51 protein-coding genes and 3 pseudogenes (1 of these 54 running past the window's edge) are annotated in these 56330 nt (G+C 65.5%); 26 read left to right on the plus strand and 28 right to left on the minus strand.

Translation table 11 applies throughout. The annotated features are described in order from the left end of the window. Both AC1DWT_RS10910 and AC1DWT_RS10915 read left to right on the plus strand, forming a co-directional pair. Positions 1-330 (plus strand): annotated as a pseudogene (locus AC1DWT_RS10910) (hypothetical protein); the annotation flags it as partial. 37 nt (positions 331-367) lie between these two features. Then, complete coding sequence (locus AC1DWT_RS10915; protein WP_477920575.1) at positions 368-1729, plus strand: FGGY-family carbohydrate kinase; 1362 nt, start codon at positions 368-370, stop codon at positions 1727-1729. Between the two features lie 26 nt (positions 1730-1755). Here the strand turns inward: AC1DWT_RS10915 and AC1DWT_RS10920 are convergent, their stop codons facing one another. After that, a complete protein-coding gene (locus AC1DWT_RS10920) occupies positions 1756-2418 on the minus strand; it encodes a class I SAM-dependent methyltransferase (RefSeq protein ID WP_072944622.1) in 663 nt (220 codons plus the stop codon). A 139-nt stretch (positions 2419-2557) separates the two neighbouring features. Between AC1DWT_RS10920 and AC1DWT_RS10925 the strand changes: the two genes are divergently transcribed. Further along, positions 2558-2803, plus strand: a complete 246-nt coding sequence (locus AC1DWT_RS10925; RefSeq protein WP_477920578.1) for an anti-sigma factor family protein — start codon at positions 2558-2560, stop codon at positions 2801-2803. A 34-nt stretch (positions 2804-2837) separates the two neighbouring features. Here AC1DWT_RS10925 and AC1DWT_RS10930 read toward each other — a convergent pair. The 8 genes and pseudogenes from AC1DWT_RS10930 to AC1DWT_RS10965 all read right to left on the minus strand — a co-directional run. Then, positions 2838-3063: pseudogene (locus AC1DWT_RS10930) on the minus strand (helix-turn-helix domain-containing protein); the annotation flags it as partial. A gap of 184 nt (positions 3064-3247) precedes the next feature. Next, positions 3248-4006 carry an SDR family NAD(P)-dependent oxidoreductase gene (locus AC1DWT_RS10935; protein ID WP_477920580.1) on the minus strand — a complete coding sequence of 253 codons (759 nt, stop codon included), beginning with the start codon at positions 4004-4006 and terminating at the stop codon, positions 3248-3250. Between the two features lie 107 nt (positions 4007-4113). Then, on the minus strand, positions 4114-5472 hold the full coding sequence (locus AC1DWT_RS10940) for an SLC13 family permease (RefSeq protein WP_477920582.1): 1359 nt from the start codon (positions 5470-5472) through the stop codon (positions 4114-4116). A 107-nt stretch (positions 5473-5579) separates the two neighbouring features. Further along, positions 5580-6977, minus strand: a complete 1398-nt coding sequence (locus AC1DWT_RS10945; protein WP_477920584.1) for an MmgE/PrpD family protein — start codon at positions 6975-6977, stop codon at positions 5580-5582. Between the two features lie 53 nt (positions 6978-7030). Continuing rightward, positions 7031-7804, minus strand: coding sequence for an N-acyl homoserine lactonase family protein (locus tag AC1DWT_RS10950; protein WP_477920586.1), 774 nt, complete (start codon positions 7802-7804; stop codon positions 7031-7033). Between the two features lie 46 nt (positions 7805-7850). After that, positions 7851-9317, minus strand: a complete 1467-nt coding sequence (locus AC1DWT_RS10955) for an aldehyde dehydrogenase (RefSeq protein WP_477920616.1) — start codon at positions 9315-9317, stop codon at positions 7851-7853. 267 nt (positions 9318-9584) lie between these two features. Next, the gene (locus tag AC1DWT_RS10960; protein WP_477920588.1) at positions 9585-10481 is read right to left on the minus strand and encodes a LysR family transcriptional regulator; all 897 of its coding nucleotides are present in this window, start codon (positions 10479-10481) and stop codon (positions 9585-9587) included. Positions 10482-10563: 82 nt separating this feature from the next. Then, on the minus strand, positions 10564-11502 hold the full coding sequence (locus AC1DWT_RS10965; RefSeq protein ID WP_477920589.1) for a LysR family transcriptional regulator: 939 nt from the start codon (positions 11500-11502) through the stop codon (positions 10564-10566). A 213-nt stretch (positions 11503-11715) separates the two neighbouring features. On the opposite strand from AC1DWT_RS10965, the gene AC1DWT_RS10970 reads away from it, so the two are divergent. After that, positions 11716-13074 (plus strand): MFS transporter, encoded by a 1359-nt coding sequence (locus tag AC1DWT_RS10970; RefSeq protein ID WP_206013725.1) that lies wholly within the window; start codon positions 11716-11718, stop codon positions 13072-13074. An 84-nt stretch (positions 13075-13158) separates the two neighbouring features. Then, positions 13159-13896 (plus strand): IclR family transcriptional regulator, encoded by a 738-nt coding sequence (locus AC1DWT_RS10975; RefSeq protein WP_206016042.1) that lies wholly within the window; start codon positions 13159-13161, stop codon positions 13894-13896. Between the two features lie 13 nt (positions 13897-13909). Here the strand turns inward: AC1DWT_RS10975 and AC1DWT_RS10980 are convergent, their stop codons facing one another. After that, positions 13910-14779 (minus strand): acyl-CoA thioesterase domain-containing protein, encoded by an 870-nt coding sequence (locus AC1DWT_RS10980; RefSeq protein WP_206013726.1) that lies wholly within the window; start codon positions 14777-14779, stop codon positions 13910-13912. A 416-nt stretch (positions 14780-15195) separates the two neighbouring features. Between AC1DWT_RS10980 and AC1DWT_RS10985 the strand changes: the two genes are divergently transcribed. Next, positions 15196-16692, plus strand: coding sequence for an aldehyde dehydrogenase (locus AC1DWT_RS10985; protein ID WP_206013727.1), 1497 nt, complete (start codon positions 15196-15198; stop codon positions 16690-16692). A gap of 5 nt (positions 16693-16697) precedes the next feature. After that, entirely contained in the window at positions 16698-17711 is a 1014-nt protein-coding gene (locus tag AC1DWT_RS10990; protein ID WP_206013728.1) for a zinc-dependent alcohol dehydrogenase family protein, read from the plus strand. Positions 17712-17827: 116 nt separating this feature from the next. Here AC1DWT_RS10990 and AC1DWT_RS10995 read toward each other — a convergent pair whose 3' ends face one another. Further along, positions 17828-18949, minus strand: coding sequence for an NDMA-dependent alcohol dehydrogenase (locus tag AC1DWT_RS10995; protein WP_206013729.1), 1122 nt, complete (start codon positions 18947-18949; stop codon positions 17828-17830). A gap of 400 nt (positions 18950-19349) precedes the next feature. Here AC1DWT_RS10995 and AC1DWT_RS11000 point away from each other — a divergent pair, with 400 nt between their 5' ends. From AC1DWT_RS11000 to AC1DWT_RS11025, 6 genes are all read left to right on the plus strand, one after another. Beyond that, positions 19350-20504 (plus strand): CaiB/BaiF CoA transferase family protein, encoded by a 1155-nt coding sequence (locus AC1DWT_RS11000; RefSeq protein WP_206013730.1) that lies wholly within the window; start codon positions 19350-19352, stop codon positions 20502-20504. Between the two features lie 151 nt (positions 20505-20655). After that, on the plus strand, positions 20656-21810 hold the full coding sequence (locus AC1DWT_RS11005) for an acyl-CoA dehydrogenase family protein (RefSeq protein ID WP_206013731.1): 1155 nt from the start codon (positions 20656-20658) through the stop codon (positions 21808-21810). 40 nt (positions 21811-21850) lie between these two features. Further along, positions 21851-22369 carry a MaoC/PaaZ C-terminal domain-containing protein gene (locus AC1DWT_RS11010; RefSeq protein WP_128640966.1) on the plus strand — a complete coding sequence of 173 codons (519 nt, stop codon included), beginning with the start codon at positions 21851-21853 and terminating at the stop codon, positions 22367-22369. A 99-nt stretch (positions 22370-22468) separates the two neighbouring features. Next, complete coding sequence (locus tag AC1DWT_RS11015) at positions 22469-22720, plus strand: Zn-ribbon domain-containing OB-fold protein (RefSeq protein WP_259375861.1); 252 nt, start codon at positions 22469-22471, stop codon at positions 22718-22720. An 18-nt stretch (positions 22721-22738) separates the two neighbouring features. Beyond that, on the plus strand, positions 22739-23962 hold the full coding sequence (locus AC1DWT_RS11020) for a CaiB/BaiF CoA transferase family protein (protein ID WP_206013732.1): 1224 nt from the start codon (positions 22739-22741) through the stop codon (positions 23960-23962). Positions 23963-23980: 18 nt separating this feature from the next. Then, complete coding sequence (locus tag AC1DWT_RS11025; protein WP_206013733.1) at positions 23981-25129, plus strand: CaiB/BaiF CoA transferase family protein; 1149 nt, start codon at positions 23981-23983, stop codon at positions 25127-25129. Here AC1DWT_RS11025 and AC1DWT_RS11030 read toward each other — a convergent pair. Beyond that, entirely contained in the window at positions 25119-25520 is a 402-nt protein-coding gene (locus AC1DWT_RS11030) for a VOC family protein (protein WP_206013734.1), read from the minus strand. The two genes, AC1DWT_RS11025 and AC1DWT_RS11030, sit on opposite strands and share 11 nt — an antisense overlap. A gap of 331 nt (positions 25521-25851) precedes the next feature. On the opposite strand from AC1DWT_RS11030, the gene AC1DWT_RS11035 reads away from it, so the two are divergent. Both AC1DWT_RS11035 and AC1DWT_RS11040 read left to right on the plus strand, forming a co-directional pair. Then, positions 25852-26124, plus strand: coding sequence for a WhiB family transcriptional regulator (locus tag AC1DWT_RS11035; RefSeq protein ID WP_206013735.1), 273 nt, complete (start codon positions 25852-25854; stop codon positions 26122-26124). Positions 26125-26243: 119 nt separating this feature from the next. After that, the gene (locus AC1DWT_RS11040; RefSeq protein WP_206013736.1) at positions 26244-27674 is read left to right on the plus strand and encodes an aldehyde dehydrogenase; all 1431 of its coding nucleotides are present in this window, start codon (positions 26244-26246) and stop codon (positions 27672-27674) included. A gap of 332 nt (positions 27675-28006) precedes the next feature. Here the strand turns inward: AC1DWT_RS11040 and AC1DWT_RS11045 are convergent. The 6 genes and pseudogenes from AC1DWT_RS11045 to AC1DWT_RS11070 all read right to left on the minus strand — a co-directional run. Then, a pseudogene (locus AC1DWT_RS11045) lies at positions 28007-28126 on the minus strand (MmyB family transcriptional regulator); the annotation flags it as partial. 302 nt (positions 28127-28428) lie between these two features. Further along, entirely contained in the window at positions 28429-29229 is an 801-nt protein-coding gene (locus AC1DWT_RS11050) for an SDR family NAD(P)-dependent oxidoreductase (RefSeq protein ID WP_477920596.1), read from the minus strand. 8 nt (positions 29230-29237) lie between these two features. Continuing rightward, entirely contained in the window at positions 29238-30470 is a 1233-nt protein-coding gene (locus tag AC1DWT_RS11055; protein ID WP_206013738.1) for a CaiB/BaiF CoA transferase family protein, read from the minus strand. Beyond that, on the minus strand, positions 30467-31651 hold the full coding sequence (locus AC1DWT_RS11060; protein WP_206013739.1) for a lipid-transfer protein: 1185 nt from the start codon (positions 31649-31651) through the stop codon (positions 30467-30469). Before AC1DWT_RS11060 ends, AC1DWT_RS11055 begins: the two co-directional genes overlap by 4 nt. A 49-nt stretch (positions 31652-31700) precedes the next feature. Beyond that, a complete protein-coding gene (locus AC1DWT_RS11065) occupies positions 31701-32042 on the minus strand; it encodes an AtuA-related protein (protein WP_477920599.1) in 342 nt (113 codons plus the stop codon). Between the two features lie 4 nt (positions 32043-32046). Continuing rightward, positions 32047-33489 carry an acyclic terpene utilization AtuA family protein gene (locus AC1DWT_RS11070; protein ID WP_477920618.1) on the minus strand — a complete coding sequence of 481 codons (1443 nt, stop codon included), beginning with the start codon at positions 33487-33489 and terminating at the stop codon, positions 32047-32049. 371 nt (positions 33490-33860) lie between these two features. On the opposite strand from AC1DWT_RS11070, the gene AC1DWT_RS11075 reads away from it, so the two are divergent. From AC1DWT_RS11075 to AC1DWT_RS11085, 3 genes are all read left to right on the plus strand, one after another. Beyond that, on the plus strand, positions 33861-35213 hold the full coding sequence (locus tag AC1DWT_RS11075; RefSeq protein WP_206013742.1) for an MFS transporter: 1353 nt from the start codon (positions 33861-33863) through the stop codon (positions 35211-35213). A 178-nt stretch (positions 35214-35391) separates the two neighbouring features. Next, on the plus strand, positions 35392-36285 hold the full coding sequence (locus tag AC1DWT_RS11080; RefSeq protein ID WP_206013743.1) for an alpha/beta hydrolase: 894 nt from the start codon (positions 35392-35394) through the stop codon (positions 36283-36285). 60 nt (positions 36286-36345) lie between these two features. Beyond that, positions 36346-36822, plus strand: a complete 477-nt coding sequence (locus tag AC1DWT_RS11085) for a cupin domain-containing protein (protein ID WP_206013744.1) — start codon at positions 36346-36348, stop codon at positions 36820-36822. A gap of 2 nt (positions 36823-36824) precedes the next feature. Here the strand turns inward: AC1DWT_RS11085 and AC1DWT_RS11090 are convergent, their stop codons facing one another. Next, on the minus strand, positions 36825-40088 hold the full coding sequence (locus AC1DWT_RS11090; RefSeq protein ID WP_206013745.1) for a protein kinase domain-containing protein: 3264 nt from the start codon (positions 40086-40088) through the stop codon (positions 36825-36827). Between the two features lie 208 nt (positions 40089-40296). Between AC1DWT_RS11090 and AC1DWT_RS11095 the strand changes: the two genes are divergently transcribed. Both AC1DWT_RS11095 and AC1DWT_RS11100 read left to right on the plus strand, forming a co-directional pair. Beyond that, a complete protein-coding gene (locus AC1DWT_RS11095) occupies positions 40297-40725 on the plus strand; it encodes a MarR family winged helix-turn-helix transcriptional regulator (protein ID WP_206013746.1) in 429 nt (142 codons plus the stop codon). Beyond that, the gene (locus AC1DWT_RS11100; protein ID WP_206013747.1) at positions 40709-42145 is read left to right on the plus strand and encodes an MFS transporter; all 1437 of its coding nucleotides are present in this window, start codon (positions 40709-40711) and stop codon (positions 42143-42145) included. Before AC1DWT_RS11095 ends, AC1DWT_RS11100 begins: the two co-directional genes overlap by 17 nt. On the opposite strand, the gene AC1DWT_RS11105 is transcribed toward AC1DWT_RS11100, so the two are convergent. Genes AC1DWT_RS11105 through AC1DWT_RS11120 form a run of 4 tightly spaced genes read right to left on the minus strand, consistent with a single transcriptional unit; the run spans position 42142 to position 46245 of the window. Next, positions 42142-43338, minus strand: coding sequence for an acetyl-CoA C-acetyltransferase (locus AC1DWT_RS11105; RefSeq protein WP_206013748.1), 1197 nt, complete (start codon positions 43336-43338; stop codon positions 42142-42144). The genes AC1DWT_RS11100 and AC1DWT_RS11105 overlap by 4 nt on opposite strands. A gap of 13 nt (positions 43339-43351) precedes the next feature. After that, the gene (locus tag AC1DWT_RS11110; RefSeq protein ID WP_206013749.1) at positions 43352-43804 is read right to left on the minus strand and encodes a MaoC family dehydratase; all 453 of its coding nucleotides are present in this window, start codon (positions 43802-43804) and stop codon (positions 43352-43354) included. Positions 43805-43848: 44 nt separating this feature from the next. Continuing rightward, positions 43849-45072, minus strand: coding sequence for an acetyl-CoA C-acetyltransferase (locus AC1DWT_RS11115; RefSeq protein ID WP_206013750.1), 1224 nt, complete (start codon positions 45070-45072; stop codon positions 43849-43851). A gap of 3 nt (positions 45073-45075) precedes the next feature. Continuing rightward, positions 45076-46245, minus strand: a complete 1170-nt coding sequence (locus AC1DWT_RS11120; protein WP_206013751.1) for an acyl-CoA dehydrogenase family protein — start codon at positions 46243-46245, stop codon at positions 45076-45078. Between the two features lie 229 nt (positions 46246-46474). On the opposite strand from AC1DWT_RS11120, the gene AC1DWT_RS11125 reads away from it, so the two are divergent. Genes AC1DWT_RS11125 through AC1DWT_RS11135 form a run of 3 tightly spaced genes read left to right on the plus strand, consistent with a single transcriptional unit; the run spans position 46475 to position 48481 of the window. Then, positions 46475-46837 carry an AMP-binding enzyme gene (locus AC1DWT_RS11125; protein ID WP_206013752.1) on the plus strand — a complete coding sequence of 121 codons (363 nt, stop codon included), beginning with the start codon at positions 46475-46477 and terminating at the stop codon, positions 46835-46837. Continuing rightward, positions 46834-47577 (plus strand): 3-oxoacyl-ACP reductase FabG, encoded by a 744-nt coding sequence (gene fabG, locus AC1DWT_RS11130; RefSeq protein WP_206013753.1) that lies wholly within the window; start codon positions 46834-46836, stop codon positions 47575-47577. The genes AC1DWT_RS11125 and fabG overlap by 4 nt, the downstream gene beginning before the upstream one ends. A 34-nt stretch (positions 47578-47611) precedes the next feature. Then, entirely contained in the window at positions 47612-48481 is an 870-nt protein-coding gene (locus AC1DWT_RS11135) for a LysR family transcriptional regulator (RefSeq protein ID WP_206013754.1), read from the plus strand. Here AC1DWT_RS11135 and AC1DWT_RS11140 read toward each other — a convergent pair. Both AC1DWT_RS11140 and AC1DWT_RS11145 read right to left on the minus strand, forming a co-directional pair. Further along, the gene (locus AC1DWT_RS11140) at positions 48421-49314 is read right to left on the minus strand and encodes a LysR family transcriptional regulator (RefSeq protein WP_206013755.1); all 894 of its coding nucleotides are present in this window, start codon (positions 49312-49314) and stop codon (positions 48421-48423) included. The genes AC1DWT_RS11135 and AC1DWT_RS11140 overlap by 61 nt on opposite strands. A gap of 32 nt (positions 49315-49346) precedes the next feature. Next, entirely contained in the window at positions 49347-50141 is a 795-nt protein-coding gene (locus AC1DWT_RS11145) for an N-acyl homoserine lactonase family protein (protein ID WP_206013756.1), read from the minus strand. A gap of 143 nt (positions 50142-50284) precedes the next feature. Here AC1DWT_RS11145 and AC1DWT_RS11150 point away from each other — a divergent pair, with 143 nt between their 5' ends. Then, the gene (locus tag AC1DWT_RS11150; RefSeq protein ID WP_206013757.1) at positions 50285-51769 is read left to right on the plus strand and encodes an aldehyde dehydrogenase family protein; all 1485 of its coding nucleotides are present in this window, start codon (positions 50285-50287) and stop codon (positions 51767-51769) included. 37 nt (positions 51770-51806) lie between these two features. After that, positions 51807-52925, plus strand: a complete 1119-nt coding sequence (locus AC1DWT_RS11155; protein WP_206013758.1) for an NDMA-dependent alcohol dehydrogenase — start codon at positions 51807-51809, stop codon at positions 52923-52925. 60 nt (positions 52926-52985) lie between these two features. Here the strand turns inward: AC1DWT_RS11155 and AC1DWT_RS11160 are convergent, their stop codons facing one another. Further along, complete coding sequence (locus AC1DWT_RS11160; RefSeq protein WP_206013759.1) at positions 52986-54272, minus strand: MFS transporter; 1287 nt, start codon at positions 54270-54272, stop codon at positions 52986-52988. A 253-nt stretch (positions 54273-54525) separates the two neighbouring features. Here AC1DWT_RS11160 and AC1DWT_RS11165 point away from each other — a divergent pair, with 253 nt between their 5' ends. After that, positions 54526-55218: a GntR family transcriptional regulator gene (locus AC1DWT_RS11165; RefSeq protein ID WP_072944554.1), complete on the plus strand. Its 693-nt coding sequence runs from the start codon at positions 54526-54528 to the stop codon at positions 55216-55218. Between the two features lie 19 nt (positions 55219-55237). Here AC1DWT_RS11165 and AC1DWT_RS11170 read toward each other — a convergent pair whose 3' ends face one another. Beyond that, positions 55238-56116 (minus strand): alpha/beta fold hydrolase, encoded by an 879-nt coding sequence (locus AC1DWT_RS11170; RefSeq protein WP_206013760.1) that lies wholly within the window; start codon positions 56114-56116, stop codon positions 55238-55240. 84 nt (positions 56117-56200) lie between these two features. Then, positions 56201-56330: the 3' portion of an AraC family transcriptional regulator gene (locus AC1DWT_RS11175; RefSeq protein ID WP_206013761.1), read on the minus strand. The gene runs 836 nt beyond the window's last position; the window shows 130 of its 966 coding nt (coding positions 837-966); its start codon lies off the right edge, out of view — the gene reads right to left on this strand; its stop codon occupies positions 56201-56203.

Consider the following 56330-nt stretch of genomic DNA (forward strand, 5'->3'; position numbering starts at 1 on the left):
GGCGCACCCCGCACCGACGACGTCGTCGTCGAAGAGGAGAAGGTCGCCCGCATCGCCTACGACCTCGGCGCCCACATCATCAAGATCGCCTTCCCCGGCGAGGAACGCACCGCCCGCCTCGTCGACGAACTCCGCGTCCCCCTCGTCATCGCCGGCGGACCCCTCGCCGGCGACGTCAACGACACCGTCGACGCCATCGGGCAGACCCTGCGCGCCGGCGCCCGCGGAATCATCGTCGGCCGCAACATCTGGCAACGCGAACGCAGCGAAGGCGAACGCGTACTGAAGGAGATCGGCACCCTGACCCGGAAGGTGAGTTTCCCCGCCTGAGCGGGTACTCCAACGGCAGACGACGAGGACAGTACAGATGACACGAGACCGCAGCGGGCGCTCACCGGTGGTGTGCGGAGTCGATATCGGGAGCACGAACACGAAGGTCGTGGCGCTCACACCTCAGGGGGCGGTCGTCGCCAGGCGGCGGCGCACCACTCCCCGGGGTGCGGTCGACCTGTCCGTCGACGCACAGCATCTGCTGTTCGCGATCGAGGAGATGATTCTCGACATCTGCTCGGACACGTACCGGGTGCACGCGGTGAGCGTGGCCGGGGTCGGCGAGGACGGTGTGCTCGTCGACGACGCCCTGACCCCGCTCACCCCGGCACTGGCCTGGTTCGACACCCGGCGCGCCGACGTGTTCGCCGACCTGGCCCCGCGGCTCCGGCCGGACGCGGCACTCTGCACCGCCGACGACGCCGCACGCACCCTCGTCGGATGGCGTTGGGCAACAGACCAACCCGGCGCCTCGCAGGCCCGGTCGTGGGTCGCGCTCACCGACTACCCGTCGAGCGTGTGGACCGGAACCCCGTTCTTCAGCGACACCCTCGCCGCCCGCACCGCCGCGTGGGACGGTCACAGCCGGCGGTGGATCGACGACCGGGTGGCCGCCGGCATCGGCACGGCCGCCCTACTGCCGCCGGTGCGCCGGGCCGGTGACGTCATCGGCGGGTTCCTCTCCGACCGCCTCGTCACCGCGGGTGTCATCGCCCCCGACGCCGTCGTCGTCGCCGGCGGCCACGATCATCCGATCGGCGGCTGGGGAGTGCATGCGATGGATCCCGGCGCCGTCCTCGACTCGATGGGCACCGCCGAGGTCGTCGTCGCCCAGGCTCCCGAGGCAGGCATACCCCGCAGCGACGACCTCGATGTCGCACCCGGAATCCTGTCCTCCGGAACCACTGTGCTGTCCGTGGAGGAACTCGCCCGCAACGTCGAATGGGCCTCCCAGGACGCCGCCGTCGGTGCCCGCCTGCAGGAGATGATCTCCGGCGACACCCCACCCGACGACTACCTGCACGCGCCGGTGTTCGTCCCCGGCAGCCGAGGYGGCGCGCTGCCCCGTTACACCCCCGACGCCCCCACGTCACCGCTCTCGCGTGCCTCCGCGGTTCTCGGCGCCCTCGCGCGGATCGGTGCCCGCGCGCAGGACACAGTCGCGGTGTGCCTACCCGGGCAGCCTGCCGTCTACGCTGCCGGCGGTTGGTCCCGATCCCCCGGATGGGTCGAGACCAAGAGGGCGGTCACCGGCCGCGACCTCACCGTGATCCCCGAACCCCAGGTCACCGCGACCGCGGCAGCACTGCTCGCGGCGACCGCCATCGGGTGGGATACCGATCCCGCCACCGCGATGGGCATGACGGCGCACCTCGACGATGTCGGCGCACACGCGTAGGCGTCGACGAAGTCCCGCTCCGTGTCTCAGTCGCGGTGCGCCGACAGCAGCCACGCAGGCAGCATGGCCCGGCCCTTGTCGTCGCGCTGCCAATTCGCGGCCTCCTCCGGCCCGAGCAGCGCGTGAATGAAGGCCGGGCGGAGGTCGTCGATGATCCAGTATTCGGCGACAGCCTCCCGCAGTTCGTCGTCGGTCACCGGGTTCGGTCCCTGCCCCTCGGGGAAGGCGCCCTTCGCGAACACCAAGATGTAATAGGACGCGCCGGGTGCGGCCGCCCGGGCCACAGCCTGCAGGTAGTCGCGCCGCCGGTCCACGGGCAGCGAATGGAAGAGGGTGCTGTCCACGATCGTGGCGAATCGGCCGTCGAAACCCGTGAACGAGCTGATGTCCGCCACCTGGTACGTGGCCGTCGTCAGGCCACGATCGGCCGCTGCCGCCTGGGCTGCCGCGATGGCTGTCGGCGACAGGTCCAGACCGACAACTGTGTACCCCTGCGCCGCCAGCTGCAGGGACGTTTCAGCGTGTCCGCACCCCGCGTCCAGTACGTCGCTGCGGAATTTGCCTTCCGCGATCAGCGCGGCGATCTCGGGCTGCGGCTCACCGATGTTCCACGGCACCGGCCCCGAAAATTCCTTCGCATCGCCTCGGTAGATGTCGTCCCACGGCGCAACCTGGTTGTCCTCGGTCATGACCTCGACCGTACGCCCGCGGCGCCTGTCGCCACCACGCATCCGCACGCCGTTCCATCCGGTGTAACGATCCGGGCACTTCCGGACACTGTGCCAATAGCCGCAGACGCTGGGTCGGCGGGACTCAGGAGGCACTCCCGTGAAGGAATCGAAACGAACGATGGACTGTCAGGAACTCGTCGAACTCGTCACCGTCTACCTCGAGGATGCGTTCGCCGCGCAGACCAAGGCCAGGTTCGAGACGCACGTGAGCGAATGCGGCGGCTGCGCCCACTACGTCGACCAGATGAAACAGACGGTGCACACCCTCGGCGAACTGTCGATCGAAGAACTCGATCCGGCACTGCGGGACCRCATCCTCACCGACTTCCGGCGACAATGCTGAGACCTCACGGGAAACCGTTTCGTGACAGACGAATTCACCGATTCCGGGATGCGTCCTCTCGGCGGCTCACGACGGACGGCGGCATGCCGAACTCGTGACTGAACGCGTACGAGAACATGCGAGGCGCACCCGAGGGTCGTCGCGACCCGGGTTACCGATTGCGAGCGCAGCATCGGGATGGCGGCCAGCAACCGAGCCCGCAGCCGCCACGCCGCCGGACTGATACCCGTCTCACGGACGAATCTTCGCGTGAAGGCTCGTTACGCTCGGCCGGCGGTGACACCGCCGAACTGTTCGAAAATCGATGGCGCCACCGACGTCGACCTGTAGGACGTAGACCAGTAGTCTCCCAGGCAGCCGACAAGCTCACCGAGAACATGGCAGGATAGCCGGCTCCACTGCGCGTCTGACGTGACCACACTGATCGCGATCGCCGAGCCGTCCTCAGATCGTGGTGTACCCACCGTCGATCACGAATTCCTGACCGGTGATATACGACGACTCGTCACTCGCGAGGAAAAGCACGAGTTCGGCGACCTCCTCCGGCCGACCGACCCGCCCCAACGGCACCGCCGCGAGAAGCTGCGGCAGCACCTCCTCGTCCGAGACCAGGTAGTCACTCTGCGGTGTATGAATGATCCCGGGGTGCACCGAGTTCACCCGGATGTTGCGCTTGGCCAGATCAGCTGCGGCACTCTTGGTCAGCAACCGGTTCGCTCCCTTGGACGCCGAGTAACCTGGGTGAAGATTCGGCCACACGATCATGCCGGCGATCGACGACATGTTGACGATCGATCCTCCGCGCTGGGCCTCGAGGTTCGGCAGAACGGTTTGAATCCCGTAGAACTGACCGTAGACGTTCAGGTCCATCAGGCGCTTGAAGTCATCGATCGTCGCTTCCTCCCAGGTTTTGGGAGTCCCCGGGAGGCCCGCGTTGTTCACCAGGATGTTCAGCTTGCCGAACGTGTCGATTGTCGTCTCGACGACGGCGTTCCAGTGTTCGGGTTTCGTGACATCCAGTTCGATTCCGATCGCCGAGCCGCCCTGATCGGTGATCCTGGTCGCGACCTCCACTGCGAGGTCCTTGCGAATATCCGTGACGACGACGCTGGCCCCCTCCCGCGCGAATACGTGCGCGTCGGCCGCGCCCATGCCCGACGCCGCGCCGGTGATCAGTGCGACCTTGTCTTTCAACCTGTCCACGATGAAATCTCCTTATAGTTCGATTGCCACAGAGGAACATCCATGGCCAAAGGCTCGATGCGATTGCGTGCTGAAACGCCGGCTGGGTGGGGAATTGCGGGATCAGGCTAGACGGAGGTCGGCACGACGACGAGCGCCCACACGACGAGCGGTGCGAACAGCACGATGATGCCGCAGTAGGCCAGCATCTTTCGCTGGAACCGCACTTTGTCCTCGACTTCCGCATTCGCCAGAATCATGACTCCGTGCAGTGAGAAGGGACTCACGTCGACCACAGTCGCCGAGAAGACGATCGCGGCAACGAATCCCAGAACGCCCACCTCGCCACCGAGGAGCAACGGCATCGCGAGCGGCAAGGCGATACCGATCGTGGCCGTAGACGACGCGAACGCCGACAGGATGCCGACCGCGTAGCAGAGGATCAGTGCGGTGAACAGCGGCGCCAGGGCCGCGGAGGCCGTGTTGCCCAGGAAGTCCAAGGTTCCGTTCTTGGTCAGGACGGCCATGTAGGTGAGCATTCCGCAGACCAGAACCACCGCCGGCCAGGCCACATTGTCCACTATTTTCGGGTGCGACTTGGGTGCCATGAGGAGCAACGCGGCACTCACACAGAGTGAACTGACCCCGATGTCGATACCGAACCCGACCGAACCCACCGCCAGGAAGAGTATGCCGCCCAGGGTTGCACACTGGTAGCGGTTCAGCCGAGGACGAGCAGGGGGCGCCTCCGCGGCGGTGCCAGTCCTGCTGCGGTTCAACACCGCGGTCGATACGCCGGTGCCGTCGGATTCGGGGAACGGCAGGCTGCCCGCCCCGATCCCGCCGATCGGACCGTCCGATGCGCTGACGGCTTCGTCTCCTCGGTTGTCGCGTCGGACGAGATCACGGCCGTAGATCAGGAACAGCACAATCCCGATTGCCAGGTTCAGGACGAACGGCACCAGGAAGATGACGCCGGGATTCGTCGGCAGACCTGCCGACTGCATGATGCCGGTGACCAGTGCGCCATACAGATTGATCGGCGAGAATACGCAAGCCAGCCCCCCGTGAGTGATCATCATGCCCATCAGGAACGGGTTGATGCGGTTTCTCGCCGCAAGTGGCATCGCGATCGGGGCGAGCATTCCTACTGCCAGCACGGCCCCCATCGACATGAGTAGACCGGATAGTGCGAACAGCATCCACACGATGGCCCAGCGCCGGCCGCGGACGAGGTGCAGACATCTGTCCATGATGTAGTCGAGGGTGCCATTCGCCTTCGCGATGGCAAACAGGAGCGTGATGCCACCCACGATGAGGAAGGTCCCCGCGGGGAAGGCGTCGACGACCTCGTCGATCGGGATGTCGGAAACCCAGGCGCCGACGATGAATGCCGCGGCGAACGCGAGGATTCCCATATTGATCGGTGCGACGGTGGCGACCGTGAAGATCGCCGCCAGGACGAGAACGGAGATTGCGTAGATCATGCCCAGTCCTTCCAGGACCAAGTAAGTGAAGCTCGAACCCGCATCGCGGCAGCCGCGTTCTGCGGCAGGCCGATTCGGGACGAGGGTGAAGTGTGCGCAGCAGTGCACTACCCGGAAGTCAGCGCCTTCGCCAGCTCGACGCCGCCGTTGGCGTCGTTCCAGATCACCGCGGCCAGTTCGTCTCCAGTCGGAAAGTTGCCCTGAGATGCGAGGCCGTCGCCCTTGGCGATGATCTGATCCCTGGTCATGGGGTGTTGCGCCGTGCCGACGCTGTCGACCACCGTCGCCGACCGGGTGCTGCCGTCCACGAATCGCATCCGCACGCCGGTCGCGAAGTGCCGTGGGTAGTACTTCTCCTCCAGGGCGGGATCGACCTCGAACCGGACCTTTCCGGCGATAGCCAGGATTCGTTCGTCGTCGAGGAATTCCTCGCCGTAGGCGTCGTATCGGGTGGGCCCGTAGGCGAGCGTCGCGCCGACGATGTACGGGCAGCTGTACTGCGCCGTCATGGTGGACTCGGCCTTGGTCATGTGCTGATCGGCGATGAGCCGCGGCCCGGTGACCAGAATCTCCTCGATGTCGTCGATCGAGATACTGAAGTCGTCCGTCACTTCCCGCAGGGCGTCGATCGTCGAGTGGAACAACCGGCAGCACGAGTAGGGCTTGAAGCTGATCACGTGAATCTGCAGCTTGTCGTCCGGCGTGACGTCGCGCAGTGGTCCGCCGAAGCTGGCGGCGGCACCGTACGTTCCCTCGATCGACAGCTGCGGTGCCGTCACATCGGGCAGCATCGCGAAGTCTGCTGCGAGCACACCGTTGCGGGCACCCAGTCCGGCGTGCACGCGTTTGACCTCACCCCCGGTCGGCTCGACCGAGAACTGCATGGAGCCACTGGCCTGGGAGAGGGCGTGTCCCCAGGCGGTCACGAGGACTCCCGGATCGACGGGCTGCTGGCCCCGGTACGCCCGCAGACTCAGCACCGCCGCCGCGGCGCCGAACGAACCGAAGACGGAGGTGGGGTGGAAGCCGCGGTGGACCGTCTCCAACCCGCCCGAAGTGGTGCCGATCAGCGCCATCGCTTCGTAGCCGGCTGCGACGGCGCGGAACAACTCCGACTGCGACGCGTTCGTCTCCACAGCGACGGCAAGCGCTGCCGGAATGATCACACAACCGGGGTGGCTCGTCGTCACGTCGTGCGTGTCGTCGAGTTCGTAGCTGTGCCCCGCGGTGCCGTGGACCAGGGCGGCGATGGACGCTTCGGTGGTCCAGCCGCCGCCGAGCACGACGCTGTTCCCGGTGCCCGCAAACCTGCGCGACCAGTCGGTGATCTGCTTCGCCGCGGGACGGGTACTGCCCCACAGCGAGACGACAAAACTGTCGAGGAACAGCCGTCGGACCGCTTCGACGTCTTCAGCGGTCAACGGCGAGTTCGCCACGTGGGCGACATGTTCCGCCAGTCGCTTTGTGAGACCTGCAATTTCGGGCTCGTCCTTGCTCTTGTTCATACTCTCTCTCACTACTACGCCCCCGACATGAAGAATTGTCTAGCGCGGCATCGTCACTTGTAGCCGCCCTCGACCGTGCCGAGCCGCTCCCAGTCGTCCGGATCGTGCAACACCCAGATCTCGGCCTGCACGCTCGCGCTGATCTGCTTGATCCGCTGGATCGACTGCACGGTCTGGATCGCATTGACGTCCACCGGACACGGGCACTCCGATTCGAGTCCGGAGCGAAGGTGAACCGAGTCTCCGGTGATCAGGAACGACCGCGACGGAAGCTTGACCAGCAAGCTGACCTCGCCCGGGGTGTGCCCGGGGGTCTGGTAGATGACGAGGCTTCCGTCGCCGAACAGGTCGTAGTCCTCACGCAACGGATTCCACTTGAACGACCGGGTCAGCTCGAGATCCTGCGTCCGGTAGAAGCCGCGGTAGGGTGGGTCCGGCCAGAACGCGTAGCGCAGATCCACCTCCGACATGTAGAACTCGGCGTCCGGGAAGAGGTACATGCCTCCGGTGTGGTCGAAGTGGGAATGGGAGATGACGACATGAGTGATGTCGGAGAGCTCGAAACCGCACTTCTGGATCTGCAGTTCGAGGGTGTTCTCCGGCGGGCAGTCGAGGGCGAACACATCGACCAGGTCGCCGTACACCGACCGGGGGTCGTTCCACGCCTCCGGTGCCAGTCCCGTGTCGAACAGGACCAAGCCTCGATCGTGCTCGATGAGGAAGGTCGGAATCGGCACCGAGAGCGGCCCGTGGTGACCCATCGTGATCAAACCGCTGTCGAGGGTGATGGATGCTCCGGCCAAGGGCCAGAGTCGATTTGCCGTCATGGCAGAACCTTTCGGGTGTGCAGGACAAATGAGGGTGTGGCCCATGTCAGCCGAGGGTGTCGGCGACCTCGGCGGAGATGCCGTAGGACTTCAACTCGACGAAGGCGTCGAATCCTTCGAGGCCGGCCTCCCGGCCGATACCGCTGTGTTTGAATCCGCCGAACGGGGCGTGGAAGCCGGCGCCGTTCCCATTGATCTCGACGGTGCCGGTCTGGATCCGGCGGGCGACCGCGAGTGCGTGCTCGGGATCCGCGCCGTACACGGCGCCGCTGAGCCCGAATGCCGAGTCGTTCGCGACGGCGATCGCCTCGTCCTCGTCGTCGACGACGAGCACACCCACGACCGGACCGAAGATCTCCTCCTGCGCAATCTTCATATCGGGTGTGACGTTCGTGAACAGCGTCGGCTCGACGAACATGCCGCGCTCGAACTCGGCGGGTCGGCCGCCACCGACGACGACGGTTGCGCCTTCCTCCCGTCCCGCTGCGATGTACCCTTCGACGCGCTCGCGATGTTGCACGCTGACCAGGGGCCCGATCTCCGTCGACTGGTCGAAGGGATCGCCCACGCGAAGACCCTCGACCATTGCGGCCAACCGGTCGGTCAGGTCCTTCTCACGACGCCGCGACACGATGATCCGCGTCTTGTTCGTGCACGCCTGACCGTTGTACCGGAACGACTGCGTCCGGAGGGACTGCACCGCACCGTCGAGGTCGGCGTCGTCGAGGACGATCGCGGCGGACTTCCCGCCCAGTTCGAGTGTGTAGCGGCGGAGGTCGTTGCCGCACAGCGACGCGATGCGTCGGCCGGCGAGGGTCGAACCGGTGAACGACACCTTGTTCACACCGGGGTGGGTGACGAGGTATTCGCTCTCGGCCCTGTCGGCGGTGACGATGTTGACCACGCCGGCCGGGAAACCCGCGGCCTGAACCATTTCCGCGAGAAAGTAGGAACTCAGCGGAGCCTCGGGGGAAGGCTTCAGGATGACTGTGCAGCCCGCGAGCAGGGCGGGGACGAGCTTGAGCATCGCGACCGACAGCGGCGCGTTCCACGGCACAACGGCCGCGACCACGCCGATCGGCTCGCGGGTCACGAGCGCGTTGCCGGTGTTCGAGCGGCGCACGGTCCGCCACGCGTACTGCTCGACGAGCTCGAGGTTGGCATCGATCAACGCAATGGCGGCGCCGGATTGGGATGCGACCGTCTGCGTGATCGGACAGCCCATCTCTTCCGTGATCAATACCGCGATCGATTCGCGATTCTCGGTGATCGCTTTGCCGAATCGACGGACCACGTCCATCCGCTCCGACAGGCTCATGCGCGGCCACGGACCGCTGTCGAACGCCTCGCGCGCAGCACCTACCGCGCGGTCGACGTCCGCCCGCGAACCGGCGGGAATCCGGGCGAGTGCCTGTTCTGTGAACGGCGACACGACTCCGATGGTGTCATCGGTGGCGGGTTCGACCCATTCGCCTCCGATGAACAAGTTCGTGTACTTGCCCTGCCACACCATGATGAAACTCCTGCCGATTCTAGAAATGCAGATGAATGCTCTATTCGCCACGCAGCCTCGGGAATTCGCCTTCAGCCGCGGGATACTCGCGCACGGCGATGGGGTTCGACTCGAGTTCGACTCACAAACCCCGGCCCGATGTGACCTACGCCTCTACAACTATCGAACGGCTTATCACGACAGTCAATTGGCGATTCGGCAAGCACCCTTCGCGGGCTTCGAAGCATGCAGCTCAGAGCATCGCCACCCCGCTCACCGCGGCGGAATCTACTCTGCGGGCGTCTGCGGCACCTGCCTGATCAAGCACCCGAGAAAAGCCGCGACCGTCGGCGTCCCGAACATCCGCGTCGCGGTGCCGACGTTGATGCGTCGCACTGCCCAGCTCTCGTCGAGCGGCCGCACCAGCATCTCGGAGTCTGCTGCCTGGGTAGCCATTCGCTGCGGGACGACGGTGGCCCCCAGGCCGGCCCGGACCATACCGAGCGCCACCTCACCCGTGCGCACGACATGTCGGAAATCGTCGGTGTCAGCTCCGTGATCCTGGAAGATCGTCGCCGTCGTCTGTGTCGCGATCAGCCCCTCGGCGGCAAGTTCGCCGAACCTCACGGAACTCCGATCTGCGAGGCGGTGTTCTCGTGGCAGTACAGCGACGAGGGGCTCGCTGCCGAGGAGTTCCATCTCGGCAGCGGAACACTTCGGTTCGCCGACGCTGGCGAACACGCCGATATCACATTCCCCGGCTTCGATCTGGCGAATCACTTCGCTGTTGTCCACCTCGCGCAGCGACAGCTCGACGAACGGACGCTCGTTGATGAACCTTCTGACCGCAGGCGCGAGGAGATCGATGATCACCGAGTGTGCCGCGGCGACCACGAGCCGATCCTCCACCTGCGTGGTGAGGGTGGCCAACTCCGAGCGCAGATCGTCGAAGTCGGCGAGCATTCTCTGCGCGTATCGAGCCAGCACTGCACCCGCCTCGGTCGGCGCGACGCCCGTTCGTGCCCGATGCAGGAGGGGGAGACCGACCATGGCTTCGAGAGCCTGAATTCGCTTGGTGGCGGTCGACGGGGCGATATGTTCCCGCGCCGCAGCGAGCCCGATCTGACGTTCTTCCACGGCCGAAAGAAAGAGCCTCAGGCTGAAAAGATCGACCTGCCACTGCATGGTTGGAGCATACTACCGGCAGGTAACGCTGGACTTCGATCGCGCAATGGCGGCGCCGGACCGGGATCCGCCACCAGTTCACTCAGCACGAATTTGCGTCATCGGAGTCGTGCGGGCGGTCGAGCAGCTGGGTGACGAGTGCGCTCGCAGCCGGGCTCGAAGCCCGCCCACGAGCGGTGGCGAGGTGGATCCTGCGCGCCGCCCACGGCTCGGCGAATTCCATCACCGCGACGCGGCTCATCATCTCGTGACTGAGTAGGCATTCCGGCTGAACGGTGACGCCCATTCCCGCCTGGACGAGACTCATCGCGACCTCTCCGCTCCGCACGGAGTGCCTGGAATCGAATTGCTCTCCCAACCGATTCGCCGCGGCGCGAAACGCCGGCGCCATCGCGCGTGCCGCAATCAGCCTTTCGGGCAACAGATCCTGGAAGGTCACGACCGACTGCTCGGTGAGCGGGTGACCCAGCGGCACCACCGCGACCAGCCGATCACGACGGTAGGGCGTGACATCCACGCCGTCGAGATCGAGTTCGTGTGCGGCCGCGAATACCCCGAGGTCCGCTTCGCCGCGCGCGACCTGCTGAACGATCTCGGCGTTCTCGGTCTCCCGTACGGCCAGGTCGACGAGCGGGTATTCACGGCTGTACTCGCCCAGTTCCCGCGCCAGGAACGGCACGATGATCGATCGGGCCGACACGATCGTCAGGTCACCCTGCACTCCCTCGGTCAAAGACGCTATCTCGGAGCGCATCTCCTCGAGGTTTCCGAAGATCGTGCGGACGTGTCGTTCGAGGACTGCACCGGCGGGGCTGGGGACTACGCCCCTGGGCCCACGATCGAGAAGCTTGATTCCGGCGATGTCCTCCAGGGCCTGGATTCGCTTGGTTGCCGTGGACGCGGCGATGTTCTCCCGGATCGCGGCCAGACCGATCTGCCGTTCTTCGATCGCGGACAGAAACAGTCGCAACGTGAACAGATCGACCTGTCGAATCAGATGAAGCCTGTTGAACATAGCCATACCGCCCTCACGATCAGCGAAATACGGACTCGACCATGCCAATCACGCCCTGTCTCTCGCGACCGAGATCGTGAGAGACAAGTTTCGAAACAGGGTTGACGTGGCCCAGCTCACTCCCTAGTGTTCCCGATCATATCATCGTAGTTACGAATGGCGTGTTCATATATATGAATGACGCAACCGTCGTCCGAAGTGAGAGAAGAGGCTCGACCCGTGACACAGCCACAGGACTCGCTCCACAACGCCCCCAATCCGCCACGCCGGAAGCCGAAGAACGTCGGCCCCGCGGTAGTGGTCGGCACAGCCCTCGAACTGTTCGACTTCTACCTCTATGCATCGATGGCCGCCCTGGTGTTCGGCCCGCTCTTCTTTCCCTCGGAAGACTCCACGGTCAGCACCCTCGCCGCCTTCTCCACGTTCGCCGTCGGATTCCTGGCCCGCCCGCTCGGCGGAATCGTGTTCGGCATCCTCGGCGACAAGATCGGCCGCAAGGCCGTGCTGTCGTTCAATCTCCTACTGATGGGCCTGGCCAGCGGCTGCATCGGCCTAATCCCGTCGTACGAGACGATCGGGATTGCCGCACCCGTGCTGCTGGTTCTGTTCCGTATCGTCCAGGGCCTCGGTGCGGGCGCAGAGTTCGGCAGCGCCATCGCGATGTCCTACGAGCATGCCGACGCGAAGTCCCGCGGACGGCAGGGCGCATGGCCGGCCATGGGCGTAAGCGTCGGCCTGCTGGTGTCCTCCCTGGCCGTGGCCGCCGTGACGAGCCTCGACAAAGCCGACCTCTACAGCTGGGGCTGGCGGATCCCGTTCCTGGCCAGCTTCGTCCTCGTCGGGCTGGGCTACTGGATGCGCCGGAACCTGCCCGAGACCCCCGACTTCGAACGGGTAGCCGCCGAAGCTCAGACCCGCAAGAAGACACAACCATTCCGCGACCTGCTGAAGAATCACTGGCGTGGGCTGACCGTCGTCGCCGTGTCGACCATCGGCGTCAACGGCATCAGCTACATCTTCAAGACGTTCTCACTGTCGTATCTCTCCGAGTTCCGCGACGTCGCCGCCAACGTCGGCGCGTTCGGTATCAGCCTGGCCAGTGCCGTCGCGCTCGTGACCATCCCCCTCGCGGGGCGGCTCTGCGACAGCGCCGGGACACGCCGCATCATGCTTATCGGCGCCGGGTGTGTGGCAGGGCTGGCATTCCCCTTCTTCTGGCTCCTGAACACCGACCGACCGGTCTACATCTGGCTCGCACTCATCCTCACCGTCGGAATCGTCCAGCCCACGCTGCTCGCGGCTTCCGGGTCCTTCCTCGCCCGGCAGTTCCCACCCGAAGTCCGCGCCTCGGGCCTCGGCGCCGGACGGGAAGTCAGCGGCGCACTCGCCGGCGGCCTCGCTCCACTCGCGGCGCTGACCATGGTTTCACTGTCCCCGACCCACTCCACCTGGGGTGTCTCCCTGATCTTCGTCGTCGGCGCGATCCTCATCGCGGGTGCAGCACTCGGTGACCAGTACCGCACCATCAGCATCAGAAACCACACCCCTTCCGCCGAAAGCGCTCCCGCCGTTCGGTGATCCGGCTGGGGCACTGCCCGACGTGGCGGTGCCCCAGTCACCTGTAGGCTGATTCGATCGGTGATCGAGAAGAGGGAGAGCCACGTGCCGCCGGTTGCTGGTGAGGCGAAAGAGCATCGCACGGTCTCACGTGTCATGACGATCCTCGAGCTCGTCTCCCGGAGCACGGACGGGCTGTCACTCGCCCAGCTCGCCGCAGCGCTCGACGCCCCCCGATCGTCCGTGCACTACATCGTGAAGGGCCTGGTGGCCACCGGCTACCTGACCGAGAACGGCGCCTATACCCTTGGTCCCGCAGTGGGCACACTGCTGGCAGCGCACCAACCTCCGGTCGACCGCGTGGCCCGGGAAAGCCTGGAATCGTTGCACCGCCGCTTCGACGAGACGGTCACGCTGTGCATTCAGATCGGGGAATCCGTCGTGAACATCGACATCATCGAGTCGACGCAACCGATCCGCTTCTCGCCCGCACTCCACGTCCGGCGCCCGCTCTTCCCGTCCACCGCCGGCAAGTGCTTCCTGGCCTATGCAGATCAGCGGTTCCGCGACACCTACCTCGACACCCACATCGAGGAGACCGACAAGCGCCTACAGGCACGCGAGGAACTCGACCGCATCGCACGCGACGGAATCGGATACGCGAGCAAAGAAGTGACACCCGACCTCGGCGGCGTTGCGGTCCCGGTGTTCCACCGCGACAAACACGTTGCCGTCCTCACGGTCGCCGGGCCACGAGCCCGCATCGATATCCGACTCGAGGAGATCGCCGACGCCGCAATCAGCGAAGCCCGGCACATAGCCGAGCGCCTGACGGCGCAGTAATTGCGCCGGGGCCTCAGGTCGCGGCACTCGAATTCGTTTGCGGGGCAGCACCGTCCCCCTGGCCGAACCCACGGAGATCGACAGCGCGCCGGGCGTTTCCGACCGCCGAGACGGTGACCGAACCGACCACTCCCAGTCGGTCGAACACGAGCCCCGTGCCGACGGAGATGCCGTGTTGCTCGGCCCGATCGAGTGCGGCCAGTCCGAGTTCGAGGCCCTCCGGTAGACGTGCCAGTGCGAGAGTCACGTCAGCGTTGATGAACTCCAGTCCCGCACTGCCCAAATTGCTGATGACGTTGGCGGCGTCCGCAATGCTCGCGGCCATCTGGAAAGCAGTCGGTGGCTCGCCCTCGACCACCGGGATCGCGAATTGCCAGATCTGCTTGCGATCACCGTTCTGCGGTGCGTCCGCGGGCAGGGTCCAGCCCGCACCGTCGCTGCGGTACAACCGTTCGGCAGTCCCCGCCGCCCGCTTGCAGTCGTCAGGTGGCGGCTGCGGGCTGTTGCCCGAAGCCCACACGATGCCGTCCGGTGTCGTGGTGGGGCTCAGATACAGTGCGCTGGCCCGCGCGACCGCTTCCCCGTCCTGGCTCAGCACCGCGTCGACGAGGCACAGGCGGCGCCCTTCGCGAACTACGGTGGTCGATGTGACGGACGGTTTCATCCCCGCGGGACGGAAGAGGTCGAGGGTCCACCGAACCGGCTGAAGGTCCTGCCGCCCGAGTTCCTCCACAGTCTTCTCGGTGGCACGAGCAAGAGCCCCGCTGACGGCCATGCCGCGCATGTGTCCACTGCCCCAGCCACTTCCAGCGGGTGATTGGGGCACGTATTCCTCGGACTGAACATCGCGACCGGGCGCCAACCGAAAGAAGGCGGACGTCATCCTCGATTCTCCTCTTCTTCGTTTTCGAATCGAAACGATCTCATCGCATATTACGGACCGTGACAGTGTCACGAGGAAAGGGATCTACAGAAGCGCCGGCTCCCACTGTCGGCCGTCGATGACCAGTGGCTTCGACGCCGGAAGCCGATACCACGACGGACCTTCCGATGCGGCAGAGGCAATGACGACGCGGCGTGCTTCATGAGTCACGCGCTTCTCCCTACCGTGGCCGGTTCCGCACATAGAACTCTTTCGCAGATTATCCTCGGCGCGAAACCGCGTCAATTTCGTATTTTCGAATCATCTACTTCCCGGGAGCGAAGCGTCTTTTTTCCATTTTACGAACTGGCGATTTCTTCCAGAGAAACCGCAGTTCACAGTTGACGCCAAGTCATTTCACGGCGTACATGTTGCGTATGCCACAAACGGAATTGCGCGTTTTCGACAAGCTCTATATCGGTGGTGAATGGGTCGACCCCATCGACGGCGTCATCGCCGAGAGTATCGACCCCGCATCGGGTAAGCCGTGGGCGGCGGTTGCGATGGGGGGTGCGGGTGACATCGACCGCGCCGTCTCGGCAGCGGCCGAGGCGTTCGCGGGCCCGTGGCGCCGCACCCCCGGTCACGAGCGCGCAGCGTTACTGCGACGGTTCGCCCAGCTTTTCGAGGAAGCGATTCCCGAATTGGTGGAACTCGAGTCCCACGACACGGGCGCCCTGAAGTCCGACCTCCGCGGGAGTCTGGCTGCACAAGTGCAGTGGTACTACTGGTTCGCCTCGCTCGCCGACAAGACCCAAGGCCGCACGATACCGATGGACGACACGGTGCACGCCTTCACCACCATGGTGCCGATCGGTGTGGTGGGTGCAATCGTGCCCTGGAACGCGCCGTTGCTGACCACGTGCATGAAGATCGGGCCTGCCCTCGCTGCAGGTTGTACGGTCGTCCTCAAGCCTGCCGAACAGACTCCGGTGTCCGCACTCGTCCTGGCGCAACTCGCGGAGAAGACGGGGTTCCCACCGGGTGTCCTCAACGTCGTCCCCGGTTACGGGCGCACGGCCGGTGCGCGCCTGGTCGCTCACCCCGACGTCGGCAAGGTCTCGTTCACCGGCTCGACCGACACCGGCCGGCGGATGGTGGTCGACGGCACCGACAACCTCAAACGATTCACCTTCGAGCTGGGCGGCAAGGCCCCGCACATCGTCTTCGGCGACGCCGACGTCGATCAGGCGCTCAATGCGGCCACCGCCTCGGCGTGGCGGTTGTGCGGGCAGAGCTGCGCGCTCGGGTCGAGGGTGCTGGTAGAGCGATCGATATACGACCGCGCAGTAGACACCTTCCGCACCCGGGCCGCCCAGGTACGTGTCGGCATGCCGGCCGACGAGACCGCACGCATGGGACCCCAGGCGCACGAAGAGCAACTGAACAAAACCCTGTCGTACGTGAAGATCGGCCGGGACGACGGCGCCGAACTGGTCGCCGGAGGCGAACGGATCCTCACCGACGAACTGGCACCCGGTTACTTCGTTCAGCCGACCGTTTTCGCCAACGTCTCCAACGACATGCGGGTGGCGCGTGAAGAGATTTTCGGCCCAGTGGTGGCACTGATCCCGTTCGACGACGAAGAAGAGGCCATCGCCATCGCCAATGACACTGCGTACGGGCTGACCGCGGGACTGTGGACGGGCAATATCGGTCGCGCGCATCGGGTCTCGAACCAGATCGAAGCCGGATCGGTATGGGTCAACACCTACTCGTTCGTGCGGTGGTCACTTCCCTACGGCGGCTTCAAGGCCAGCGGTTGGGGCCGGGAGAACGGCATCGACGCCCTCACCCCGTACATGGAGACCCGTACGACGGTCATCGGCCTCACCGCGCAATTCCCAAACTATTTCGAGAACACGGAGGATTGATCACGATGCGTGCAATTGCCTTTCCGGGCGACGACACCACTGTCATCAGAGAGTTCGACGATCCTGTACCGGGGCCCGGCGAGGTCGTCGTCCGGGTCCGAGCCTCGGGCATGTGCGGAAGCGACCTCCTGTTCCGTAGGGGCGCGATAGCTGTCGGAACCGACGTCATCCAGGGCCACGAACCGTGCGGGGACGTCCACGCCGTCGGTGACGGTGTGACGCCGATGATGGCGCGTGTCGGCGATCGCGTGATGATTCATCACTATTGGGGCTGCGATGCGTGTCCCGCCTGCCGCTCCGGCTGGCCGCAGATGTGCGAGCGCGAACCATCGAAGGTCATGGGAATCTCCGCGAACGGTGGGCACGCCCCATTCCTCAAAGTGCCTGCCCGCACTCTCCTGCCGCTTCCGGACGCCTTGAGCTACAAGGCCGGGGCAGCGATCGGGTGCGGAACCGGCACGGCGTGGGGTGGCCTGCAACGGCTCGGCACTGTCGCCGGGGAAACGATCGTGGTATTCGGCCAAGGCCCCGTCGGTCTGTCGGGCACGATGCTCGCGTCGGCGCTGGGTGCGACGGTGATTGCCGTGGACATCGACGACAACCGGTTACAGCGCGCCAAGAGTTTCGGTGCGACCTCGACTGTCGATTCGGGGTCCTGCGATGTGGTCGAAGCAATCGCCGACCTGACGGGTGGACGCGGCGCACCGCTGATTCTGGAGACTTCCGGCAAAGCCAACGACGATGCTCTCGCAGTACTCGCCCCCTGGGGCCGCGCATGCTTCCTCGGCCTGCCCGGGCATATCGAGTTCGACGTCCAGGCTCACTACAAGAAGCAATGGACGTTGATGACGTCGTGGACGATGTCCACGATCGAGCAATTGCGGTGCGCCGAGTTCATCGCCGCACGGAATCTCCCCATCGACGACATCTACACCCACACCTGGTCCCTGGATCAGGGTGTGGAGGCGTACGAATGGTTCGCGCAGCAGAGCGACGGCAAGGGTGTCTTCGAGTTCTAGCGTTCAGATCGCCCGGCCGCCGAAGTGCCCTCGGCAGTGGCGCTGACCATTCACTGATCCATCCCGAACGGGTAGGGGGCGGACGCGCGTCGTGCATCCGCCCCCTACCCGTCGGTTCAGGAATCGAAGACCACGACTCCACGCAGGTTGCGGCCGGCCTTCATGTCGTCGAAGCCGACGTTGATGTCGTCGAGGGAGTAGCGGGTGGTCACGAGCTCGTCGAGGCGAAGTTGCCCGTTCTGGTACATCTGCAGCTGTACCGGGATGTCCGCGGTGGGGCAGCTGGCCCCGAACAGGGAGCCCTGCAGCCGCTTCTGGTACAGGACGAGCTCGTGCAGGTTGATGTCACCGTCCTTCACTGCGACATCACCGAGCCCGACCGCCACACACGTACCCGCCTTGCGGACGGACTGCAGGCCCTGCCCCACATGACGTCCGCTGGTGACGCCGACGGTGACGATGGTGGCGTCGGCGCCCTGACCGTTGGTCATCGACCGGGCCACCTCGGTGGCCTCCTCGATGTCGGCGACGGCATGGGTGGCCCCGAGCTTCAACGCCGATTCGCGCTTGAATTCGACCGGGTCGACGGCGATGACGGCGCCCGCGCCGGCGTGTGCGGCACCCTGGACGGCATTGATCCCGATCCCGCCGATGCCCATCACGATGACGACGTGCCCCGGCCGGATCTGCGCGGAGTTGACCGCCGCACCCCAGCCGGTCCCCACGCTGCACCCGGTCAGGCACGCGACGTCCAGTGGGATCGAGGGGTCGATCTTGATCGCCGATGCCGTCGAGACGGTCACGTATTCGCAGAATGTTCCCAGACCGGCGAGCTGTCCGACCGGTGCACCGTCGAGGGACAGTCTGAACGAGCTCGGATCGTCGAAGCGGGCACCGGTGGCGAGGAATCGGCCGAGATCGCACAGGTTCTGATGACCGGTGGCGCACCATCGGCAGCGACCGCACACCGGCAGGAAGGAGAAGACCACGTGGTCGCCCTCGGCGAAGCCTGTGGTGCCCGGTCCCACTGCCTCGACGACCCCCGAGCCTTCGTGGCCACCCGCAATCGGGAGGATCCCCGGTTGCTGGTCTCCGGTCGCGAAGTGGTCGTCGGAGTGGCAGAGGCCGGTGGCGGCCATCTTGACCCGGATTTCCCCAGGCCAGGGATCATCGACCTCGAGCTCGACCACCTCGTACGTGCCCGGCGACTGCCGCAGCACAGCGCCCCTGGTCAGCATGAGCGAGCCGCCCGCGCGCTGGAATCGGATACCGCCCTGCCCGCATCGACGCGATCATTCGGTGTTCTCATGGTGCATCCACTCCTCTTGGTGACGATCCCGCTGGTGAGCGCCGGTGAACACCGGCGTACGTTCGATGACCCCGACTGGCAGACTGCGCACGGTGTCGGCGGTTGCCGAACACTGCGCCGCTGTCTCCGTGCGCGGATTCATCGCAGCACGGGAAGAAATACTGCCTCCGTGAATGGTGTCACTGTGAAGGCGAATTCGTCAATGGTGGCATAGAATTGGCTAAATAGATCGATGGAATTCGGTCTACTCGAATCGACACTTCACGTTTCTTCAATTGGAACCGACTCAGGTGAGCAATAGACTCGAGGTGGTCGATTGGAGCCGAAATATGAAGAAATCCCGTGGCCCGCTCGCGGGCGTCAAGATCGTGGAACTGGGCGGCGTCGGGCCCGTTCCGTTCTGCTGCATGCTCCTGTCCGACTTGGGGGCGGACATCATCCGGATCGACCGGCCGCCGGGCTACGACGGTGGCGCGCCGGTGGATCCGCGCTTCAATCTTCTCAATCGCGGACGCCGCAGTGCAGCAATGGATCTGAAGAACGAGGCGGCCGCCGCTGCGATTCTCGACCTGGTGCGTCGAGCCGATGTGCTGGTGGAGGGTTTCCGTCCCGGCGTGGCGGAGAAGTTGGGAATCGGCCCGGACGACTGTCTCGCCGCGAATCCCGCGCTGGTGTACGGGCGGATGACGGGATGGGGTCAGGACGGACCGCTGGCTCAGTCCGCGGGGCACGACGCCAACTACATCTCACTGACCGGCGTCCTTCATGGCATCGGCGCCAAGGACGGGCCACCGACGTTGCCCCTGAATCTCGCCGGCGACTTCGGCGGCGGCTCACTGTATCTGGCGCTGGGAGTGGTTGCGGCTCTTCTCGAGAGCCGGCTGTCCGGCCGTGGCCAGGTGGTCGATGCAGCGATGGTGGACGGGTCGGCGTCGTTGATGACCCTGTTCTACGGCCTTCACGCAGCCGGATACTGGAACGACGAGCGCGGAACGAATCGGCTCGATTCGGGCGCGCCCTGGTACCACGTGTACGAGACCTCGGACGGACGCTGGATCAGCGTCGCCTGTAACGAAACCCGATTCTGGCGCAACACTCTTCGCCTTCTCGGACTGAGTGAATCCGACATGCCCGATCAGCACGACCGGACCCGCTGGCCGGAGATACAGGAACGGTTCGCCGCGGTGTTCCGAACCCGCACTCGCGACGAATGGTGCGCCCTCGCCGAAGGGGAGGACGCGTGCTGGGCGCCGGTGTTGTCGTTGACCGAGGCACCGCAGCACAAGCATCTCGTTGCGCGCGGCACGTTCACAGAGGTCGACGGCGTGGTGCAGCCGGCGCCGGCGCCGCGGTTCAGCCGCACCCCGGGCGCGATCCAGGGCCCGCCCGACGCGCCCGGACAGCACACCGACGACGTTCTCGGCGACTGGGGTTTTACCGCCGAACAACTCGCTGCACTCCGCACGGCGGGCGCAATCACCTGACCCCTCGGCTGCGCCTCACAACAGGATTCGCATTCGCCGAATCGTTGATTCGAAAAGAATCACTAGGTTCGGCAACCGCGCAGTTCTACCATTTATTCAAGCGGTGCAACCGAAATACGGGCACCATTCCTTCCGATCTGGAGAGAAGAATATGAATTCGAACTTCCTCGACGAATCCCAGGCAGCTTGGCTCGACGTCGTGAACGATTTCATGGACAACGAAATCACCGTCGAGTATGTCCGGCACTGCGACGAGAACCGGCTCTACCCGTACGAGGCGTACGAGAAGATCGCCAAGCAGGGCTGGCTCGGCATCCTGTTCCCCGAGGAGATGGGCGGCTCCGGCGGCGATATCTTCGACTACTCGCTGATGGCAGAGGGTCTCGGCAAGTTCGGATTCGACTTCGCGTGCTCGGTGCTCGTTCCGACCTTCACCGCCATGAACATCCTGAAGTTCGGCACCAAGGAGCAGCAGGACCGCTACGTCAAGCCGTTCATCGACGGTGACATTCGCTTCTCGGTCTCGATCTCCGAGCCCGACGCCGGTTCGGACGCCGCGAACACCAAGACCCGCGCTCGCCGTGACGAGAACGGCGACTGGGTGATTACGGGCTCCAAGCTCTGGTGCTCAGGTGCAGCGGCCGACAACACGGTCATCGCGATGCTGGTTCGCACCGACACCTCCGACAAGCACAAGGGCCTGTCGGTGCTTCTGATCCCGAACGACACCCCGGGACTCGTCATCAACAAGCTGCCGACCCTGTCGCGGCACGCGACCGGCACCACCGAGATCTTCCTCGACGAGGTCCGGGTTCCCGGCGACGCGCTGCTGGGCGAAGAGGGCCAGGGCTGGAAGGTCATCACCGACCACCTCGAACTGGAGCGTTGCGCCGTCGCAGCCGCTTACACCGGCAACGCGCAGGAGGCAGTCGACAACGCCAACCGGTACGCGCACCAGCGCACTCAGTTCGGCAAGCCGATCCGTGAGTTCCAGGTCCTCAAGCACATGCTGGCGGAGAACCAGACCCGCGTCGACGCTGCTCGTCTGCTCTGCTACCGGGCCGCCGCGATCAAAGCCGAGGGCACCCCGGCCGCCCGCGAGACCTCGATGGCCAAGCTGTACGCGTCGGAGACCCTCAAGCAGTGTGCGCTCGACGGCATGCAGATTCTGGGTGGCTACGCCAACCTGCCCGAGGGCGACATGGAGCGCTACCTGCGCGAGTCGATCCAGTGCACGATCGGCGGCGGCACGTCGCAGATTCAGCGCACGATCATCGCCAAGTCGATGCGCCTGACCAACGCCTGAGTCTCTCCCCGATCACCTTTCACGTCCCAAGGAAGCAGCGATGACAACGACGAATCCCGTAACCATCAACAACCGCATCGACATGCCGCTCGACGAGATCGAGGTCGGCACGGTGTTTCGCAGCGGTGGTCGCACCATCACCGAGACCGACGTGGTCAACTACTGCGCGCTGACCGGCAACTGGATCGAGATCCACTCGAACGTCCACTACGCGGCCCAGACCCGTTTCGGTGAGCGCCTGGTACAGGGGTCGCTGACCTACTCCATCATGACCGGCCTGATCACCTTCGGTCCGCCGATCCAGGCGAACTACGGGATCAACAACCTTCGGTATCTCACGCCGGTGCACATCAACGACACCATCTACGTCACCGCCGAGGTCCTCGCCAAGAAGGATAAGGACGACAAATACGGCGTCATCACGCTGCTGATGAAGGCGCTCAACCAGAACGGCGACGTGTGCCAGAAGAGCGAATGGAGCCTGTTGATGCTGCGCAAGCGCGAGGATCTCGAGGCCCTGGTCGGCGCGTCGCTGCCCACCGAGCGCGCCAAGAACTGAGTATGTCGTCGAAGCCCGGCGCAGCGATCGTCGGCATGGGCGGAGGCGGTCTGGCCGGCGCACTCGCTCTGCCTGCACAGCGATGCGACGGAGTCTGCATTGTCGTGGACACAATCGGCTGGGAGCGGGACGATCTACTCGTACAGCACTATCATGCGTGGACCGACGCCCGTCTGGACCACGGTAGCGCCGTACGCGGTCGACTTCGTGAAGATGGACGACGGCTACACCTTGTTCGCACAGATCGACGGCGAACCCGACGCCATCGCGATCGGAAAACCGGTCACGACGCGTTTCGTACAACGTGGGGAGCAGAAACTCCCCGTATTCACCATGACGGACCACCAGTAGGACAGTAGGAGCAGTGACATGACCGGACCGTTGGAGGGTGTGCGCATCCTGGACCTGACATCGAACTTCATGGGCCCGTACGCGTCGCTCCTGCTCGCCGACATGGGCGCAGACGTCTGGAAGATCGAGTCACGGGCCGGCGATACGACTCGCGGTGTCGGCCCGTCCCGCAACCCCGGAATGAGCGCGATCTTCCTGCACCTCAATCGCAACAAGCGCAGCCTCGTCCTCGATCTCAAGTCCGCCGGCGGCAGCGCCGCACTCGAGCGGATGATCGGTTCCGCCGATGTGCTGCTGTACAGCTTGCGGCCTCGAGCGATGGCCAGGCTGGGGTTGAGCTACGAGGACGCCCGCGCGATCAATCCGCGGATCATCTACTGCGGCTGTTACGGGTTCGGCCAGAACGGCCCCTACGCCGACCGGCCGGCATACGACGACCTGATCCAGGCAGCGGTTGGTATGCCGGTACTCCAGAGCCGCAAGGCAGGTCCGCCGACCTATGTGGCCACCGCCATCGCAGACCGCGTCGTCGGCATGGCCGCGAGCACGGCCGTGTCGATGGCACTGTTCCGGCGCGAGAAGACAGGTGTCGGTCAGGAAGTCCAGGTACCGATGTTCGAGACGTTCGCGCATTTCGTCATGGGCGACCACCTGTACGGGCACACGTTCGATCCGCCGATCGGCGATTGGGGGTACGGCCGGATGATGAACCCGGACCGCCGCCCGTATCGGACGCTCGACGGCGGCTACCTCGGGGTGAACGTCTACGTCGACAAGCATTGGCAGCGATTCTTCGAAATCTCCGGACACCCGGAGATGGTCGAGGACCCGCGTTTCGCCGACATCAACGGACGGACCCAGAACATCGGAATCCTGTACGAGTTCCTGGGGCAGGTGTTCGAAACGAAGACGACCGCGGAATGGATGAAGCTCCTGACCGAAGCGGATATTCCGGTCATCGAGATGAACACTCCGGAATCGTTGCTGGACGATCCACACATGAGGGAGGTCGGCTTCTTCGTCGACCAGGACCACCCCTCGGAAGGCCCGCTGAAGACGATGGCGATTCCGCAACAGTGGAGCGAGAGTCAGCCGGACCTGCGGTACCCGGCGCCGCGCCTCGGCGAACATTCGGTGCAGTTGCTCACCGACGCCGGTTTCGATCGCGGTGAAATAGACGAGCTGCTGAATTCCGGCGCCACGTACACACCCGAAGTGCGCGCCGCACATTCGGCCGGCTGACCACCAAGGAGGAAGACGATGCAGCGTGATCTGCCGTTATCGGGAGTTGTCGTGGTCGAGCTGGGCGACAGTGCCTCGGCACCGTTCAGCGGGAAGATCCTCGCGGAACTTGGCGCCGAGGTGTGGAAGGTGGAGCGTCCGACGGGCGACTCCGCCCGCGGCTGGGGGCCGAGCACATGGAAGGGCAGCGGCGCCGCGTTCCATGCGCTCAATCGCGGTAAGCGTTGCATCAGCATCGACATCAAGGATCGAGATCAGCTGAAGACGCTGCACACGCTGATCGCCGAACGCGCGGACGTCTTCATCCACAACCTCCGGCCGGGTTCCAGCGCGAAGTACGGGCTGGACGCCGACAGCCTCCGGGTGACCAAGCCGGAGTTGATCTATTGCGAGATCGGCGCGTTCGGACATGTGGGTCCGCTGAACACACTCCCCGGATACGACCCGCTGATGCAGGCATTCTCCGGAATCATGAGCATCACGGGCGAGGAGGGACAGCCCCCGGTGCGGGCAGGGGTGTCCATCATCGACTTCGGGTCCGCGATGTGGGCGGTGATCGGCATCCTGTCGGCGCTGCACCGCCGTCAGGTGAAACACGCCGGTGCGACGGTCAACGCGTCGCTCCTCGAGACCGCCATGGCGTGGATGTCGATCGGCGTGGCGAACTACAACGCCGACGGCGAACCCGGCGGTCGCCACGGGTCGGGTGTCGCTTTCATCGTCCCGCACCGCGCGTACTCGACCAGCGACGGCGATCTGATCGTGAGTTGCGCCAACGACCCGCTGTTTGCTCGCCTCTGCGCCGCACTCGGACATCCGGAATGGTCGACCGACGATCGGTTCGCCACCAACGCTGGGCGGCTGCAGAACCGGGCCGAGATCGACCAGCTGATCGGTGAGCAACTGGCGAAGGAAACACGTGCCCACTGGCAGGAACTGCTGCAGGGTGCCGGCATCCCGGCCGCACCGATCCAGACCACCGCCGAAGTCGTCGCCCACGAGCACACCCATGCGCTCGGGATCATCGGCACGCCGTCGGACGACGAGATCGGACTGGTCGGTCTGCCCCTGTCGTTCGACGGTCGGCGCCCGCCGCCCCTGCACGCGGCCCGCGACATCGGGGCGGACAACGACCAACTTCCCGAAGTGCTGAAGATCAGACCCTGACGGAGGTGCCCGCCTGGTATTCCGACAGCTCGATGAGATTTCCGTCCGGATCGCGGATGTACACACTGGTCATCAGCCCTCGAGCGCCGTGGCGCTGGACAGGACCTACTTCCACCGGAACGCCTCTGTCGGACAGCTCGCGGACAACCGCGTCGATGGATTCTTCGACGATCAGGCAGACGTCGGCGCTACCGGGTTGCGCGTGCCGAGCGTTGGGCGTCACCGCGCTCGGTTGCTGGTGCAGATTGATCTTGCTGCGACCGAACAGCAATGCCCGGCGATCGTCGCCGTACCGGTGTTCGGACATCCCGAGCACCGTCGAGTAGAACTCGACGGTGGTGTCGATGTCGGCAACAGTCAGCACGAAATGGTCGATATGCGCGATATGCATCTGAATCGTCCGTTCCCGCCTCGAGCGAACCCACCGCTCAGTTCATTTGCGCCCGAGCACCGATCGGCGCCCGCACTGAGCATTTTCTGCAGAATTGTTCCGAAAGTCAAAGATGCGGAATCTAACCCGAAGTAAGCCTCACCCTATCTATCGTAACTACTACTCCCCCTTGAATTTCTGTGTGCGTAAGCCCACTCTTGACACTGACGCCGCATTGCCGAATATTCACCCGCGGCTGAACTCTTCTCGTGCAGGCGAGAATCATTGTTCAGAATGAGATAATTCCCAAAGGCCGAACGCACTCCGCGAAGCCAGGAAAGCACTGTGAACCATGAATCTCGCATCACACGTCGATCGTGACGATTGGCGACCACAGGCGCGTTGCCGTGGCATGGACATCGCTGTCTTCTATACCGATCGCGAAGACAACCGCACCGGTTCACGCCGTCAGGAGCAGCAAGCGAAGGCGATCTGCCGCCAATGCCCGGTGATCAGCGAATGCCGCACAAGCGCGATTGATTTCGGAGAGCAACACGGAATTTGGGGCGGCCTGAACCCGAACGAGCTTCGCGCCGCGCGCAAGTGGAGTCGATGGCAAAGATAGCCGATCGCTCGGCCTCATCCGACATCGGCTGACGTCGCATTACCCGTCCCGACGTTCCGTCGGGGCATCCATCATTTCTTGCCGCCATCACAATGCGGTGGGACCAGGAGGACACAAGAATGGTCACGAACCACGAATCCCATTACATCGGCGGCGAGTACCGGACCGCCCACTCCGCCGAGACAATCTCCGTCATCAATCCGTCGACGGAGGAAGTCTTTGCCTCCATCGTCGACGGTGATTCCTCCGATATCGACGCGGCCGTGCAGGTCGCCGACGCCGCCGGGGTCACGTGGGCCGCCACCCCTCCGTCCGAGCGAGCCGCTTCCCTRCGCCGCCTGGCCGACACCTACGAAGGCCGTATCGACGAGATCGCTGCGCTGGTGACGCGGCAGAACGGCACCCCGATCAGCGTGTCCCGGGCGATGCAGCAGCAAGTTCCGCTGTACTACCGGTACTTCGCATCGCTCGCCGACACCCTCGTCGAAGAGGAACCACTGGAAACGTCCATCGGTGACGCGCTGCTGCAGCGTCGGCCGGTCGGCGTGGTGGGGGCGATCACCCCCTGGAACGGCCCCCAGCCCCTGCTCGCGTGGAAGATCGGACCGGCACTCGCGGCAGGATGCACCGCCGTGATCAAGCCGGCACCAGAAACTTCGCTCGATGCTTTTCTCTTCGCGGAAATCGCCACCGAAGCGGGTATCCCCGCCGGCGTCGTCAACGTCGTCACGGGAGGCCGCGAGACCGGCAGCGCCCTCGTCGAGCATCCGCTGGTGCGCAAGATCGCCTTCACCGGCTCCACCGTCGCCGGCAAGGCCATCGCCGAGACCTGCGGCAGGGACCTCAAGCGGGTAACACTCGAACTGGGCGGCAAGTCGGCCGCCATCCTGCTCGAGGACGTCGATCTCGACGCCTTCAAGCCGTTCGTGGCAACCGCGTGCTCACCGAACACCGGCCAGATTTGCCGGTCCCTGACCCGGGTGCTCGCACCCCGGTCGCGGTACGACGAAGTAGTCGACGCTGTCAGTGCCGCGATGAGCGAGATCCCGATCGGCGATCCCACCGATCCCGCCAACCTGTTCGGCCCCCTGGTGTCCGAACGGCAGCGAGATCGCGTCGAGTCGTACCTGGAGCTGGGACAACGTGAAGGAGCGAAGGTCGTCGTCGGCGGGGGCCGATCCACGGCGAACGACCGGGGTTTCTACATCGAGCCGACCGTCTTCCGTGACGTCACCAACGACATGCGCATCGCCCGTGAAGAGATCTTCGGCCCGGTCCTCGTCGTCATCGCCTACGAGAACGAGGGCGAGGCCATCGCCATCGCCAACGACTCCGAATACGGCCTCGGCGGCGGCGTCTTCTCTCCGGACCGCGAGCACGCCACCGCCGTCGCCCGACGCATCGTGACCGGCACGATCGGTGTCAACAGCGCGTCGTTCCCCACGGAGGCACCATTCGGCGGCGTCAAGAACAGCGGCATGGGCAGAGAACTCGGGCCCAGCAGCCTCGAACCGTACCTGGAGCTCAAAACGATCTTCCGGAGTGCCTGACCGCTGCCCCTCCGGGTAAGGAAGCATGTGATGCACCGTGAGGCTCGGCCACGCTGCGGAGGCTCCGACCGGGACGGCCCCTTCACGACCCTGCTCGTCTGTTCAGGCGTTTGCTGCCACGTTGGTGAGATCGGACATCGTGTGCAGCCCAGCGTGTTCGGAATCCTCGCTGCGAGCGGTGAGCTCACCGATCAGGTCGGTGAGGTTCCCGTCGCACTGTGGTCCACCCGCATGGGCGCGCAGGATTGACACCGCGAAGTCAGCCGTCGTATATCCCAGTCCTGGTTAAACTCTTGCGCACGGTCGTCGGACAACGCATATCGGGCGAGGTTCGGCTGCCGGTGATGTTCGTACAGATCGGAGTACAAAGCTCGGCCGAGGTCGTTGGCCACGACGAGATCCGGGCGCCGGTTATGTACCACCGCGGCCGCACCAACGAGGTGATCGATCATCGTCTGTACCCCATCGGGGACGCGTTCTGTGCCGGGCTCGGGCCGTCGGACGGGGTGCCGATTGTGAGAGTGGGCGAGATCGAACAGATGCACGATCTCAGTCACATTCAGCACATCGGCATCCGTCAACTAAAATGTTCGCCAACAAGATCGGTGCACACCGGCGACGGCTCTTGGCGCGTGACGTCCGCACACCCCAGGGATGTCCAGCGTGTCCGGACGACTGGATTGGCCGGACGTCCGCAAACGATTCGAGACCGTTGCGAAATCCGGCAGTCCAGACCGCGGCATATGGATGCCGATCAATGAAGGGTGAGCCCTCCGGTAGGGCTGAGTACCGCGCCCGTCAAATACATCGATTCGTCGGACGCGAGAAAACTCACCACGTCACCGATATCCGGGGGTGAAGCGATACCGAACGGTGCCTTCTCGACTATCTTCTCGTACTGCCGACGGTGCGCCACGGAGACGGCGTCATCGTGATCGAACGCAGCCTGCCACGACGGTGTGTCCCGGACGACGGTCACGCATACGCAGTTGACTCGGATCTTGTCTCTGGAGAGTTCCTTCGACAACAGTTTGCTCACCTGGATCAACGCAGCCGAGAATGCTGCGATGCCCGTCTGCCCCGGCGTCGGTGCGCGTCCGCCCTCAGAGGTAACGAATACCACCGACCCACCGTTCTCCCGCAGGTACGGCACCGACGCCTGCACCACCGCTAGCTTTCCGAGCAAAGCTTGACCTGCGAAATTCGTGACCCGTTCCAGATCAATGCCTGCGAACGGCCCTCGGACCTTCGGATCACGCGCCTGCTCGTCAAACCCCCCGGCATTGGGCACGACAATGTCGATACGACCACACTGCTCGACGACGGATTGGGCCAACGTCCGCATATCGCTAGGTGACCCGACGTCCCCGGATTGGAAGTGCGCATTGCCGCCTGCCTCGCGGATCTCGTCGACCACGTATGCAGCTCGCTCCTCGCTGCGCCCGTTGACAACCACAGTCGCTCCGCGAGCGCCCAATCTGGTGGCAATACCGCGCCCGATCCCGCCGGACCCGCCGGTGACGATCGCGACTTTCCCTTTGAGGTCCGACACCACCCGCTCACTCATCGGGCACCCACCACATCGCGCTGTCCGAGCTCGTCGGTCACCGCACCGGATGCGAGGAGCGTGCCGATTTCGCCTTCACTCACTCCGGCCTCACGCAAGAGCTGGACCGAGTGCTCTCCGAGCCGTGGCGCCGGATGGCGGACCGCCGGGGCACAGGAGCTCCATGCCTGGGGGATGCCGAGTGAATTGATCCTGCCTTCGGACGGATGTACTTCGACAAACGAGAAACCCGTCTGCCGCAGGTGAGGATCATCGAGTGCCCCTGCGGGAGTGTTCGTCTCGATCGCCGGGACATCCGCAGCCGCCAGATCGGCCAGCCATTCGTCCGCCGGACGTGTTGAAAAGATGTCCGACAGAAGACGCAGCAACTCCGGCATGTTCTCGGCGCGGGCGTGCACGTCGACGAATTTCGGATGGTCGGCCAAGTCTGGACGACCCGCGACCTGAAAGAAGCTCCGCCAGTGCTTGTCGATGTAAATGCTGACAGCGACGTACCGCCCGTCCTTCGTCCGGTACGGACGACGGTCCGGATTCATCGTCCGCGCATAGCCCCAGTCGCCAATCGGCGGATCGAAAGAGTGCCCCCACAGGTGGTCCCCGAGAACCAACTGTGCGAACGTCTCGAACATCGGAACCTGGACTTCTTGCCCAACGCCCGTCACGTTGCGGTGATAGAGCGCAGCACTGACAGCCATCGCGGTAGATATGCCGACCACCCGGTCCGCGATCGGTGTGGCGACGAACTCCGGGCTACCAACCTTCCGGTTCTGCAATGCAGCCATTCCCGACGCCGCCTGAATCAGGTCGTCATACGCAGGGCGGTCCGCATATGGTCCACTCTGACCGAATCCCACGGCGCCGGCGTAGACGATCCGTGGATTGATCTCGCGCACATCGTCGTAGGAGAACCCGAGCGAACGCATTGCTTTCGGACGCATGCTGTACAAGAACACGTCAGCGCCCGCGATCATCCGGCGAAGCACCGACGCCCCACCCTCCGATTTCAAATCGAGCACGATCGACCGCTTGTTACGATTCAAGTGCAGAAAGTTCGAACTCATCCCCACATTCCGCGCCGGACCGACCCGGCGAATCGTGTCCCCACAGCCGGATTCGATTTTCCACACGTCGGCACCCATGTCCGCCAGGTGCAAAGATGCGAACGGCCCCATCACGTTCGAAGTGAGATCGAGGACCCTGACGCCGTCGAGCGGACCGGAGACGGTCATGACACCCTCCGATACATGGTGACGACGCACGCGCCCCCCAGCCCGATATTGTGCTGTAGGCCGATCCGTGCATCTTCGACCTGCCGCTGTCCTGCCGTGCCGCGCAGGTGCCAGACAAGCTCGGCACACTGTGCAAGACCGGTCGCACCGAGTGGATGACCCTTGGACATCAACCCACCGGAGGGATTCACCACATACTTACCTCCGTAAGTGTTGTCCCCGTTCAGAATGAGCTTCTCCGCAGTACCTTCGGCGCACAGGCCCAGGCCTTCGTAGCTGATGACTTCGTTCGGCGTGAAGCAGTCGTGCAACTCGACGACGTCGACGTCCTCAGGGCCGACTCCGGCCGACTCGTACACTTCTGCCGCCGCACGGCGCGTCATGTCGGCGCCGACCAGGTTGATCAGGTCAACCGAACTGGCCTCGGTGTCGGTGGTCATCGACTGCCCGATTATTTCGACACCGTCCGTAAGTCCGTGTCGTTGGGCGAAAGCCTTGCTGACCACGATCGCAGCTGCCGCTCCGCAAGTGGGTGGGCATGCCATGAAGCGGGTCAGATACGGGAACAGGGTCGGCGCTTCCATTACCTGAGCGACGGTCAGAGGCTTGGTGAACAGCGCATACGGGTTGTTACCCGCGTGGGTACGCGACTTGACCGCAACTCGCGCAAAGATGTCCGGGTTCGAACCGTACCGCTCGATGTACTCCCACCCGGCCGCGCCGAATGCCTGGATCGCACGTGGGGCATCGGTCGGCAGCTCAGGATGCAGCTCCACCCGACGCTCGTGAATCCAGCCCACCGGAGACGTCCGATCGGGGAACGCGCTGCCGAGGGCGCCCGGTGTCATCTCCTCGAATCCGAACGCCAGCGCGCAGTCTACGATCCCGGTCTCGACTGCCTGGCGGGCGAGCATGAGCGCGGACGAACCGGACGCGCAGTAGTTGTTCAAGTTGTACACGGGAATGCCGGACATCCCGACCGAATACACCGCGCGCTGACCACATGTGCTGTCACCGTACACATAGCCGGCGAAAGCCTGCTGTACCAGGGAGTAGTCAATTCCCGCGTCGGCGAGGGCCCCGCGGATCGCCTCCGCAGCCATTACCTCGTACGGGTCGTTTGCGCCGGGCTTGGCGAATTTCACCATATTGACGCCGACAACTTGCGCTTTGTCACTCATCTCGGGATCTCCGAACTCTTGTCGATTGTGCAGTACGAAATCGAACCGATCAGTGCATCAAGTGCAGATCGGGCTCGGCGACCTCGAACTCGATGCGCAGCAGGGCCTGGCACATCGTCTTGCCGGTGAAGTCGGCGCGCAGGCTACGTGTGGCTCCGCCGCCGAGTGCATTGCGCAGAACGAAATTCATCGCTTCCAGGGTGTGCACCTCGTAGCGGTTCACCTCGCCCTTGACCATCTGGCCGAAGAACTCCTTGACCACGTCGGCGGTCAGGTACTCCAGGATCAGCGGGTAAAAGCGCTTCTCCTTGGCAATGACAGCGATATTGCAGATGTCGCCCTTGTCGCCGGAGCGGGCGTAGGCGATGTCGTTCAAATGGATACGGCTCATGTCGTCACAGTTCCCTAGTCTCGACGGTCTGCGAGATCTCCTCGCGCGGAATCAAAGTCGGCCACAGTGCGAAAACCTCGCGCGGCGGCGGAGTGTTGAGCTGACCGGTCGATCCGATCGGGCCGGTGCCCATCAGCATCACGCATTCGCGAGCTACCTTCGCTGCCTCTGCACGCTCGGCGCACTTGGCCGCGACGCGAATACGGACCTCGTTGATGTCCGGGTCCGGAGTGGGCGACGCCGACCAGTGGCACGAGTTGACGCCGATCATGTCGAACCGGACTTCCTCGGCATCGAGGTTTACCATCTCCAGACGCTTCTTGATGATCTCGATCGACCGCTCGGCCTTTTCGACGGCGTCCGGCCAGGTCACTGACGACTCAGCCTCGCCGATGAAGCCGTCCATGTAAGCGATGCCCGCCTTGAGAGTGTCCGGACGTGGCTTGCCCTTGGCGCCCCATACCTTGACACGGTCCTTGGTGACCTCGTCCATCTCGACGTTGGTGAAATCCGTGATCACCTCAGGCATCAGGTAGTTACCCGGGTCGTGCACTTCGTACAGGAGGTGCTCGGTCAGGGTGACCTGGTTGATGACGCCGCCGGTGCCGTCCACTTTGGTGATGAACAGTTCACCGTTCTCATTGACCTCGGCGATCGGGTAACCGATATTCCAGGGCTCGGGAACCTCGCGCCACAGGCTCGAGATCCCGCCGCTGCACGCCGCGCCGCACTCGATCAGATGTCCGGCGAGGATGCCGATCGCGAGGTTGTCCCACTCGTCCCACTTCCAGCCGAATTCGTGGACGAGGGGGGCCAGAATAGCCGCGTCGTCGGTGGCTCGATCGGAGATGATGATGTCGCAGCCCGCTTCGAGCGCCTCCACGTAACCGTATGCGCCCGAGTAGACATACGATCCCACGATCTTGTCGCGCACGCGGCCGAGATCCGCGTCGCCGTTGTCGAGGTTGGTGAACTGGACGCCGTTGTCGAGCAGTTCCTCGACCTTGGCCTGAACATCGTTGGTGGTGACGATACCCACCTTGAGCTTGGTGATCCCGATTTCCTTCGCGGTGGTCAGGATCGTGTCAGCGCAGGCCTGCGGATTGGCAGCACCCGCGTTGGTCAGGATTTTTATGCCCTTTTCCAGACAGATCGGCAGCACACCACGGACCACAGCTCGGATCGACGGGACATAGCCGCGCGACGCATCCTTGCGCTGCATCTTCTGCAGGGACGGGATGGTCGGCTCGCCCAGGAAGTCATATGCGAGGTACTGCACGTCACCGTGCTTGGCAATCTCGATCGCAGGGTCCAGATTGTCGCCCCAGAATCCACTTCCAGATCCGATCCGAATCTTCTTCATACTGTGTCCTCTTCCATTGCTGAATGTGTGGTCTCGAGGGCCGCGACCCGGCTCCGCCGAGAAGCTCGTTGAGCTCGGCGTCATCCCGGCCGACGGGCCCGGCCGCACACTGGACCGGCGGTGACTCGCGGTCGTCCTTCATGTGAGGGTCGTCGCAGCATCTCCGGGGTGTTCATCGCGATAGCYGGGACTCTGCCCGACCGAGGGCCTCGACCCATTCGGCTGTCGACTTGGCGGCGAGCACCTTGTGTCCGAGTTTATGGCTCCCCCAATCGCCGATCAATTGACTTCTGACGAAGTTCGAATTCAGGTTTCCCGAAGGACCCTCTGATTGCCGTGGGTCGAATTCGAACTTCGAGATTTTTCAGTCGATTCGATGCTGCCTCTGATGTTTTATGAGTGTGAGCCGAGTTACATGCCGGCTTGCACTCATTCTCCCGACATGAAAGCAACACATGCCCACTTCGCTCACCCCCAGCGCGTCAGCCTCTCGCGGCCCCGGTCTGGTGTTGGCCCTGTGTTTCGCCACCATTCTCGCTGACGGATACGACCTGATCGTCTTCGGTGCAACTCTGCCCTCGCTCATGCACCAGTGGGGGCTGGAAAAATCTGCACTGGCGGACGTTCACAGCATGACTCTGTGCGGCCTGATGGTCGGCTTCCTCGTCGCCGGCACTCTCGCCGACCGCATCGGGCGGCGCGCCGTGATCTTGGCCGGTGTCACCTGGTTCTCATTGTTGTGCCTGGTGTGTGCGTTCGCGCCCAGCTTCACGGTCTTCGGAATCGGCCGCGTTCTCTCCGGCGTCGGACTCGGTGCTGTCGTCCCCGCCGCGGTAGCCCTGGCCAGTGAGTTCGCAACCGCCCGGCGCAAGCAGCTGTTCAATGGAATCACCCTTACCGGATACCCGATCGGCGGTGTCCTCGCCACGGTCGCCGCGCTGATCGTGCTTCCCGGTGCGGATGCGCTCGCGAAATCCACGCCACCGTCCGAGCAGTGGCGGCTCCTGTATTTGCTTGGCGGTGCGCTGATCGTCCTCGTCCCGATCCTGTATTTCGCGCTCCCCGAATCGCCGAGCCTCCTCGCTGCGCGTGGCCGCGACGAGGAAGCACGTGAGGTCGCCAACCGGTTCGGCATCGAACTCACTGCGACAGACGCCCGTCCAGCAGATCAGGCGAAGGGCGGCATACGACTGCTCCTGTCGCGTCGATACCTGTTTGCCACGGCAATCTTCACGGCGGTGATGTTCTGCTGCCAGATTCTCGTCTACGGCCCGAACACCTGGCTGCCGAGTATGACCAAGGAATTGGGTTTCGATGGAACACAAGGAATTCTGGCGCTGATGATGCTGCAGTTCGGTGCGGTCGTGGGCACGATCGCCGGCGCCTTGCTCGTGGACCGGGGTGGTGCGACGCGGACCGTAGTCCCGTACTTCCTCCTCGGAGCCGTCGCTCTGCTGGCGCTCGCGTTCGGTACCGAACTCGGTGCGGCCGGCCTCTTCGTCGCCGCTTTCGCAGCGGGCGTCGGAACCGTTGGCACCAGCACGCTCATGTACGGCGTGATCGCTGCACACTATCCGACAGCGATTCGGGGATCCGCAATCGGATTCTGCCTGGGCATCGGCCGAATCGGTGCGATTCTCGGCCCTCAGATCGGCGCTCTGTTCGCGACGCCACGCGCAGGCCTCCTCGCATTCATGATCCCCTCTCTCGTCGGTGCTGGACTGGTTCTCGTCCTCGCCGCGAGCACGCGGAATCGACAGGTGAACGACGGTGCCCAGGGCCAAGACTTGGTCGACAGCCAGGTGTGAGGAGTGCTGGTCAGATCTGTTCACGCTGAAGCTCTTCATTTCAGCGATCGAAGAAAAGAAATCGGGTGGGCTGCGTACCGGTCTTCGCTGACATTCACCAGGAATCCACTGAGTGCCATGAACCACTACTGGCATCACATTGTTCGACACACCGAGAAACGAAAGTCAGGTACCCACGATGTCGACTGAGTTCGCTGATCCCCTCTGCACTCTTTACCTGGATTGGGCCGCCCGCATGCAGGCCGACCCGGAGATGTCGGTGCAGGTCATGCGGGACATGCAGGAGGGGTGGCACACCGTCGCAACCGAACCGAAAGGGGTCAGCTACGAGTCGGTCGACATCGACGGACTCTCCGCCGTGTGGAGCATTCCGGCGGACGCCGATCCGACAACGGTCGTCCTCTACTTCCACGGCGGGGGCTTCATCACCGGATCCGCCCACTCGCATCGGAAGATGGCCGGTCACCTCGCACGAGAAATCGGTTCTCGCGTCCTGCTCGCCGACTATCGACGCGCACCGGAGCACGCCTATCCCGCTCAGGTCGACGATGGGGTCACGGCGTTTCGGTGGCTGATCGATCAGGGCTTCGCGCCGGACCGGATTGTCAGTGCGGGTGACTCTGCAGGCGGCACACTCGCCCTCGCTCTCGTCGTGAGTCTCCGAACCCGGGGCCTACCGACTCCCGGAGCAGTGGTGACCTTCTCTCCCGGACTCGACTGGGACGGCGAGTGGATGGTCAACGAAGAGAACGACATACTCGCGAGCAAGACCATCATCGTGGCGATGGGCTCACTCGCCTTCGGTGATCGCAGCACCAAGGACCCGCTGTGCAACCCGACGTACGCCGATCTTGTTGGATTCCCCCCGGTGTACCTGTCGGCGGGCGGACACGAGAATCTGCTCGGCGGCATACGGAAATTCGTCGAGGCGGCCGATGCCGCGGGCGTCGAAGTGACGCTCGACATCGCTCCGAGCAGACAGCATGTTCACACGTTCGCGGTGGGCAATGACCCCGAGGCCGACCGGACGATCACCGAATCCGCCTCCTGGGCCCGCGAGCGGTTGGGCTGACAGCCGACGCCTTGTCTGTCTTTGGCCACTTCACACTCACATTCAGGAAGAAAAGCGAAGATGAAGCACCAAGCACGACGTGTTGTCACCGGCCATGATTCGGACGGCCGCTCAGTCGTCCTTTCCGATTCGTTCGTCGAAGCGTTCGAAGCGTCCCCTACCGCGTTCGCGACACGGCTGTGGGCCACCGACACGTTTCCGTCCGACAATACGGATCCGCGGGACGGAGCGGAGTTGATCGAGACGTTCTCGACCGCGGACGGAACCGCCTTCTACATCGTGGATTGGGCGCCGAACAGTGAGTTCCCGTTCCATCGAACCCAGAGCCTCGACTACGGCGTGGTGATCAGCGGTCAACTCGAAGCAGTGATGGATGGCGGAGACGTCGCGGTGTTGACCACCGGCGACAGCATCGTTCAGCGCGGGACCATGCACGTCTGGCGCAACTCCACCGACCAGTGGGCACGTACGGTGTTCGTTCTGGTCGGGACCTCACCGGTCACCGTCGGCGGACAAACCCTCGAACCCAACATGTAACCCTAATCGTGCGCCCGCTCCACGACCCAGGCCGCGACTTGTGTGCGGGAGGTGAAGCCCAGTTTCGCCAGGATGTGCTCCACGTGTCCTTGTGCGGTGCGGGGTGAGATCACGAGGCGGTCGGCGATGGCCTGATTGGTCAGGCCTTCGGCGATGAGGCCGGCGACCTGGCGTTCCCGCTTCGTCAGTCGCCCCGGCGCGTCGGTGTCGGGTGTGGAGGTCCCGGGTGGTTGCTCGTGGAGGGCGTAGGCGATGGCCGCGTCGAAGCCGAGTTGTTCACCTTTACGCTTGGCTGCTGCGAATGCTTTGTCGCCGAGTTCTTTCCGGGCATTCTCGGCGCACTCCTCGTGGTGGACGATCAGGTTGGAATGGATGACGGCGGAACTTCCGATCGCCCGCGCCAGCTCGTCGGCGGCCCCCAGCAGCACGGCGGCCCGGAGTGCGTCGTGTTGTTCGAGGCCGATCCAGGCGAGGGCTGCGAGACAGGCTGCGACGACGCGGGGACTGCGCACCCGCTTGGTCAGCTCCAGCGCCTCGTCGAGGAGCCGGACCGCGCGATCCGCATCACCCCGCTGCCAGACGGCAATTCCCAAGGCCCACAGCGAATGAGACCGGTACATCTTCTCGCCGTACTGTTCCGTGATCGCGAGAACCCGCTCGTGGCGTTCGACGGCCTCGTCCGTCAGACCGGACATTCCATAAGCCGTCCCCAACGGGTACAGGGCGGCCACTTCGAGTGTCCGCTCTCCGCGTTCGCTGAATTCCGCGAGTGCGGGTTCGAGATGCGCGCGGGCGCGGACGGGATCACCCCCGAGAAGGGCCAGCATTCCATCGGCGAAGGAGACGAATGCGCGCATCATGGGGTCAGTGGTCTGAGCGGCGAGCGTGCGTCCCTCCGCCACGAGCGCGGCCCCCGCCTCCAGATCGCCCTGCACGTTGGCCATCACGCTCGCGCAGTAGATCGCCTTGACCCACTCGAGGGTGGGTGGCCCGCTCTGGCGGGCGAGCAGTTGTTCGAGCCAGCGCCGACCCTCGTTGTAGATTCCCTGGGAGCTCCAGAACAGGAACAGTGCGGTGGCGGTGCGGAGGCCGGCGGCGGGATCGTCGTCGACGTCGAACTCCAGTGCCTCACGAAGGTTCGGTTGTTCCCGCTTCAAACGGGCGATCCAGTCCAGCTGTCGGGCGCTGATCCACTCCGCGTCCGCATCCAATGCCAAGGCCTCGTACCAATCCCGGTGACGGCGGCGCAAAGTCACGGTCTCGCCGGTCTGCTCGAGTTTCTCGTAGCCGTACTCGCGGAGCGTCTCGAGCATCCGGAACCGCACCACCGTCCCGTGTTCCTCCCGGATCAGGATCGACTTGTCGGCCAGGGACGTCAGTGTGTCGAGCAACTCGTCCGGGCCCAAACGTTCGCCGCAGACCTGCTCCGCGGCATCGAGTTCGAAACTCCCCGCGAACACCGCCAACCGTCCCCACACCAGTTGTTCACGGGCGGTGCACAACTCGAAACTCCAATCCACCGACAACCTCAGGGTCTGCTGCCGCGTCGGCGCACCCCGGCTGCCGCGGGACAGCAGGGCGTAGCGGTCGGTCAGCCGCCCCAGGATCTGCTCCGGCGACATCGCCCGCAACCGGGCCGCGGCCAGTTCGATCGGCAACGGCAACCCGTCCAATCGGTGACAGATCCCCGCCACCGCCGCCGCGTTCTCCTCGGTGAGCGCGAACCCCGGAACCGCGGCAGCGGCGCGGTCGGCGAACAGGGTCACCGCATCGTATTTCGGCAACCCCCGCACCGACGGAGTCCGCTCCGGGTCCGGGACCCCCAGGGGCGGCACCCGCAACACCGCCTCTCCCCCGATGACCAGGGGTTCGCGGCTGGTGGCCAGGATCCGCACCCGCGGACAGGCCCGCAGCAGGAGGCCGGCGAGTTCGGCGACCGCGTCCACCATCTGCTCGCAGTTGTCGAGGACCAACAGCAGTTCTCTCGACGTGAGGAACTCGATCAGCACCTCCCGCAACGGCCGCGCCGAATGATCCCGCACCCCCACCGCCGCGGCCACCGCGTCGACCAGCGACGACCCGTCACGCAGTTCGCCCAGTTCTATCAGCCGCGCACCGTCGTCGTAGTCGCGCTGGACGGCAGCCGCGACGCGCATCGCCAACCGGGTCTTGCCCACCCCGCCGATCCCGGTCAGCGTCACCAGCCGCGATCCGGCCAGCAGGTTCTTCGCCTCGGTGAGCTCGTGCCGGCGCCCCACGAAACTGGTCAGCTCCAGCGGGAGGCTTCCCGTCGCACCCAGCGTGGACGGGCCGTGCGACCGTCCGGGATGCGAGGTCGGTTGCTCACCGTTGTTCTGCGCATCGGGTTCGGTGCGCAGAGCCATGTCGTCGACGGGGAGGTCGTGGTTGCGTTGCAGCTGCCGCAGTTCCTCGCCGAAGTCGGCAACGGTCGGCGGTCGCTGATCGGGCTCGCGGGACATCGCGCGGGCGATCACCTCGGACACGTCGTCCGGGATTCCGTGGTCCCGCAGATCCGGCACCTCCTGCGTGGTGATCCGCAGAAACTGCGCGACCACCTGCTCCCCGCTGCGACGCTCGAACGCGGCATGACCGGTCAGGGCACTGAACAGCGTGGCCCCGAGCCCGTAGACGTCCGCGGTCGGACTCGGCGGATCACCCGCGAGGACCTCCGGCGCGGTGTACGCCGGCGATCCGGTGACGACGCCGGTCGCGGTTTCGAAACCGCCGGTGATGTGCGCGATGCCGAAGTCCGTCAACTCCGGCTCCCCGTAATCGGAGAGCAGGATGTTCGCGGGTTTGACATCCCGATGCAGGATCCCGAGCCGGTGCGCCGTCTCGACCGCACCGGCCATCTTCACCCCCAGCCGCAGCGCCTCGGTCAACGGCAACGGCCCGCGGCAGCGGATGAGTGCGTCGAGGGAATCCTGCGGGTGATACGGCATCACGATGTAGGGAAGACCGCTCGCGGTCGCTCCGACCTGCAGAATGTTCACGATGTTCGGGTGACCGGTCATCCGGCCCATCGCCCGCTGCTCCCGGAAGAAGCGGGCCTTGTTCTCCTCGTCGAGATCGACGGTGAGCACCTTCACCGCCACCGTGCGATCCAGGTCCGCCTGCGTGCAGCGGTAGACGACGCCGAAACCGCCGCGCCCGATCTCCTGGGCGTCGTCGAAGCCGGTGCCTGCCAATTCCGCGGCCGGGGACGGCGGGTACCGCTGCGTGTCGAGCGGGTCACCTTCACCCATCGGCCGGTCTACTCACTCCGTCGGCTCGTGCTGCCGCGCGCTGGTTCCGACGGCATGACCAGCGCGGATACAACCGTGGACTCACCTCTCGATGGCGTGCTCTCAAGGATATCGCTGACGCTGTCCGCTACGGGCGATCGTGCGGTGGGCGGTGTGAGCCTCCCCATTTAGACAACTAAATTGATCAATTGGGTTGTACGCTTTGCTCATGATCACCGAACAGGCCACCGCACAGGTTCTGCGGGAAGCATTGCGCCCGATCTGGCGACAGCTCACCGCGGGCAGGACGATCTCCGTGGGAAAGATAGGTGTGCTCGCGTACCTGTCGAAGCACGGACGGACGTCGGCCTCGACCCTCGCGTCGGCCGAGAAGATCACGCCGCAGGCGATCGCGACGGCCGTGCGCGAACTCGAAGGTCTCGGCCTGGTGGCGCGCACCCCCGACGAGCAAGACCGGCGCCGGATCTGGATCGAGCTCACCGATGCCGGTCTAGAGAGGCTGGCGCAGGAGCGGTCGAAGGGCCTGGAGTGGCTGGAACACGCCATCGCGGAGCGGTTGACGGCGGAAGAGAAAGCGACTCTGGACTCCCTGGTCCCGATTCTGCGCAAGTTGGTGGACGATGCACCCACCGACTGAAGCCGCGACACGTCCCCGGTTACTGCCCGCCCTCGCCTATGCCGCCCTGACCACCGCGGTCGTCAGTTCCCTCGGCATGCTGCTGGTGCCCACGATCTCCCAGGACATGCACGTCGAGGTGAGCACGGGACAGTGGATGCTCACCGTCAACCTCCTGGTCGGGGCGATCGCCACGCCGATCATGGGCCGGCTGAGCGACGGACCCCACAAGAAGCGCCTGCTGCTGTGCTCCCTGGCGACGATCCTCGTCGGCTCGATCATCGCCGCGTCGGCTCCCAACTTCACCGTCTTCCTGATCGGGCGCGCTCTGCAGGGACTCACGTACGGGATCGTTCCGGTGACGATCGCGCTCGCCCGCCGCTACCTCCCCGACAGCCAGGCCCGCGTCGGCATCTCCAGCCTGTCGGTGACGGTGACTACCGGTCTTGGGCTCGGATACCCCCTGACCGGCATCCTCGCCGACCTTCTCGGGTTCCGCTTCGCCTTCTGGTTCGCGGCACTGTTCCTGATCACCACCATCGTCGTCGTCTGGCGGGTGATTCCCGCGGGACCGGACGAGCGGGCACCTCGGTGCACTCTCGACGTCCCCGGCGCTCTGCTGGTCGGAACGGGTCTCGCGTCACTGCTCGTCGGCGTCAGCGAGGGATCGCGGTGGGGATGGGCCTCTTCGTGGACCGTCGGATTCTTTGCCGCGGCGGCGATACTGCTGACGGTGTGGTGCGTGGTGGAACTGCGCACCGCGAATCCGCTGATCAACCTGCGGGTGCTGCGCAACGGCGACGTGCTGGTCGCGAACAGCACCGCGATCGGTCTCGGCGCCACGATGTATATCGGACTCTCGATCGGCAGCCTCATCGCGCAGGCGCCCGCCTCCACCGGGTACGGCATCGCGCTGCCGCTGTTCTGGGCCGGATTCGTGATGCTTCCGCTGTCGGTGGCGAGTTTCGGCGCGAACCGACTCGTGCGCGCGCTTTCGCAGCGGGTGCGCATGCGGACGCTGCTGCTCTCCGGCGCGGGCCTCGTGACGGCCTCGAGCGTGCTCCTGTGGTTCGCCCACGACGAACTGTGGGAAATCCTGATCGGCATGTTCGGGTTCGGGATGGGCATGGGCATGACGTATGCGGCGATGCCTGCCCTGATCGCCCGTAGCGTCGCGGACACCGAACTCGGCAGCGCCGCAAGCTTCAACCAGGTGCTGCGCACCGTGGGCGGTTCGTTCGGCAGCGCCGTCGCGGGCGCGGTGCTCGCCGCGAACCTGGCACCGGACCTGCACCCCACCGAGGGTGGGATCAAGACGGCTCTCGCCGTCGGCGCCATCGGGTGCGCGGTGGTCTTCGCGGCGCTGCTCGTCAACAACGTGATGTCGCGTCCGCCGGCCCCGGCATCGGAGCCGGCGGACGCCCGGGTCAGTCGGAGCTAGACACCCTCGACGACGGCGGCCATTCCCTGCCCACCGCCGATGCACATGGTGACGAGCGCCTTGCCGCCGCCCCGCCGCTTCAACTCGTGCAGCGCGGTGGTCGTCATCCGTGCGCCCGTGGCGCCGATCGGGTGTCCGAGCGAGATGCCGGAACCGTTGACGTTGAGGCGGTCCCGGTCTTCGAAACCCCACTCCTTCAGGACCCCGAGCACCTGGCAGGCGAACGCCTCGTTCAGCTCGATCAGCGTGAAGTCGTCGAAACTCGCACCGGTGCGGCGGAACAGCTTCGACGCGGCCGCGACCGGGCCGAGTCCCATCAGTCCCGGTTCACACCCGGCGGCGGCCCACCCGGTGAGGAAACCCATCGGCTCGAGCCCGAGTTCGTCGAGTTTGTCCTCGGCGACGACGAGCATCGACGACGCCGCGTCGTTCTGCTGACTCGCGTTTCCTGCGGTGACGACACCGTCCTTGACGACACTGCGCAGCCGCGCCAGCGACTCGGCGGTGGTGTCCGGGCGGATGCCCTCGTCACGCGCCACCACGGAGACGTTGCCCTTGCGGTCGGTGATCTTCACTTCGATCACCTCGTCGTCGAACTTGCCTGCCTCCCAGGCTGCATGGGCCTTGGCGTGACTGTCGGTGGCGAACGCGTCGGATTCCTCGCGGCCGATTCCGCACCGTGCCGCGACGTTCTCGGCGGTCTCGATCATTCCGCTGATCTTCCCGAACCGCCACTCCGGCTGGGAGCGCTCCCGGCCGCGGTCCAGGCGGTCGTAGAGGTTCAGCGACCCGGCGCGGGTGCCCCACCGGGCCCCGGTGGTGTAGTGCTCGATGTTGCTCATCGACTCGACACCGCCGGCGAGGACGACGTCCGCGGCGCCTGTCTGCACCATCATCGACGCGGTCACGAGGGCCTGCAGTCCGGTGCCGCAGCGGCGGTCGGTCTGCAGTCCGGCGACGGAGATCGGCAGTCCCGCTTCGAGTGCGGCCCACCGTCCGATGCACGGCGCCTCGGAGTTGGCGTACGACTGCCCCATCGCGACGTCCTCGATGAGTTCGGGGTCGATGCCCGACCGTGCGACGGTCTCCTTGATGACGGCGGCCGCAAGGCTCTCGGCGGGTACGTCGCGCAGTCCGCCGCCGAAGCGGCCGACGGCGGTGCGGACGGGGGCGACCAGCGCTGCTCTTCGCATGTTGTTCCTCGTTTCAGGAGACCAGGACGCGGACGGTCTCGGCGACGCACGCCGGCTTGTCCTCGCCCTTGATCTCGATGGTGTACTTGACGACGACCTGCGCGCCCTGCTTCGTGTGCTCGAACGCCGCGATCTCGCCGCCGACCCGGATCGACGCTCCCACCTTCACCGGCTTCGGGAAGCGAACCTTGTTGAGGCCGTAGTTGATCGTCAGTTTCGTGCCCTCGACGCGCATCAGGTCGGCTCCGAGCTTCGGCAGCAACGACAGCGTGAGGTAGCCGTGGGCGATGGGGGCGCCGAACGGGCCCTCGGCGGCACGCTCGGGGTCGACGTGGATCCACTGGTGGTCGCCGGTGGCGTCGGCGAACATGTTCACGCGGTCCTGCGTGATCTCGAACCAGTCACTGTGGCCGAGATGTTCACCGACTGCGGCTTCGACGTCGTCGATGTTCTGAAATACGCGCATGAGCTCTCTTCGGGTCGGCCCGGTACCGGGCAGGGTGGGGACGGTCAGATGTTCACGTTCTCGAATACGGCCGCGATGCCCTGGCCGCCGCCGATGCACATCGTCTCGATGCCGTAGCGGGCCTGGCGGCGGTCGAGTTCGCGGAGCAGGTTGGCCAGGATGCGGCCACCGGTGGCGCCGACGGGGTGACCGAGGGAGATGCCGGATCCGTTGACGTTGAACCGGTCTCGCATGTCGGACTCGTCGAACTTCCACTCCCGTGCGCACGCCAGCACCTGCGCCGCGAACGCCTCGTTGATCTCGAGGAGATCGATGTCGTTCAGGGTGAGCTTCGCCCGGGTGAGGGCCTTGTCGACGGCCGGAACCGGGCCGATGCCCATCCGGTTCGGCTCCACGCCGGCGACGCCCCAGCTGACGAGCCGGGCGAACGGGCGCAGGCCGAGACGTTCCGCGTTCTCGGGGGTGGTGACGATCGCGGCCGCGGCAGCGTCGTTCTGGCCGCACGCGTTGCCCGCGGTGACGGTCGCCTCCGGGTCGACGCGCGACCGGATGGGCCGCAGCGCCGACAGCGATTCGACGGTGACGTCGCGGCGCGGGTGCTCGTCGGTGGTGTGGACGACAGGGTCCTTGCCGCGCTTGCCGGGCACCGTCACCGGGATCGTCTCGGCGTCGAACAGACCGCCGTCCTGCGCGCGGATCGCACGCGCATGGGATTCGGCGGCGTACGCGTCCTGCTCCTCGCGGGTGATCGAGTACTCGCGGCGGAGGTTCTCCGCGGTTTCGATCATGCCGCCCTCGACGGGGAAGTTCACGCCGCCGGAGTTGGTGCGGGGCTTGGCCAGCCGATCGTGGAACTCCACCGACGCGCCCTTGACGCCCCAGCGCATTCCGGTGCTGTAGAACTCGGTCTGGCTCATCGACTCGGCGCCGCCCGCGATCACCAGATCGCTCATCCCGGTCTGCACCTGCATGGCCGCGTAGATCACGGCCTGGAGTCCGGAGCCGCACCGGCGGTCGAGCTGGATGCCGGGCACGGTGACGTCGAGACCGGCGTCGAGCGCAGCGATCCGGCCGATGGCCGCCGCCTCACCGTTGGCGTAGCCCTGACCGAAGATGACGTCGTCGATGTCCTCGGACGTCAGCGACGTCCGCTCGATCAGGCCCTTCAGCACCGTCGACGCGAGGGTGGTGACGGGGATGTCGCGGTAGATGCCGCCGAATCCCCCGACGGGGGTGCGGACAGGTTCACAGATCACTGCGTGGTACATGGCTCAGAGTGCTTTCTTGGCTTCGCGGACGAGGCCGCCGCCGATGATCAGGCGCTGGATCTCGCTGGTGCCCTCGTACAGGCGCAGCAGCCGGACCTCACGGTAGATCCGTTCCACCGGAACGTCTCTCATATATCCGGATCCGCCGTGGACCTGCACCGCCAGATCGGCGACCTTGCCTACCATCTCCGTGCAGTACAGCTTCGCAACGGACGGGGAGATCCGGCGGTCCTCGCCGCTGACGTACTTCTGCGCCGCGTCCCGGACCAGCGCGCGGCCCGTGGACACGCCCACCTGCTGGTCGGCGAGCATGGCCTGCACCAGCTGGAAGTCGCCGATCGGGGTGCCGCCCTGCTTCGTGACCGCCGCGAAGGCAACGGACTCGTCGAGCGCACGCTGGGCGCTGCCCACCGCGAGCGCCGCTATGTGGACGCGGCCGCGGGCGAGAGACGTCATGGCGGCGCGGTAGCCGGCTTCCTCACTGCCGCCGACCAGCGCGGACTCGGCGACGACGACGTCGTCGAACGCCACCTCGGACGTCCAGGCACCCTCCTGGCCCATCTTCTTGTCCTTCGGCCCGACCACGACACCGGCGGTGTCGGCGGGGACGAGGAACACCGCGATGCCGGTGCCGGTCTCGTCGGCGGGACGGGTGCGCGCGAACACGACGAACAGATCGGCCAGCGGCGCGTTGGTGATGAACCGCTTGGTGCCGTTGATCGTCCACTTGCCGTCCTTCAGGGCGGCGCGCGTGGTCAGGCCCGCCGGGTTCGATCCGGCCTCCGGCTCGGTCAGCGCGAACGAGGCGACCACGTCGCCGGACGCGATGCGCTCGAGCCATTCCGACTTCTGCTCGTCCGTACCGAAATTCACCAGCACCTGGCCGGCGATCCCGTTGTTGGTGCCGAACATCGACCGCAACGCCAGGCTCGTGTACCCGAACTCCATCGCCATTTCCACGTCCTGCGTGAGATCGAGTCCGAGCCCGCCCCACTGCTGCGGGATGGCGTACCCGAACAGACCCATCTCCGCCGCCTTACGGCGAATGTCGTCCGGAATCAGATCCTTTTCCGCGATTTCATTTTCCCTGGGAATTACTTCCTTCTGAATAAAGGTCCTCGTCTGCGCGAGAATGTCCTTGAAGTCTTCGTCATTCACTTCACGTTCAGCCATGAGGTGAATATCCAGCAACCAGGCCCCGCTGTCAAGCGCGCCCTCCGAACGAGAAATCCCAGCACAGAGGCTGTTTACGACCCATAGGAAGAAGGCAACTGTCGGTTTCCTTCCGCGTCTTTGACCACGGCCGTCCGAGGCACTTGAATAGATGTCGACCGCCCGGATTTCAATTCGGGCGTATTCGCGAACAAACAAACTCCCGGCGAGATGGAATTCGATATTCGACATGGTTGGCAGACCCGAGGATGCACTCCTCTACAAGGGCTACACCGTCGATCCGCAGGAACTCGAACAGTTGCTGCTGTCACGGCGAGGCGTTCACGACGCCGTGGTGGTCGGCCGCTCCGTCCCCGGGGTCGGGGAGATGCCGGTCGCGTTCGTGGTGGCGGACGCCGCGCACCCGACCGCCGAGGAACTGATCGAGTTCGTGGCCGCCGCGGTGCCGCCGTACAAGAAGGTGCGGGAAGTGGTGTTCGTCGACGAGTTGCCCCTGTCCCCGCGGGGTGCGGTCCTGCGGTCCGCGCTGCGCGACCGCCTGAACCCGCACGCCGAAGACGTTCGTACAACTGAGGAAGGAACACACACATGACACTTCTCGAGGGACGGGTCGCCGTCGTCACGGGCGCAGCCCAGGGCATCGGTTTCGAGATGGCCAGGAAGTTCGCGAGCGAGGGCGCATCGGTCGTCCTCGGCGACATGCACGCCGACAACGTGAAGGGCGCCGCCGCCAAGCTCGAGGCCGACGGCTTCCAGGCCGTCGCCGTGGCCTGTGACGTGACCGACCCAAACCAGATGCAGAATCTGGGCAAGACGGCGCTCGACAGTTTCGGCGCGATGGATGTGTGGGTCAACAACGCCGGCATCACCCGCGACGCGACTCTGCGCAAGATGTCGCTCGCCGATTTCCGCTCCGTCATCGACGTGCACCTGCAGGGCGCGTGGCTGGGCACCCAGATCGCGTCGATCGCGATGCGGGAGGCGGGCAAGGGCTCGATCGTCAACATCTCGTCGATCTCCGGCAAGGTCGGCATGGTCGGGCAGACCAACTACAGCGCCGCGAAGGCCGGCATGGTGGGCCTGACCAAGGCCGCCGCGAAGGAGGTCGCCCACCTAGGCGTCCGGGTCAACGCGATCCAGCCCGGCGTGGTGAACACCGACATGATCCGGGCCCTGCGCGCCGACATCATCGAGGCGAAGCTCAAGGAGGTCCCGATGGGCCGCGGCGCCGAGCCCGAGGAGATCGCGAACGTTGCACTGTTCCTCGCGTCCGACCTGTCCAGCTACATGACGGGCACCGTCCTCGAAGTCACCGGCGGACGTCACATCTGACAGCCGGCGCGACTTCACGCAGTAGTCTTCACTGGTGGAGTCGCGTCACGTGGAGTACTTTCTCGCCACCGTCGACAACGACGGCCTCGCGCTCGCGGCCGAGGCCCTGGGCGTCACGAAGCCGTCGTTGTCGAAGGGGCTGCGCAATCTCGAGCGTGACCTCGGTGTCGACCTGTTCCACCGCGTGGGCCGCGGCCTCGTGCTGAGCGCGGCGGGAAAGGCGTTCGTCGGTCCTGCGCGGCAGATCGTGCGAGACCTGGTGGCCGCCGAGAGCTCATTGGTCGACGTCTCGGGGCTGCCGCGCGGCCGCCTCGACATCTGCGCGTCGGCGCACGTCGCGGAAGGCCCTGTCACGGAACTGATCGGGTCCTTCCGTAAGCAGTATCCGGGTGTCGTCGTCCGGCTCGCCGACCTGCGTCCGGTCGACGTCGTCGCGTCGCTGATCCGAGACGGACACTGCGAGATCGCCTTCAGTCATTTTCCTTTTTCCGCACCAGGATTGACGACCCGCGTCCTCGGAACCCACGAATACTGGCTGGTGGTTCCGCACGACGCCGAGATCACCTGGCGGGATCCGTTCCCGCTCGACGACCTTCCGGACATTCCCGTGGTGGGGCTGCCCAAGGAATCGTCTTCGCGCACCGTCATCGAGAAGGCACTGCAGGCCGCGGGAAGGCGGACCACCCTGTCGGCCGTCGTCGAGCAGCGGGAAGCAGTCGGCGCGTTCGTCGTCGAGGGTGTCGGAATGTCGTTCATGGAACGCACCCTTGCGGAGCGGGCCGCCGGCGGCGGAGCACGAATCTGCCCACTCGACCCGCCGATCACCGCCCCGTACGGGGTGATCTACGACGAGGCCAGGCTCTCGCCCGCCGGACGCGCGTTCCTCGGCACGCTCGCGCCGTGAGTTTCGTCGAGCGCAGTGATGAACGCCGCCGCGGCAGGCGGAAGCGGATCCGGCCGGTGGACGATCCCCACGGTGCGCACCTCGGGCGGCGCGAGCGAGCGGACCACGACGCCCGGTAGTTCCTGCTCGGCGACGCGCCGCGGGAGCAGGGTCGCCCCCGCCCCCTGGACCACCAGTTCCCACATCGACTGGCGATGCGCACATTCGACGGCGATGTTGTTCACCGGCAGTCGTGGGCGCGACCCGATCTCGACGATCATCGGAATGTCGGCGAGCAGGCCGACGGGCACCGGATCGGGGAGTTCGATCGCCAGATCGGCGTGCAGTGCGAGCACGATCTCCTGGTCCCCCACCGTCCGGAACTCGAGGCCCTGCTGGTCGACGAGCAGTTCGGTGAGCCCGAGGTCGCACTCCCCCGACCGGACCGCGCGGCCGACGCCGTCGGGACCGTCCGCCGACACCGTGGACAGGACCACACTCGGAAACTGCCGGTGGAATCGGCCGACGAGACGCGGAAGCGGATCGGCAGCAAGCGAATTGAGAACGGCGATCGTGAGCGTGCCCGACCGCAGTTCGGCGACATCGTGCACGACGGCTCGAGCCCGCGCGACGTCCGCGAGCACCTGCCGCGCCGCATGCGCGAACGACGCGCCCGCCGGGGTGATCCGCAGTTTCCGTCCCCCGCGATCGAACAGTTCGACACCCAGATCGCGTTCGAGAGTGCGGATCGCCTGCGACAGCGACGGCTGCGCGATGAACAGCGCCCGCGCAGCCTCGGTGACGCTGCCGTGATCGGCCACGGCGACCAGGTATTCGGCGTCCCGGATGTCCACCACCCGAGTCTAGCGACCACGGGGTCCGGGGCCTAGACGACCTGCCGCCCGTTCGCGCGGAGGCGATTCCAGTCGTCGATGTCGTGGTTGACCACCACGGTCGTGTTGGGCTGACTGCGAAGCAGTTTGAGCTTCTTCAGCGATTCGATCGCGCCGACGGTATCGGAGTCGGCGGGCATGCCGACGCAGCAGCTGATGTTGTCCTGGATGTGCGCGACGTCGCCGGACAGGACCAGCGTGCTGCCGTCCGGCAGGCGGAGTTTCAGCCCGAGCGAACCCGGCGTGTGCCCGGGCAGCGACAGCACGACGACGCTGCCGTCGCCGAACACGTCGTGGTCGTATCCGGCAGGCACTTCGCACCAGTCGATCCTCTCGGCCGCGTCGAGATCTTCCTGCCGAAAGAAGCCCGTGACGTGATTGTCGGGTGTGCGCGCGTACCGCAGCTCTCCGGATCCGATGTATCCCTGCGCCCCGGCGAAATGCTCGAGGCCGCCGGTGTGATCGAAGTGCAGATGCGAGATCACCACCCGCTCGACGTCGGCCGTGGAGAATCCGAGCGACTCCAACTGGCGGTCGAGGGCACGCTCGGCGGGGAATTCGATCGCGAACAGTTCGGCGAGCGGGCCGTAGGTGGACGCGGGATCGCCTGCCCCGGCGAGGCCGGTGTCGAAAATGAGCAGTCCGTGCTCCGCGTGCTCGATCAGGAACGAAGGCGAGGGCAGCGACACCAGTTCACCACCTGCGCCCAGGATCATGATGCTTTTGTCGACTTTCAGCATGGGTGCGTCGAGCGCCCACAAATGTTTGATGGTGCCGGAACTGGCCACGTCGTGCCTCCTCGAGCCCGGAAGGGAAGTCGCGGCACCGCGTGAGCCGCGTCACGCATGATATACAAAGCACCGTGCATCACAACTGGTTTTATATATTCTGTACTATGCACCATAGGGCAGGAACCAGTCGGAGGTAGCAGATGACATCGACCACGGGTGCGCAGGCACTGAAAGAACTCATCGAGCCGGAACGACTCCTGATCGACGGTTCCTGGGTGCCCGCGGCCGAGGGCGCGTCGTTTCCCGCGATCGATCCCGGCACCGGATTACAGGTGGCCCGGGTCGCCGAAGGCACCGAAGCCGACGTCGACGCCGCGGTGGCCGCCGCGCGCCGCTCCTTCGACGACGGGCGCTGGCTGCGGCTGTCGGGCCAGCAACGGTCGCTGATCCTGTGGCGCATCGCCGACCTGCTGGAGAAACGGGCCGACGACCTCGCCGCACTGGAGAGCATGGACGCGGGCATGCTGGTCTCCCAGGCGCGCCTCATGGTCGGCGAGGCGGTCAATCAGTTCCGGTACTTCGCCGGCTGGGCGGACAAGGTCGAGGGCAAGAGCGTCGAGATCGGCCCTGCGGAAATGCGATTCCAGGGATACACCCGCAAGGAAGCGGTCGGCGTGGCCGCGCTGATCGTGCCGTGGAACGCACCCGTCGTCGCGACCGCGCAGAAGCTGGCACCGGCGCTCGCAGCCGGATGCTCGTGCGTGCTCAAGCCCTCCGAGGAGGCGTCCCTCAGCGCGCTCGCCGTAGGCCGACTGCTCCTCGACGCCGGGTTGCCGCCCGGCGTCGTCAACGTCGTCACCGGATTCGGGCCGCGGGTCGGTGCTCCGCTCGCCGCGCACCCCGGCGTCGACAAGGTGAGTTTCACTGGGTCGACCCACGTCGGCAGGCAGATCGTGCACGCCGCCGCGGGCAACCTCAAGAAGGTCTCGCTCGAACTCGGCGGCAAGTCGGCGATGATCGTGCTGCCGGACGCGGACCTGGACACCGTAATCCCGGGCGTCGCCACCGGAATCTTCTGGAACTCCGGACAGATCTGCACGTCCGGCTCCCGGCTGTTCGTTCATCGGGACATCGCCGACGAGGTATCCGACGGGGTCGCCGAGTTCGGTCGCAACCTGAAGGTCGGCTACGGCACCGACCCGGACGCCGACCTCGGGCCCCTCATCTCACAACGGCACCTCGACCGGGTGCACGGATACGTCGAGAGCGGCGTCGCGGCCGGGGCGCGGGTTGTCTCCGGCGGCAACCGAATCGGTGACACCGGCTACTTCTACGAACCGACCGTGGTGGTCGACGCCGACCCGTCGATGGCGATGATCCGCGAAGAGATCTTCGGCCCGGTGCTGGGTGTCGTGACGTTCACCGACCTCGACGACGCCGTCGCCGCCGCCAACGACACCGAGTACGGCCTCGCCGGCAGCGTCTGGACGCGCGACGTCGCCCGCGCCCACTCGATCGCTCATCGGCTGCGGGCGAGCCGAATCGGCATCAACGTCCACCGCGCGGGCGGCGTGCAGATGCCGGTCGGCGGATACAAGCAGTCCGGCTGGGGCCGCGAGAACGGCGCCGAGGCGCTCGCCGAGTACCTCGAGACGAAGTCCGTGGTCACCCGGCTCGCCGACTGACACGAGCACATCCCATTCACCAACCCCAAGGAGAAGCATGAGAACTCGCGGCGCAGTCATCCGGCAGGTCCCCGGCGAACTGGAGGTGATCGACCTCGAGCTGGAGGATCCCCGCGACGACGAGGTCCAGGTCAAACTCGTCGCGAGCGGCATGTGCCACTCCGACGACCATCACGTCACCGGGGACATTCCCGTCGGCATGTACCCGTTCGCGCTCGGACACGAGGGCGCAGGCATCGTGACGAAAGCGTCCCCCAACTACAAGGGCATCGAGGTCGGTGACCACGTCGTCTTCTCCGCGATCCCGTCCTGCGGCCACTGCCGCTGGTGCTCGAGCAACCTGCAGAGCCTCTGCAATCTCGCCGCCGGGATCCTCGCAGGCCCGCGCTGGACGGACGGCACGTTCCGGGTGCGGACGACCGACGGAACCCCGGTCGGGCAGATGTGCGGCATCTCCACGTTCCTCGAGACGACGACGGTCTCCATCAACTCGGTCGTCAAGATCGACAAGGACATTCCGCTCGACAAGGCCTGCCTCGTCGGCTGCGGCGTGAGCACCGGCTGGGGATCGGCCGTGAACCTCGGCAACGTCGAACCCGGGCACACCGTCATCGTGATGGGCATCGGCGGACTCGGCTCCGCCGCGCTACAGGGCGCCCGGCACGCCGGCGCGTCGCACGTCATCGCCGTCGACCCCGTCGCCTTCAAACGGGACAGCGCCAAGATGTTCGGTGCCACGCACGCCGTCGCGACCATCGAGGAGGGAGCCGAACTCGCCAAGCAGTACACCAATGGTCAGGGCGCGGACGCCCTCGTCATCACCGTCGGCGTGCTCGAGCCCGAGCACGTCGCCCAGGCACTCGCCTCGGTCCGCAAGGCGGGCACCGTCGTCGTCACTGCCGTCGGCGAGCATTCCCGCGTCGGTCTTCCGATCCCGATCGCCGACCTCACCCTCTCCCAGAAGCGCTTGCAGGGATGCGTCTTCGGCTCGACGAACGGCACGTGGGACGTCAACCGGCTGCTGAACATGTACAAGGCCGGACAGCTCAACCTCGACGACATGATCACGCGCACCTACCGGCTCGACGAGATCAATCAGGGATACCGGGACCTGAAGGACGGCAAGAACATCCGCGGCGTCATCCTGTTCGACTGACCACTCGCACACACGAAGGGCCGCTCGGGATCTCCCGAGCGGCCCTTCTTTGCCCCGTGCCTATTCGGTGGTGGCGAGCGCCGGGGCCGTCCGACTCGACTCGCTGCCGACCTGGTCTCGGGTAATGCGGGTGAGAGCGATCGCCGCGACGGCCGCGAGCACGAGAGGCACGATGACGGCGAGGTACATCGCGCGCGGTGTCATGACGCTGAGCGCGTACCCCGCGACGATCGGCGACAGAATGGCACCCGCGCGGGCGACGCCCATCATCGCTCCGTAGCCCTTGGCGCGCGCGAGCACGGGGTACGCCGCCGTCGACGTGGAGGTGAACCCGGACATGGCCGCGAAGGTGCCTGCGCCGAGAAGTCCGGCCATGGCCAGTGCAAACGGTCCCTGCAGCGTGAGTGCGAACCCGGCGATCGCCGCGGCGGACACGGCCGAGGTGATCACCGCGATCCGCGCGCCGGGGAACCGCAACCCGAACGCGCCGAACAGGCAACCTCCGACCACCGCACCGAAGCTGATCATGATGCCGGCCAGCGCACCGCTCCCCGCGTCGCCACTGGCGTTCTTGATCAGTTGCGGCGTCCACGTGCCGACGAAGTAGTACCCGGCGGTGAGCATCGAGTATCCGAACGTCAGGAGGAGTGTGCGCGACCGCAGTTCCCGGCCGAGCAGACGAACCTCGCTCTGCGGCGCAGAGATCGCCTGGCCGGGTTCCGTCTTCGTTCCCTTACGGGCCAGGAAATCGTCCGATTCGCGGAGGAAGGCGGCGGTCACCACGAACGACAGGACCCCCATCGCGGCGCCGATCCAGAACATGCCCTGCCACGCGCCGCCTGCCAGTGCCACGAGTCCGGCGCCCGCGAAGCCCGCGAGCGTCGTGCCGAGCGGATAGCCGACCATGACCAGGCCGAGCGCCACACTTCGCCGATTGGGCGGGACGACCTCCTGGCAGAGGACGATGATGACGACGCTGATGGTCCCGATCGCGATGCCGGTGACGAAGCGGGTCACCAGGAGCATCGCGAAACCGTTCGACAGCGCCGACGCGGTCAGGCCCAGGGTGTTGGCGGCGAGGCCGACCAACAGGATGCGCCGCCTGCCGATGACGTCCGCGAAGCGGGCGAGGCCGATCGCGCCGACCGCCATCCCGGCGAGGGCGGCACTGATCAGATAGCCCTTCTCCGGATTGGTCGCGAAGCCCTCCGGCAGATGCGGCATCGCGAAACCCATCACGAGGACGTCGTATCCGTCCAGCATGTTCAGGAACATGCAGAAGACCACGGATGCAATCTGATACGGGCGCATCCCCACGCGCGACGCCCAATCCTTCGTTGTGCTCATCAGGTCCCTCTCGCTCGTAGCACCGACAGCCGGTGCGACACAGATCACACTCGGAACAATATATGATGCGTCGTGGATTATGTCGACTCCGAACTGTGGCCGACCCGACTGCGAGGAATTCGCGCGAGGGCACGCGCGCTCCCGCGCCCTGACGATCGGATAGTTCCGGCACGGCTCCGGGCTGCGGTCGGCCACGCGGGCGCGGATGGTACATTATGTCGAGTCTTTCGAATCCGGGAAGGTGCGACCGACGATGCCCCTGAATGACAGGTCAAGACGACAGCAACTGCCCGAGGAAGTTGCCACGTACGTCCGCGAGATGATCATCTCCGGCGAGGTGCGTGCCGGCGACTTCCTCCGCATCGAGCGGATCGCCGAAGCCGTCGGAGTCAGCACCACACCCGTCCGCGAGGGACTCCTCGCCCTGCGGAGCGAAGGCTTCGTGGAGATGGTCCCCCGGCGCGGCTTCGTCGTGGCCCCGTTCACGAAGCAGGACGTGCGGGATCTGTTCTGGGCCCAGGCTCAGCTGGCCGCCGAACTGGCCGCACGGGCCGCGAAGAACATCACTCCGCAGCAGATCGCCGAACTCGAGGGGATCCTGCAGCAGCACGATGACGCCATCGCACAGGGCGACACCGAGCGCATTTCGTCCCTCGGGCACGCGTTCCACCGAAAGATCAACCTGATCGCGGACTCACCGCGTCTCGCCCGCCTCCTCGGTTCCGTCGTCACGAATCTTCCGAACCGCTTCTACGCCACCATCGAGGGTCATGTCACCACGACCCAGAAGGAACATCCCCTCCTGCTCGATGCATTGAAGAAGCACGCGGGCAAGAGGGCGAAGACGATCATGGAGTCGCACATCCTGGACGGCGCGGATCACCTGATCGACGAACTCGAGCAGCGCGGGCTGTGGGATACCGACGCCGAGGCGAACGCAGGCTGATCGCCCACCCCCTCGCCGGTCAGCTGTCCACTACCTGCTGACGCACCCGGCCGACGAGAAAGTCCTGCAGGTGAGCGGTGAAGACGTCGTTGTCGTCGCCGGCGACCATGTGACCGGCACCCACCTCGACCACCTCCGCCGTCGGCACCAGGTCGCGGATCTCGGCGGCCGCCTCGGCGGTGACCATGTCCGACTTCTTCCCGCGGACGAGCAGGGTGGGCACGGTGACGTTACGGGCCGCCCGTGACAGCCGGTCGACGTCGACGTTCGCACCGTCCGTCGTGAACTCGAGAAACCGCGGATCCCAGTGCCAGTACCAGCGGCCGTCCGCCCGCTGCCGGAGATTCTTCCTCAGCCCGTCCAGGTTCCGGCGTCGTCGCGGCGCGGACCGGTAGGCGTCGACCGCGGCGGCGACGTCCTCGAGCGTGGCGAACCCGTCCGGCGCGCCGGCCATGAAGCCCTTCACCCGCTCCCGCCCGTCCGGGTCCACCCGGTGCGCGATGTCCACCAGCACCAGACCCGACACCGATCCGGGCCGCTCACCCACGGCCGCGAGCGCCGTCCGCCCACCCAGGGATGCCCCGACGACGACGGGAGCGGTGCCGATCTGCGCGATCGTCGCATGGAGGTCGGCGACGAAGAAGTCCAGCGTGTAGCCGGTCGCCGACCATGCGCTGTCGCCGTGCCCGCGGGCATCCACCGTGATCGCCTGCCACCCCGCACCTGCGAGCCGTCGCGCGGTGCGCTCCCAGGAGTGCCGCGTCTGACCGCCGCCGTGCAGCAGCAGCACGGTTCCCCGATTCCGGCGAGGGGACGTCCATCGGTTGCCGATCAGTTTGTCGCCGTGGGCGCCCCGGAACTCCAGGACCTCCCACCGGACGGATTCCGCCACGGTCATGCCGCCTCCCGCCGCAGTGTGAAACATTATATATAGCAATCTCACCGTACACGCGCCGGCCGAACCGGCACGCGGAGCCCCGGCTCAGCGTCGTGAGCGCAGCACGGTCTCCGAGGGTAGGAAGCCGAACCGGGCCCGATACTGCTGAGCGAAGCGGCCGGGATGGTAGAAACCCCAGTGCGCGGCGATATCCGTGACGGAACCCGAAGAGCCA

This window comes from Rhodococcus sp. P4_B6 (assembly GCF_056402215.1).

What these genes read in the sequence shown, in the direction of transcription:
- AC1DWT_RS10920 (WP_072944622.1), bottom strand. Translation starts at nt 2,418, where the DNA reads ATGACCGAGGACAACCAGGTTGCGCCGTGGGACGACATCTACCGAGGC.
- AC1DWT_RS10940 (WP_477920582.1), bottom strand. Translation starts at nt 5,472, where the DNA reads ATGATCTACGCAATCTCCGTTCTCGTCCTGGCGGCGATCTTCACGGTC.
- AC1DWT_RS10945 (WP_477920584.1), bottom strand. Translation starts at nt 6,977, where the DNA reads ATGAACAAGAGCAAGGACGAGCCCGAAATTGCAGGTCTCACAAAGCGA.
- AC1DWT_RS10950 (WP_477920586.1), bottom strand. Translation starts at nt 7,804, where the DNA reads ATGACGGCAAATCGACTCTGGCCCTTGGCCGGAGCATCCATCACCCTC.
- AC1DWT_RS10955 (WP_477920616.1), bottom strand. Translation starts at nt 9,317, where the DNA reads ATGGTGTGGCAGGGCAAGTACACGAACTTGTTCATCGGAGGCGAATGG.
- AC1DWT_RS10960 (WP_477920588.1), bottom strand. Translation starts at nt 10,481, where the DNA reads ATGCAGTGGCAGGTCGATCTTTTCAGCCTGAGGCTCTTTCTTTCGGCC.
- AC1DWT_RS10965 (WP_477920589.1), bottom strand. Translation starts at nt 11,502, where the DNA reads ATGGCTATGTTCAACAGGCTTCATCTGATTCGACAGGTCGATCTGTTC.
- AC1DWT_RS10980 (WP_206013726.1), bottom strand. Translation starts at nt 14,779, where the DNA reads ATGACGTCCGCCTTCTTTCGGTTGGCGCCCGGTCGCGATGTTCAGTCC.
- AC1DWT_RS10985 (WP_206013727.1), top strand. Translation starts at nt 15,196, where the DNA reads ATGCCACAAACGGAATTGCGCGTTTTCGACAAGCTCTATATCGGTGGT.
- AC1DWT_RS10990 (WP_206013728.1), top strand. Translation starts at nt 16,698, where the DNA reads ATGCGTGCAATTGCCTTTCCGGGCGACGACACCACTGTCATCAGAGAG.
- AC1DWT_RS10995 (WP_206013729.1), bottom strand. Translation starts at nt 18,949, where the DNA reads ATGCTGACCAGGGGCGCTGTGCTGCGGCAGTCGCCGGGCACGTACGAG.
- AC1DWT_RS11000 (WP_206013730.1), top strand. Translation starts at nt 19,350, where the DNA reads ATGAAGAAATCCCGTGGCCCGCTCGCGGGCGTCAAGATCGTGGAACTG.
- AC1DWT_RS11005 (WP_206013731.1), top strand. Translation starts at nt 20,656, where the DNA reads ATGAATTCGAACTTCCTCGACGAATCCCAGGCAGCTTGGCTCGACGTC.
- AC1DWT_RS11010 (WP_128640966.1), top strand. Translation starts at nt 21,851, where the DNA reads ATGACAACGACGAATCCCGTAACCATCAACAACCGCATCGACATGCCG.
- AC1DWT_RS11020 (WP_206013732.1), top strand. Translation starts at nt 22,739, where the DNA reads ATGACCGGACCGTTGGAGGGTGTGCGCATCCTGGACCTGACATCGAAC.
- AC1DWT_RS11025 (WP_206013733.1), top strand. Translation starts at nt 23,981, where the DNA reads ATGCAGCGTGATCTGCCGTTATCGGGAGTTGTCGTGGTCGAGCTGGGC.
- AC1DWT_RS11030 (WP_206013734.1), bottom strand. Translation starts at nt 25,520, where the DNA reads ATGCATATCGCGCATATCGACCATTTCGTGCTGACTGTTGCCGACATC.
- AC1DWT_RS11035 (WP_206013735.1), top strand. Translation starts at nt 25,852, where the DNA reads ATGAATCTCGCATCACACGTCGATCGTGACGATTGGCGACCACAGGCG.
- AC1DWT_RS11055 (WP_206013738.1), bottom strand. Translation starts at nt 30,470, where the DNA reads ATGACCGTCTCCGGTCCGCTCGACGGCGTCAGGGTCCTCGATCTCACT.
- AC1DWT_RS11060 (WP_206013739.1), bottom strand. Translation starts at nt 31,651, where the DNA reads ATGAGTGACAAAGCGCAAGTTGTCGGCGTCAATATGGTGAAATTCGCC.
- AC1DWT_RS11065 (WP_477920599.1), bottom strand. Translation starts at nt 32,042, where the DNA reads ATGAGCCGTATCCATTTGAACGACATCGCCTACGCCCGCTCCGGCGAC.
- AC1DWT_RS11070 (WP_477920618.1), bottom strand. Translation starts at nt 33,489, where the DNA reads ATGACGCCGAGCTCAACGAGCTTCTCGGCGGAGCCGGGTCGCGGCCCT.
- AC1DWT_RS11075 (WP_206013742.1), top strand. Translation starts at nt 33,861, where the DNA reads ATGCCCACTTCGCTCACCCCCAGCGCGTCAGCCTCTCGCGGCCCCGGT.
- AC1DWT_RS11080 (WP_206013743.1), top strand. Translation starts at nt 35,392, where the DNA reads ATGTCGACTGAGTTCGCTGATCCCCTCTGCACTCTTTACCTGGATTGG.
- AC1DWT_RS11085 (WP_206013744.1), top strand. Translation starts at nt 36,346, where the DNA reads ATGAAGCACCAAGCACGACGTGTTGTCACCGGCCATGATTCGGACGGC.
- AC1DWT_RS11090 (WP_206013745.1), bottom strand. Translation starts at nt 40,088, where the DNA reads ATGGGTGAAGGTGACCCGCTCGACACGCAGCGGTACCCGCCGTCCCCG.
- AC1DWT_RS11095 (WP_206013746.1), top strand. Translation starts at nt 40,297, where the DNA reads ATGATCACCGAACAGGCCACCGCACAGGTTCTGCGGGAAGCATTGCGC.
- AC1DWT_RS11100 (WP_206013747.1), top strand. Translation starts at nt 40,709, where the DNA reads ATGCACCCACCGACTGAAGCCGCGACACGTCCCCGGTTACTGCCCGCC.
- AC1DWT_RS11105 (WP_206013748.1), bottom strand. Translation starts at nt 43,338, where the DNA reads ATGCGAAGAGCAGCGCTGGTCGCCCCCGTCCGCACCGCCGTCGGCCGC.
- AC1DWT_RS11110 (WP_206013749.1), bottom strand. Translation starts at nt 43,804, where the DNA reads ATGCGCGTATTTCAGAACATCGACGACGTCGAAGCCGCAGTCGGTGAA.
- AC1DWT_RS11115 (WP_206013750.1), bottom strand. Translation starts at nt 45,072, where the DNA reads ATGTACCACGCAGTGATCTGTGAACCTGTCCGCACCCCCGTCGGGGGA.
- AC1DWT_RS11120 (WP_206013751.1), bottom strand. Translation starts at nt 46,245, where the DNA reads ATGGCTGAACGTGAAGTGAATGACGAAGACTTCAAGGACATTCTCGCG.
- AC1DWT_RS11125 (WP_206013752.1), top strand. Translation starts at nt 46,475, where the DNA reads ATGGTTGGCAGACCCGAGGATGCACTCCTCTACAAGGGCTACACCGTC.
- fabG (WP_206013753.1), top strand. Translation starts at nt 46,834, where the DNA reads ATGACACTTCTCGAGGGACGGGTCGCCGTCGTCACGGGCGCAGCCCAG.
- AC1DWT_RS11150 (WP_206013757.1), top strand. Translation starts at nt 50,285, where the DNA reads ATGACATCGACCACGGGTGCGCAGGCACTGAAAGAACTCATCGAGCCG.
- AC1DWT_RS11155 (WP_206013758.1), top strand. Translation starts at nt 51,807, where the DNA reads ATGAGAACTCGCGGCGCAGTCATCCGGCAGGTCCCCGGCGAACTGGAG.
- AC1DWT_RS11160 (WP_206013759.1), bottom strand. Translation starts at nt 54,272, where the DNA reads ATGAGCACAACGAAGGATTGGGCGTCGCGCGTGGGGATGCGCCCGTAT.
- AC1DWT_RS11165 (WP_072944554.1), top strand. Translation starts at nt 54,526, where the DNA reads ATGCCCCTGAATGACAGGTCAAGACGACAGCAACTGCCCGAGGAAGTT.
- AC1DWT_RS11170 (WP_206013760.1), bottom strand. Translation starts at nt 56,116, where the DNA reads ATGACCGTGGCGGAATCCGTCCGGTGGGAGGTCCTGGAGTTCCGGGGC.